The sequence below is a fragment of the Limosilactobacillus reuteri genome, from assembly GCF_034259105.1.
In the GTDB taxonomy this organism is placed as follows: domain Bacteria; phylum Bacillota; class Bacilli; order Lactobacillales; family Lactobacillaceae; genus Limosilactobacillus; species Limosilactobacillus reuteri_G.
This window is the reverse complement of record NZ_CP139478.1, coordinates 777,672-835,342: the sequence shown is the minus strand read 5'-3', so window position 1 is coordinate 835,342 and position 57,671 is coordinate 777,672. Positions and strand designations below refer to the sequence as shown.

Annotated in this window: 61 protein-coding genes and 1 tRNA gene (2 of these 62 cut by a window edge); 9 read left to right on the top strand and 53 right to left on the bottom strand. The window is 38.1% G+C overall.

Annotated features, from left to right (window positions below; genetic code table 11):
* The 12 genes from SH603_RS05035 to SH603_RS04980 all read right to left on the bottom strand — a co-directional run.
* Positions 1-230: the 5' portion of a PolC-type DNA polymerase III gene (locus SH603_RS05035; RefSeq protein WP_321534160.1), read on the bottom strand. The gene continues 4,102 nt to the left of window position 1, outside the view; 230 of the gene's 4,332 nt are visible here — the first part of the coding sequence; its start codon is at positions 228-230; the stop codon falls past the left edge of the window.
* 70 nt (positions 231-300) lie between these two features.
* Positions 301-2,040, bottom strand: a complete 1,740-nt coding sequence (locus SH603_RS05030) for a proline--tRNA ligase (protein ID WP_321534159.1) — start codon at positions 2,038-2,040, stop codon at positions 301-303.
* A gap of 28 nt (positions 2,041-2,068) precedes the next feature.
* Positions 2,069-3,343, bottom strand: a complete 1,275-nt coding sequence (rseP, locus tag SH603_RS05025) for an RIP metalloprotease RseP (RefSeq protein WP_321534158.1) — start codon at positions 3,341-3,343, stop codon at positions 2,069-2,071.
* A 22-nt stretch (positions 3,344-3,365) separates the two neighbouring features.
* Positions 3,366-4,151 (bottom strand): phosphatidate cytidylyltransferase, encoded by a 786-nt coding sequence (locus SH603_RS05020; protein WP_003665791.1) that lies wholly within the window; start codon positions 4,149-4,151, stop codon positions 3,366-3,368.
* 19 nt (positions 4,152-4,170) lie between these two features.
* Complete coding sequence (locus SH603_RS05015; protein ID WP_113897585.1) at positions 4,171-4,950, bottom strand: isoprenyl transferase; 780 nt, start codon at positions 4,948-4,950, stop codon at positions 4,171-4,173.
* A gap of 350 nt (positions 4,951-5,300) precedes the next feature.
* Entirely contained in the window at positions 5,301-5,864 is a 564-nt protein-coding gene (gene frr, locus SH603_RS05010; protein WP_035157866.1) for a ribosome recycling factor, read from the bottom strand.
* A gap of 4 nt (positions 5,865-5,868) precedes the next feature.
* Positions 5,869-6,591, bottom strand: coding sequence for a UMP kinase (gene pyrH, locus SH603_RS05005; protein ID WP_003666862.1), 723 nt, complete (start codon positions 6,589-6,591; stop codon positions 5,869-5,871).
* Positions 6,592-6,672: 81 nt separating this feature from the next.
* Positions 6,673-7,548: a translation elongation factor Ts gene (tsf, locus tag SH603_RS05000; protein ID WP_169472734.1), complete on the bottom strand. Its 876-nt coding sequence runs from the start codon at positions 7,546-7,548 to the stop codon at positions 6,673-6,675.
* Positions 7,549-7,645: 97 nt separating this feature from the next.
* Positions 7,646-8,434 (bottom strand): 30S ribosomal protein S2, encoded by a 789-nt coding sequence (gene rpsB / locus SH603_RS04995; RefSeq protein ID WP_003666860.1) that lies wholly within the window; start codon positions 8,432-8,434, stop codon positions 7,646-7,648.
* Between the two features lie 162 nt (positions 8,435-8,596).
* On the bottom strand, positions 8,597-9,589 hold the full coding sequence (locus SH603_RS04990) for a D-2-hydroxyacid dehydrogenase (protein WP_169472735.1): 993 nt from the start codon (positions 9,587-9,589) through the stop codon (positions 8,597-8,599).
* A gap of 1 nt (position 9,590) precedes the next feature.
* Positions 9,591-9,881: a GIY-YIG nuclease family protein gene (locus SH603_RS04985; RefSeq protein ID WP_169471060.1), complete on the bottom strand. Its 291-nt coding sequence runs from the start codon at positions 9,879-9,881 to the stop codon at positions 9,591-9,593.
* The gene (locus SH603_RS04980; protein ID WP_169471061.1) at positions 9,871-10,626 is read right to left on the bottom strand and encodes a tRNA1(Val) (adenine(37)-N6)-methyltransferase; all 756 of its coding nucleotides are present in this window, start codon (positions 10,624-10,626) and stop codon (positions 9,871-9,873) included. The genes SH603_RS04985 and SH603_RS04980 overlap by 11 nt, the downstream gene beginning before the upstream one ends.
* Before the next feature lie 94 nt (positions 10,627-10,720).
* On the opposite strand from SH603_RS04980, the gene SH603_RS04975 reads away from it, so the two are divergent.
* A complete protein-coding gene (locus SH603_RS04975) occupies positions 10,721-11,359 on the top strand; it encodes a lysophospholipid acyltransferase family protein (RefSeq protein WP_169472736.1) in 639 nt (212 codons plus the stop codon).
* A 43-nt stretch (positions 11,360-11,402) separates the two neighbouring features.
* On the opposite strand, the gene SH603_RS04970 is transcribed toward SH603_RS04975, so the two are convergent.
* Both SH603_RS04970 and SH603_RS04965 read right to left on the bottom strand, forming a co-directional pair.
* Entirely contained in the window at positions 11,403-11,630 is a 228-nt protein-coding gene (locus SH603_RS04970) for a YneF family protein (protein WP_003666855.1), read from the bottom strand.
* A gap of 73 nt (positions 11,631-11,703) precedes the next feature.
* Positions 11,704-11,955, bottom strand: coding sequence for a DUF896 domain-containing protein (locus SH603_RS04965; RefSeq protein WP_169472737.1), 252 nt, complete (start codon positions 11,953-11,955; stop codon positions 11,704-11,706).
* Positions 11,956-12,083: 128 nt separating this feature from the next.
* Here SH603_RS04965 and lexA point away from each other — a divergent pair, with 128 nt between their 5' ends.
* Positions 12,084-12,710: a transcriptional repressor LexA gene (gene lexA, locus SH603_RS04960; protein WP_003666853.1), complete on the top strand. Its 627-nt coding sequence runs from the start codon at positions 12,084-12,086 to the stop codon at positions 12,708-12,710.
* 41 nt (positions 12,711-12,751) lie between these two features.
* Here the strand turns inward: lexA and SH603_RS04955 are convergent, their stop codons facing one another.
* Together SH603_RS04955 and SH603_RS04950 are read right to left on the bottom strand one after the other, a co-directional pair.
* Positions 12,752-13,909, bottom strand: a complete 1,158-nt coding sequence (locus tag SH603_RS04955) for a hydroxymethylglutaryl-CoA synthase (RefSeq protein ID WP_321534157.1) — start codon at positions 13,907-13,909, stop codon at positions 12,752-12,754.
* Positions 13,910-13,934: 25 nt separating this feature from the next.
* Positions 13,935-14,603 (bottom strand): ribonuclease H family protein, encoded by a 669-nt coding sequence (locus SH603_RS04950; protein ID WP_169472740.1) that lies wholly within the window; start codon positions 14,601-14,603, stop codon positions 13,935-13,937.
* 152 nt (positions 14,604-14,755) lie between these two features.
* Here SH603_RS04950 and SH603_RS04945 point away from each other — a divergent pair.
* A tRNA-Ser gene (locus SH603_RS04945) sits at positions 14,756-14,843 on the top strand.
* A gap of 143 nt (positions 14,844-14,986) precedes the next feature.
* On the opposite strand, the gene SH603_RS04940 is transcribed toward SH603_RS04945, so the two are convergent.
* From SH603_RS04940 to uvrC, 10 genes are all read right to left on the bottom strand, one after another.
* Positions 14,987-15,898, bottom strand: a complete 912-nt coding sequence (locus tag SH603_RS04940) for an IS3 family transposase (RefSeq protein ID WP_169471270.1) — start codon at positions 15,896-15,898, stop codon at positions 14,987-14,989.
* Positions 15,835-16,548, bottom strand: a complete 714-nt coding sequence (locus SH603_RS04935) for a transposase (protein ID WP_321534156.1) — start codon at positions 16,546-16,548, stop codon at positions 15,835-15,837. The genes SH603_RS04940 and SH603_RS04935 overlap by 64 nt, the downstream gene beginning before the upstream one ends.
* Positions 16,549-16,646: 98 nt before the next feature.
* Positions 16,647-17,261, bottom strand: coding sequence for a DUF308 domain-containing protein (locus SH603_RS04930; RefSeq protein WP_065867619.1), 615 nt, complete (start codon positions 17,259-17,261; stop codon positions 16,647-16,649).
* A 110-nt stretch (positions 17,262-17,371) separates the two neighbouring features.
* On the bottom strand, positions 17,372-17,890 hold the full coding sequence (locus SH603_RS04925; RefSeq protein WP_321534155.1) for an adenine phosphoribosyltransferase: 519 nt from the start codon (positions 17,888-17,890) through the stop codon (positions 17,372-17,374).
* Positions 17,891-17,906: 16 nt separating this feature from the next.
* Positions 17,907-20,234 carry a single-stranded-DNA-specific exonuclease RecJ gene (recJ, locus tag SH603_RS04920; RefSeq protein WP_321534154.1) on the bottom strand — a complete coding sequence of 776 codons (2,328 nt, stop codon included), beginning with the start codon at positions 20,232-20,234 and terminating at the stop codon, positions 17,907-17,909.
* A 153-nt stretch (positions 20,235-20,387) separates the two neighbouring features.
* A complete protein-coding gene (locus tag SH603_RS04915; protein WP_013923736.1) occupies positions 20,388-21,518 on the bottom strand; it encodes an IS30 family transposase in 1,131 nt (376 codons plus the stop codon).
* Between the two features lie 147 nt (positions 21,519-21,665).
* Positions 21,666-22,499, bottom strand: a complete 834-nt coding sequence (locus SH603_RS04910; protein WP_169472466.1) for an SDR family NAD(P)-dependent oxidoreductase — start codon at positions 22,497-22,499, stop codon at positions 21,666-21,668.
* Positions 22,500-22,515: 16 nt separating this feature from the next.
* Positions 22,516-23,445, bottom strand: coding sequence for a ribonuclease Z (gene rnz, locus SH603_RS04905; RefSeq protein ID WP_003668232.1), 930 nt, complete (start codon positions 23,443-23,445; stop codon positions 22,516-22,518).
* Positions 23,446-23,477: 32 nt separating this feature from the next.
* Positions 23,478-24,794 carry a GTPase ObgE gene (gene obgE / locus SH603_RS04900; RefSeq protein WP_019254075.1) on the bottom strand — a complete coding sequence of 439 codons (1,317 nt, stop codon included), beginning with the start codon at positions 24,792-24,794 and terminating at the stop codon, positions 23,478-23,480.
* A gap of 64 nt (positions 24,795-24,858) precedes the next feature.
* A complete protein-coding gene (gene uvrC, locus SH603_RS04895; protein WP_003671189.1) occupies positions 24,859-26,670 on the bottom strand; it encodes an excinuclease ABC subunit UvrC in 1,812 nt (603 codons plus the stop codon).
* A gap of 142 nt (positions 26,671-26,812) precedes the next feature.
* Here uvrC and SH603_RS04890 point away from each other — a divergent pair, with 142 nt between their 5' ends.
* Entirely contained in the window at positions 26,813-26,950 is a 138-nt protein-coding gene (locus tag SH603_RS04890; RefSeq protein WP_003668237.1) for an SPJ_0845 family protein, read from the top strand.
* A 197-nt stretch (positions 26,951-27,147) separates the two neighbouring features.
* On the opposite strand, the gene SH603_RS04885 is transcribed toward SH603_RS04890, so the two are convergent.
* From SH603_RS04885 to rpsO, 8 genes are all read right to left on the bottom strand, one after another.
* Positions 27,148-27,447 carry a nucleoside triphosphate pyrophosphohydrolase family protein gene (locus SH603_RS04885; RefSeq protein WP_003674350.1) on the bottom strand — a complete coding sequence of 100 codons (300 nt, stop codon included), beginning with the start codon at positions 27,445-27,447 and terminating at the stop codon, positions 27,148-27,150.
* Position 27,448: 1 nt separating this feature from the next.
* Positions 27,449-28,039, bottom strand: coding sequence for a ribosome biogenesis GTP-binding protein YihA/YsxC (gene yihA, locus SH603_RS04880; protein WP_169471164.1), 591 nt, complete (start codon positions 28,037-28,039; stop codon positions 27,449-27,451).
* A gap of 17 nt (positions 28,040-28,056) precedes the next feature.
* Positions 28,057-29,307 carry an ATP-dependent Clp protease ATP-binding subunit ClpX gene (gene clpX, locus SH603_RS04875; protein ID WP_003671194.1) on the bottom strand — a complete coding sequence of 417 codons (1,251 nt, stop codon included), beginning with the start codon at positions 29,305-29,307 and terminating at the stop codon, positions 28,057-28,059.
* Between the two features lie 177 nt (positions 29,308-29,484).
* On the bottom strand, positions 29,485-30,795 hold the full coding sequence (tig, locus tag SH603_RS04870; RefSeq protein WP_169472468.1) for a trigger factor: 1,311 nt from the start codon (positions 30,793-30,795) through the stop codon (positions 29,485-29,487).
* Between the two features lie 194 nt (positions 30,796-30,989).
* The gene (tuf, locus tag SH603_RS04865; RefSeq protein ID WP_003666836.1) at positions 30,990-32,180 is read right to left on the bottom strand and encodes an elongation factor Tu; all 1,191 of its coding nucleotides are present in this window, start codon (positions 32,178-32,180) and stop codon (positions 30,990-30,992) included.
* Between the two features lie 178 nt (positions 32,181-32,358).
* Positions 32,359-33,264 (bottom strand): hypothetical protein, encoded by a 906-nt coding sequence (locus tag SH603_RS04860; RefSeq protein WP_169472469.1) that lies wholly within the window; start codon positions 33,262-33,264, stop codon positions 32,359-32,361.
* Positions 33,265-33,367: 103 nt separating this feature from the next.
* Entirely contained in the window at positions 33,368-35,161 is a 1,794-nt protein-coding gene (locus SH603_RS04855; protein WP_169472470.1) for a ribonuclease J, read from the bottom strand.
* A 180-nt stretch (positions 35,162-35,341) separates the two neighbouring features.
* Complete coding sequence (rpsO, locus tag SH603_RS04850) at positions 35,342-35,611, bottom strand: 30S ribosomal protein S15 (protein WP_003666833.1); 270 nt, start codon at positions 35,609-35,611, stop codon at positions 35,342-35,344.
* Between the two features lie 261 nt (positions 35,612-35,872).
* Between rpsO and rpsT the strand changes: the two genes are divergently transcribed.
* On the top strand, positions 35,873-36,127 hold the full coding sequence (gene rpsT, locus SH603_RS04845) for a 30S ribosomal protein S20 (protein ID WP_003666832.1): 255 nt from the start codon (positions 35,873-35,875) through the stop codon (positions 36,125-36,127).
* A 94-nt stretch (positions 36,128-36,221) separates the two neighbouring features.
* On the opposite strand, the gene holA is transcribed toward rpsT, so the two are convergent.
* Together holA and SH603_RS04835 are read right to left on the bottom strand one after the other, a co-directional pair.
* Positions 36,222-37,253, bottom strand: coding sequence for a DNA polymerase III subunit delta (holA, locus tag SH603_RS04840; RefSeq protein ID WP_169471373.1), 1,032 nt, complete (start codon positions 37,251-37,253; stop codon positions 36,222-36,224).
* Complete coding sequence (locus tag SH603_RS04835; protein ID WP_321534153.1) at positions 37,223-39,274, bottom strand: DNA internalization-related competence protein ComEC/Rec2; 2,052 nt, start codon at positions 39,272-39,274, stop codon at positions 37,223-37,225. Before SH603_RS04835 ends, holA begins: the two co-directional genes overlap by 31 nt.
* A gap of 130 nt (positions 39,275-39,404) precedes the next feature.
* Between SH603_RS04835 and SH603_RS04830 the strand changes: the two genes are divergently transcribed.
* Positions 39,405-40,535, top strand: coding sequence for an IS30 family transposase (locus SH603_RS04830; protein ID WP_013923736.1), 1,131 nt, complete (start codon positions 39,405-39,407; stop codon positions 40,533-40,535).
* Positions 40,536-40,792: 257 nt separating this feature from the next.
* On the opposite strand, the gene SH603_RS04825 is transcribed toward SH603_RS04830, so the two are convergent.
* The 14 genes from SH603_RS04825 to pdhA all read right to left on the bottom strand — a co-directional run bounded on the left by SH603_RS04825 (position 40,793) and on the right by pdhA (position 53,829).
* Positions 40,793-41,278: a ComE operon protein 2 gene (locus tag SH603_RS04825; protein ID WP_169472472.1), complete on the bottom strand. Its 486-nt coding sequence runs from the start codon at positions 41,276-41,278 to the stop codon at positions 40,793-40,795.
* A gap of 63 nt (positions 41,279-41,341) precedes the next feature.
* The gene (locus SH603_RS04820) at positions 41,342-41,974 is read right to left on the bottom strand and encodes a helix-hairpin-helix domain-containing protein (protein ID WP_169472473.1); all 633 of its coding nucleotides are present in this window, start codon (positions 41,972-41,974) and stop codon (positions 41,342-41,344) included.
* A gap of 93 nt (positions 41,975-42,067) precedes the next feature.
* Positions 42,068-43,120, bottom strand: coding sequence for a SepM family pheromone-processing serine protease (locus tag SH603_RS04815; protein ID WP_169471696.1), 1,053 nt, complete (start codon positions 43,118-43,120; stop codon positions 42,068-42,070).
* The gene (gene coaD / locus SH603_RS04810) at positions 43,104-43,625 is read right to left on the bottom strand and encodes a pantetheine-phosphate adenylyltransferase (RefSeq protein ID WP_113896568.1); all 522 of its coding nucleotides are present in this window, start codon (positions 43,623-43,625) and stop codon (positions 43,104-43,106) included. Before coaD ends, SH603_RS04815 begins: the two co-directional genes overlap by 17 nt.
* Positions 43,625-44,188, bottom strand: coding sequence for a 16S rRNA (guanine(966)-N(2))-methyltransferase RsmD (rsmD, locus tag SH603_RS04805; RefSeq protein ID WP_003668255.1), 564 nt, complete (start codon positions 44,186-44,188; stop codon positions 43,625-43,627). The genes coaD and rsmD overlap by 1 nt, the downstream gene beginning before the upstream one ends.
* Positions 44,185-44,469 (bottom strand): YlbG family protein, encoded by a 285-nt coding sequence (locus tag SH603_RS04800; protein ID WP_169471695.1) that lies wholly within the window; start codon positions 44,467-44,469, stop codon positions 44,185-44,187. The genes rsmD and SH603_RS04800 overlap by 4 nt, the downstream gene beginning before the upstream one ends.
* The gene (locus SH603_RS04795; RefSeq protein ID WP_169471694.1) at positions 44,462-45,685 is read right to left on the bottom strand and encodes an FtsW/RodA/SpoVE family cell cycle protein; all 1,224 of its coding nucleotides are present in this window, start codon (positions 45,683-45,685) and stop codon (positions 44,462-44,464) included. The genes SH603_RS04800 and SH603_RS04795 overlap by 8 nt, the downstream gene beginning before the upstream one ends.
* Before the next feature lie 93 nt (positions 45,686-45,778).
* Positions 45,779-47,623, bottom strand: coding sequence for a translational GTPase TypA (typA, locus tag SH603_RS04790; RefSeq protein ID WP_169472474.1), 1,845 nt, complete (start codon positions 47,621-47,623; stop codon positions 45,779-45,781).
* Positions 47,624-47,729: 106 nt separating this feature from the next.
* The gene (locus tag SH603_RS04785; RefSeq protein WP_169471693.1) at positions 47,730-48,503 is read right to left on the bottom strand and encodes an inositol monophosphatase family protein; all 774 of its coding nucleotides are present in this window, start codon (positions 48,501-48,503) and stop codon (positions 47,730-47,732) included.
* Complete coding sequence (locus SH603_RS04780) at positions 48,496-48,789, bottom strand: UPF0223 family protein (protein ID WP_003674372.1); 294 nt, start codon at positions 48,787-48,789, stop codon at positions 48,496-48,498. Before SH603_RS04780 ends, SH603_RS04785 begins: the two co-directional genes overlap by 8 nt.
* Before the next feature lie 156 nt (positions 48,790-48,945).
* Entirely contained in the window at positions 48,946-50,373 is a 1,428-nt protein-coding gene (lpdA, locus tag SH603_RS04775) for a dihydrolipoyl dehydrogenase (RefSeq protein WP_169471692.1), read from the bottom strand.
* Between the two features lie 3 nt (positions 50,374-50,376).
* Positions 50,377-51,711, bottom strand: coding sequence for a 2-oxo acid dehydrogenase subunit E2 (locus SH603_RS04770; RefSeq protein ID WP_169471691.1), 1,335 nt, complete (start codon positions 51,709-51,711; stop codon positions 50,377-50,379).
* A gap of 31 nt (positions 51,712-51,742) precedes the next feature.
* On the bottom strand, positions 51,743-52,720 hold the full coding sequence (locus tag SH603_RS04765) for an alpha-ketoacid dehydrogenase subunit beta (RefSeq protein WP_113896575.1): 978 nt from the start codon (positions 52,718-52,720) through the stop codon (positions 51,743-51,745).
* Positions 52,721-52,722: 2 nt separating this feature from the next.
* The gene (gene pdhA / locus SH603_RS04760) at positions 52,723-53,829 is read right to left on the bottom strand and encodes a pyruvate dehydrogenase (acetyl-transferring) E1 component subunit alpha (protein ID WP_019254060.1); all 1,107 of its coding nucleotides are present in this window, start codon (positions 53,827-53,829) and stop codon (positions 52,723-52,725) included.
* 256 nt (positions 53,830-54,085) lie between these two features.
* On the opposite strand from pdhA, the gene def reads away from it, so the two are divergent.
* A complete protein-coding gene (gene def / locus SH603_RS04755; protein ID WP_065532792.1) occupies positions 54,086-54,646 on the top strand; it encodes a peptide deformylase in 561 nt (186 codons plus the stop codon).
* A gap of 52 nt (positions 54,647-54,698) precedes the next feature.
* Here the strand turns inward: def and SH603_RS04750 are convergent, their stop codons facing one another.
* On the bottom strand, positions 54,699-55,175 hold the full coding sequence (locus tag SH603_RS04750) for a hypothetical protein (protein ID WP_113896576.1): 477 nt from the start codon (positions 55,173-55,175) through the stop codon (positions 54,699-54,701).
* A gap of 135 nt (positions 55,176-55,310) precedes the next feature.
* Between SH603_RS04750 and SH603_RS04745 the strand changes: the two genes are divergently transcribed.
* Together SH603_RS04745 and SH603_RS04740 are read left to right on the top strand one after the other, a co-directional pair.
* Positions 55,311-55,523, top strand: coding sequence for a DNA-directed RNA polymerase subunit epsilon (locus SH603_RS04745; RefSeq protein WP_003666803.1), 213 nt, complete (start codon positions 55,311-55,313; stop codon positions 55,521-55,523).
* 133 nt (positions 55,524-55,656) lie between these two features.
* Positions 55,657-56,604, top strand: a complete 948-nt coding sequence (locus SH603_RS04740) for a diacylglycerol/lipid kinase family protein (RefSeq protein WP_169472476.1) — start codon at positions 55,657-55,659, stop codon at positions 56,602-56,604.
* Positions 56,605-56,674: 70 nt separating this feature from the next.
* On the opposite strand, the gene SH603_RS04735 is transcribed toward SH603_RS04740, so the two are convergent.
* Both SH603_RS04735 and SH603_RS04730 read right to left on the bottom strand, forming a co-directional pair.
* Positions 56,675-56,878, bottom strand: coding sequence for a hypothetical protein (locus SH603_RS04735; protein ID WP_003668273.1), 204 nt, complete (start codon positions 56,876-56,878; stop codon positions 56,675-56,677).
* 152 nt (positions 56,879-57,030) lie between these two features.
* Positions 57,031-57,671, bottom strand: partial view of a C40 family peptidase gene (locus tag SH603_RS04730; RefSeq protein ID WP_321534152.1) — the end only. It continues 802 nt past the right edge of the window; 641 of the gene's 1,443 nt are visible here — the last part of the coding sequence; its start codon lies beyond the right edge, outside the window; the stop codon is at positions 57,031-57,033.

Sequence of the window (57,671 nt, the reverse complement as noted above, 5' to 3'; positions counted from 1 at the left end):
AAACTAACTTTAGCAATATCTTTGAACCCTATCTGTAAACTCTGGTTGAATTGCGTAAATAGGTCATACGGTAAAGCCTTATTAAAGATTAAGTGAAATTCCCATTGCCGAGACTTTTTATGAACAACAACTGATTGAACTGCGGCATTTCTGAATGCAGAATTGTCTTTTTCCGGAAAGTGAATTTGTTCTAATAGTTTTCCAAATAATTCTTGGCGACTTAATCCCACGTTCTAATCCTCCTACTTAAAAATGTGGTGCGAGTAACGTTACTTATCTTAACATCGCAGCCACATTAGTTTAAATTATTTGTTTTTTTTCTTCGTTCAATTGCTTTAGTAAAATTCCCACCGTATTTACTAGTTCTTCCTGTTTAACTTCAACAGTTTCACCAGTTTTACGGATCTTAATTTCAACAATACCATCTTGAGATTTCTTACCAACAGTAACCCGAATTGGAATACCAATCAAGTCTGAATCAGCAAATTTAACCCCTGCTCGTTCTTTCCGGTCATCTACTAATACCTCATAACCAGCTTCAGTTAATTGTTGATCGATCTTATCAGCCATTGCCATTTGATCTTCTTTCTTCGCATTAACCGGAATTACGTGAACATCAAATGGAGCAATACTATCAGGCCAGACAAGACCATTTTCATCAGCATTTTGTTCAGCAACGGCGGACAATAGACGGGTTACACCAATACCGTAGCTTCCCATGATTACGTCTGTCAACCGACCATTGCTATCAAGAACTTGGGCACCAAGTTTGCTTGAGTAATGAGTACCTAACTTAAAGATATGACCAATTTCAATTCCGGGAGTAAATTTAAGCGGTTGACCATCAGGAGCAATTTCTCCTTCTTTAACATTCCGGAAGTCACCAAACTGATCAACGCGGAAGTCGCGATCAATATTAGCATTAACATAGTGGTAATCATCTTCATTGGCACCACATGCCATATTAACTAAGACCTTAACATAATTATCAGCAAGAATTTTTACTTCTTCGCCTACTCCTACAGGTCCAAGTGATCCTGGATGAGCATTGAGGTACTTTTCGGCATCTTCTTCTGTAGCTAATTCTAGTTCTTCACAATCAAGAGCATTTGTTACCTTTGCTTCATTAACTTCATCGTCGCCACGCATTAATACTAAGACTGGTTGATATTCATCTTCACTCATTTTAGCAATGTAAAGCATCGATTTAATAACTTGATTAGGATCAAGATCTAAACTTTCTGCAGCTTCATCCACTGTATGAGCACCCGGAGTAGCCTTCTTCTCGATTGGTGCAGGAGCTGCTGTTTGTTGCACACCAGTAAATTTACTTTCAGCCTTCTCAATATTGGCAGCGTAATCTCCATCAGTATAAGCGATTATGTCTTCTCCTACTTCAGCAGGTGCAGAGAATTCTTGTGAGTTCTTACCACCCATAGTTCCCGAATCAGCGAGAATAATTTTATAGTTTAAGCCAATCCGATCAAAAATGTTCCGGTAAGCCTTTGCTTGATTATTGTAGGCTTCGTCTAATCCTTCTTGATCTGCTGAGAAAGAGTAACCGTCAAGCATTTCAAATTCTTTTCCACGTAGAATACCGTACCGAGGACGATCTTCATCACGAAACTTATCTTGTAATTGATAAACTACTAATGGAAGCTTCTTGTACGACTTAATACTATCACGCAATACTTCAGTAAAGGTTTCTTCATGAGTTGGGCCCAAAATAAAGTCACGGTCACGACGATCTTTAAGTTTGAAAAGATTATCACCATAGCTTTCGTAACGACCAGATTTCTTCCACAAATCAGCTGGAAGAAGTCCCGGCATAAGCATTTCAACCGCTCCGGCCTTATCCATTTCATCACGAATAATATTTTCTACTTTGCGAATAACCCGGTAAGCTAATGGCAAATATGACCATACCCCCGCAGATACTTGGTAAATGTATCCGGCACGAATCATCATCTTATGACTTAAGGCTTCCGCATCACTTGGGGCCTCTTTTTTTGTTGGAATTAATACCTTTGACTGTTTCATTAAAAAATATACTCCTTTGTTTTTTTAATTACCGAATAAAATATCTTTGAATATCGTTCCACGTTACTAGAACCATAAGTGTTAGTAAGATTAGGAAACCAATCATTGTGATAATTCCCTCAGCTTTTTCAGGAATTGGTCGTCGAATGATTGCTTCAACAACATTCAATAACAATTTCCCGCCATCCAATGCTGGAATTGGTAATAAGTTAACAATTCCTAAGTTGATTGATAAGAGGGCTAAGAAATTTAAAACTCCATTGATTCCCAATGAGGTGGCTTGTGATGTCCCAGCATAAATTGCCACCGGTCCACCAAGATCATTTAAGGTAAACCCATGAGTAACCATGTGGCCAAGAACACTAAAGATTAATGTTCCTGCTTGGATAAATTGTTGCCAACCAAACTTCAGACGCGCAGCTAAACTCTTTTCTTGCTTTTCAACAATTCCAATTTGGCCAACTTTTTGATGACCTCGCTCAACCGCTTTTGGTGTTAGCTTAGTATGATAAGTTTTATTACCACGCTCATACGTTACTGACACTGTCTTATTAGGCTTATTTGAAATATTAATTGAAAGGTCAGTCCAATTATTTATTTTTTGGTTGTTAACCTTAACAATCCGATCGTTTGCTTTTAAGCCCGCTTTGGCAGCTACGGAACCTGCATTCACTTGCCCTAACTGATTGCTATTAGTTGGTACGCCCGTTAAGGTGAAGCCAAGAATGATAAATACCACTAAGGACAAAATGAAATTATTCATCGGACCAGCAAAATTGGTCATCATCCGTGCAGGCAGGCTTGCTGAACAAAATTGCACATCACGTGGAGCAATCTGTACCTCGGTTCCGTCTCGCTCAATAATCATTGCATCATGGTCAACACTATATACCTTTAGCTGATCTTCGTCCCCATTGACATATCCTTTTATCCATAAGCCATCTTCTAAATCACAAGCAACTAGTTGAAGGGGAATCCCCTGAAATAAGGTTGTTTTATCACTAGCATTAATGCTAATAACTTTATCTTGATCATTTAGTTGAATTGTTAGAGGGGTACCTGGCTTTAACTCATCTTGGTCCTCATCATCAGCCCCAGCTAAACGAACATAACCACCGAGGGGCAAAATTCGAATAGTATAGGTAGTACCATTTTTTCGTCTCCACCAAATTTTTGGACCCATTCCTATTGAAAATTCACGAACCAGAATTCCTGCTCGTTTAGCAAAATAATAATGACCATATTCATGAACAAGGACAAGGATTCCAAAAACAATAATAAATGTAATAATTGTTATTATCAAAAAATCTCTTCCTTACGTTTGATTAAATGATCCCTAATAAATGAAGCATTGGCATAACAATTAGCATACTATCAAACCGATCTAAAATTCCACCATGGCCTGGAAGAATTTTTCCTGAATCCTTCACACCGTAGTAGCGTTTTAATGATGATTCGATTAAGTCGCCAAATTGACCGAAGATTGAAAGAATCAAAGTAACGAATATCATTGTTACCCAACCTGCGCCAACAGGGATAAAGTAGCAATAAATAGCCAAAATAATAACAGCAGCTAATGTACCACCAATTGAACCTTCCCAAGTTTTATTAGGACTAATTTTAGGAGCAAGTTTATTTTTACCGAGTTTTCGACCAATCAAATATGCTCCACTATCTGTAATCCAAACGATCAGCATTCCATATAATAGCGTTTGAAAATTGATTGCCCGGGCAGCAATAAAGTAGCGAAATCCCATTCCAATATAGAGCATTGCTAATGTTAAAACCCCAGCATCATCGAAAGTAAAGCGTTGTTTTCGAATAACCGTATGTAATAGAAGTAAAACAACTAAAATATAGAATCCGAACCATCGAGTTGCAACGCTGGGTAAGAAGTCAAGCCAGCTATCCGGCAATATTAATAAAGCAACCCCCAGATAACTGATCAAAGCTTCAAACGAAATTACAAACATTTTTTTCATTACCAATACTTCTGACATTGCAACCATTCCTAAGGCAACTGCTGCAATTGTTAATGGCCAATGACCATATATAATAAGCGGTATAAAGATTGCAAGTGCAATTACCGCGGTCGTTATTCGTGTTTTCAAAACAAAATCCCCTTATTATTTATTGATTTTTTAGCCCACCGAACCGCCGATGACGTCCTTGATAGGCAATTATTGCTGATCGCAATGAATCTTCATCAAAGTCTGGCCAATGTTCTGGAACAAACTCCAATTCACTATAAGCAATTTGCCACAGCATAAAGTTACTAATCCGCTCTTCGCCACTTGTCCTGATTAGCAGATCAGGGTCCGCAAATTGACCTAACTGTGCTGACATCAAGTACTTACCAAAGGAAGCTTCATCAACATCTGCAATTGCCAAGTTCCCATTTTGAACGTCTTCTGCAATCTTTTTAGCAGCTTGAGTGATCTCATCTCGACTCCCATAGTTCAAAGCAAAGTTGAGAATCATTCCTGTACAGTGGGCTGTATCAGCCATTGCATCTTTAACAGCTTTTTGCGTAGCTTCAGGTAGTTGCGTAATATCTCCCATCACTGTCACCTTAACATTATGTTTGACAAGATCTGGAACAAATGTTGAGAAGAAGCGGACAGGCAACTGCATTAAATAACTTACCTCTGAAGAAGGACGTTTCCAGTTTTCGGTTGAAAAAGCATATAATGATAAGACTTTTACCCCTAATTCACTGGCAGCAATTGTAATCTTTTTTACTGTTTGCATTCCTTGCTTATGACCAGCAACTCGTAGAAGGTGCCGTTTCTGCGCCCACCTGCCATTACCGTCCATAATAATTGCAATATGGTTAGGAATACGTTCCATATCAAGTTGCTGATTTATTTCATCATGTTTACTTTTGGAAAACACTAATTGTTCCTCCATTTTTATCATGTACTTAAGATTAATTACAGACATTTATTAAAAATTCACGTCTGCCAATTAATTATAGCTTTTATTATACCAGAGGCAAATTTCAATTTGTCAATCCACAGGAAATTGTTACATAGTTTTATCATAACAATTCAATGTTAGCCAAAATAAAAGAGAGCGAGACAGAAGGCACTCGTGACTTCGTTTTTCAACGCGAAGCTAGCCTCTGGGAGCCCCCGCAAGCAACAATAGGCCTTCAGCGTTCGACTTTGCCGGACGCTGAAGGCCATTGTTGTACTGCGCTGTTCGTATTTTATGGAAGTGACCTAACTTATGTCACAGCTCCTTTTTATTTCTGAAAACTAGCCTTCCATTAATTCCTTTTCTTTTGCATTTGCAATATCTTCAAGGTTCTTAATTCCAGCATCTGTTTCGTTTTGAACTTTCTTTTCAAGATCATGGAATTCATCATCATTAAAGTCGCCGTTCTTGTTACCCTTCTTTAAGTCATCCATCGCTTCACGACGAACGTTTCGAACTGCAACTTTTGCCTTTTCTAATTCAGCCTTAACGTCCTTTACCAATTCTTTCCGCCGATCTTCGGTTAATTGTGGGATGATTAAGCGAATTGAACTTCCATCGTTTTGAGGAGTTAATCCTAAGTTAGATGCATAGATTGCTTTTTCAATTTCTTCAAGCACGCTCTCATCATAAGGAGTAATTAATAATTGCCGTGCTTCTGGAATTGTGATTGACGCAACTTGATTTAATGGAGTTGGTGCTCCGTAGTACTCAACTTTAACAGAATTTAATAAACTTGCGTTGGCTTGACCCGCACGAATATCAGCAAGTGTTCGTTGAAGTGCATCACCTGATTTTGCCATTTTTTGTTTGGCATCATTTAAAATTTCTTTTCCTGTAGCCATATTCTCAGTCTCCTTCAATTGTTGTACCAACTTCTTGACCAGTTACTACTTTCATAATATTGCCTGATGTGTTCAAGTTGAAGACTACCAATGGGATATGATTGTCCATCGATAGTGAACTAGCAGTAGTATCCATTACATGTAAATTCTTTTCAATGATATCCATATGGGTTAAATGATCAAACTTAGTAGCATCCTTAACTTTATTTGGATCAGCTGAGTAAACACCGTCAACCCCATTTTTACCCATTAAAATGGCATCAGCGTTGATTTCTGCTGCCCGTAATGCGGCAGTAGTATCAGTTGAAAAGTAAGGACTTCCTGTTCCACCAGCAAAAATAACGATTCGATCTTTCTCTAAATGACGAATAGCTTTCCGCCGAATATATGGTTCAGCAATTTGGCGCATTTCAATTGAAGTTTGTACCCGTGTAGGAACACCAATTGATTCAAGCGCATCTTGAAGTGACAAGGCATTCATAATGGTTGCCAACATTCCAATGTAGTCAGCTTGCGCACGTTCCATCCCCAATTCAGCACCAGTAACACCACGCCACATGTTACCGCCACCAACAACAATAGCAATTTGAACGCCCAAATCATGAACTTCTTTTAATTCCTTAGCTACATCCTTTAAAACGGGAGGGTTAATCCCAAAACCCTTGTCACCAGCTAATGCTTCTCCACTGAGCTTTAAAATTACTCGCTTGTATTTAATATCTGCCATATGATATCCTCCTTGAATTGGTAAGTTAATTTTTAAAAAAGGACGCACTACATTGAGTACGTCCTCCTTTTGACCGAACGCTTAGTTCATTTGGTCCTTAACTTCTTGAGCAAAGTCATCTTGCTTTTTTTCGATTCCTTCACCGACTTCGTAACGAATGAAGGACTTCAACTTACCATTCTTGCTTGAAACGTATTGTTCAACAGTTTGGTCAGAATCCTTAACAAAGTCTTGATCTGCTAAACAAATTTGTGAAAGGAACTTGTTTAAACGACCTTCAACAATCTTGTCAACGATCTTTTCAGGCTTTCCTTCGTTTAAAGTTTCTTCCTTGAAGATAGCACGTTCATGGTCAAGACGTTCTTGAGAAACATCATCACGAGTCATGAATTCAGGATTGATAGCTGCAACGTGCATTGCAACGTCTTTAGCAGTGGCATCATCAGCACCTTCTAAGACAACTAATGCAGCAATTTGACCACCTTGGTGTAAGTATGCACCAAAGCTATCGCCGTCATCCTTTTCTACAACAGTAAACCGACGAAGGCTAACCTTTTCACCAGTCTTTTGTGTAGTACTGATAATATCATCATTCAATGTACCATTTTCAGTCTTGATTTCTAATGCTTCTTCAACATTAGCAGGCTTGTTTTCACTAATTAACTTAGTAACCTTCTTCAATAAGTCCTTAAATGGTTCACTAGCAGCAACGAAATCAGTTTCTGAATTCAATTCAACGATTGCAGCTGTATTATCATTAACAGCAATATCAGCTAATCCTTCAGCTGCAACACGGTCACTCTTCTTGGCTGCCTTAGCAATACCCTTTTCACGAAGGTAGTCCATTGCTTTATCCATGTCACCATCACTAGCAACTAATGCCTTCTTAGCATCCATGATACCGGCACCGGACTTTTTACGTAATTGCATAACTTGAGCAGCTTTAATTTCAGCCATGACGAAATCTCTCCTTTTATAATCTTTTTTGAAAAAAGGGCTGTTTAGTACTTAGGCCAGAATGGTCCGTACAAAACAGCCCAAGAATTTAATATTTTTAGTCTTCTTTACCTTCAACGCTGTTCTTCAAGTTCTTTAATGAATCTTCGCTAACAGTTTCGTTAGCAGCGTTATCATCAGCAGTTTCTTGTTGAGCATCGTCTTGACCTTGCTTACCTTCAACAAAAGCATCAGCCATCTTTGAAGTGATTAAGCGAACGGCACGGATAGCATCATCGTTTGATGGGATAACGTAATCAATGTCGTCTGGGTCAGTGTTAGTATCAACCATAGCTACGATTGGAATATGTAACTTTTGAGCTTCCTTAACAGCGATTTGTTCCTTGTGAGGATCAACAATGAACATAACATCTGGAATCCGTGGCATATCTTCAATACCACCAAGGAAACGTTCAAGCTTTTCACGTTGCTTAGTTAAGACAGCAACTTCCTTCTTAGGAAGAACATCAAATGTACCGTCTTCGCTCATCTTCTTAAGTTCCTTCAAACGAGCGATCCGTGATTGGATAGTCTTCCAGTTGGTCAAAGTACCACCTAACCAACGGTGGTTAACGTAGTATTGACCTGCACGAGTAGCTTCTTCTTCAATAGCATCTTGAGCTTGCTTCTTTGTACCAACAAATAAAGCAACACCATCGTTAGCAGCAACATCCTTCATGTAGTTGTAAGCAGTATCAATTAACTTAACAGTCTTTTGTAAGTCAATGATGTAAATACCGTTACGTTCAGTAAAGATGTATTCTTCCATCTTTGGGTTCCAACGACGAGTTTGGTGACCGAAGTGGACACCGGCTTCAAGCAATTGCTTCATAGATACAACAGACATAAATATACCTCCAAATTGTTTTTCCTCCCCAGTCTTCTTCTGGCAATGGGACTATTTAAGCACCCTCACCACCATCATTCTGGGTGTGAAATTGGCGTGTAACACCGAAATATAGTATACAAAAAACCTTGCAAACTGACAAGGTTTTTCACTTAACTTATTTTAAAATTTAACTAGTTTATCTGAGGTCCCAGTTTTAATCAAATCTAGATTGGCAGACAAACTCATCTTAACCATATTTTTGATTGCTTGATCAGTATAGAAAGCAATATGTGGCGTGATTAAAACATTTGGCCGATCAACTAAATCCTTAAATTCATCATAATCGACTTCTTGGAAATCAACTTGCTGGTTAAAAATCTTGGTTTCACCAGTCATTACGTCTAGAGCAGCTCCTCCGACTTTACCGCTATCCAATGCTTCAATCAATGCCTTTTCATCGACTAATGGTCCACGTGCAGTGTTAACCAGTAAGACCCCGTCCTGCATCATTGCAAATGTTTTTTCATTAAGCATTTTATCTGTTGCTGGAACATGAGGTAAATAAAGCGAAATAATTGTTGCCCGTTTATATAATTCATCAAGGCTAACGTATTCAACAATTCCTTCTAGTTCCTTATTTTGGTGACGGCTATATGCAATCACTTTTGCACCAAAACCAGCAAAGATTTTAGCTACTGTGGATCCAATGTTTCCTGTTCCAACTATCCCAACAACCTGCTTATTCATTTCCTTAGCAATATGCGGTGCCCTGTTATAATCTCCTTTCGCTAACTTCAAATAAAATTCTTTTGTTCGACGTAAAAGATTAAGTGCTTGAGTAACTGAAAATTCAGCAATCGCAGCTGGAGAATAAACCGGTACATTGGTAATTTGGAAACCAAGTTCTTGTACTAATTCATGGTTAAAATTATCAACCCCAACATTTCGCAATGACATCTTTGTAATACCATTAAGTGCTAATTGACGTAAAGCCTCATCCGAATAAGGCTTTTGCTGGAATACTACTACTCCATCGCTTCCTTTAGACAAGTTGACTGTGCTTTCATCTAAAAGTTTCGTCGTTGAGTCTACAGTTACTTCAGGATGTTCCTCTTGCCATTCCGTAATGTAAGGAACTTCATCCTGATAAACACCATACATATAAATCTTCATCTTAATTCCTCCGTAGTTTCAATAAATCGACACCATGGTCTAGTAAAAATTTTTCTTTTTGGCGGCGGGTTTGATGTTTAAAATAATATTCCGCACTCAGGGCATCATGCTTTGATTCAAATTCCTCTGAATAAATAAGCTTTAGCGGATGGCGCTTTTTCACACGAGTATATTTTGCCCCTTGATAAGTCTGATGAGTATGAAAGCGTCGTTTAACATTGTTGGTAAAGCCGCAATAAAGGCTATTATCCGCGCAATACAATACATAAATATAGTATTTCTCACTTGCCATATAATAACTCCTGAACCGCTGGAGTATACTCGTTATCTGCTCCATGAACAATCAATGGTGGTACTACTTTTACTCCTCCAGGCCGGCCATCCTTAATCACTTCAAGCAACAAAATATTCGCATCACGATCAGGTTTAGGATGAATAAATTGAATTCTTTTAGGTGCTAATCTATTTTTCTGACACACTTGTAAAATCTCACCTAAACGATCTGGACGATGCACAAGATACCCATGACCATTCATTTTTAATAAGCCACTCATTTTTTGAATAACCGTCACTAAATCGGTTGCTATTTCGTGACGAGCAATCGCTAAAGCTTTATTTGGATTCTTCTGGCTTTGGGCTGTAACTGGGAAATAAGGAGGATTACAAAGGACAATATCAATCGAATCCTTAGAAATATAATCATTAACGTTAGCAATATCATCATTAATGACGGTATACCGATCTTGTAAATCATTTAGCATAATTGTCCGTTCAGCCATATCCGCAATCTGTGGTTGTAATTCAACTTCAGTAAATGTTCCGCCAAGCTTATCGTGGAGAAAAATGCCGATTGCCCCATTTCCAGCACATAAATCAACAATTTTTAATTTCTGTCGATGATTGGGACGCACGAAATTTGCTAATAAGACAGCATCTAATGAAAAAGCAAAATAATGGGGATTTTGGATTATCCGTACATCCTGACTATATAGCTGATCAATTCTTTCATTCTTTTTTAGAATATTTCTGTTTTCCATTATGTCCTCCATTATTTTTGTACTTGCAAGATCCACTTTTTTTCGTCATACTGAGGAACGAAAACTTAATTTTGTTATAGATTGGAAGATTGACATGTTGTACACTTTCCTCGTTAAAATCGTTAATCCATTTTTAAATTTGATTAACGGACGACCTAAAATATACAATCGGGAAAACATCCCTGAAGGCAATTATATTATTATTGCACCTCATCGTACTTGGATGGATCCTGTCTTACTAGCACTTGCCGTATGGCCTAAAAAATTTAGCTTCATGGCTAAAAAAGAACTTTTTAAGAATCCAATTGCTAGCAAATTCTTAAAAGCACTAAATGCCTATCCAGTTGATCGGAAAAATCCAGGTCCGTCTGCTATTAAAAAGCCGGTTACAATTTTAAATAAGACTGACTTATCGACCATTATTTTCCCTACCGGATCACGCTACTCATCTAAATTAAAAGGCGGGGCCACCGTGATCGCTAAAATGGCAAATGTCCCCTTAGTTCCTGCTGTTTACCAGGGACCTCTAAAATTTGGCCAGCTATTTACTCGTAAGCCGCGCCAAATTGCATTTGGGAAGCCTATTTATATTGACCGAAAGCAACGGCTCACTCCCGAAGTACAGGCTGACTTAGAAAAACAAATGCAAGACGCCTTTGACCAATTAGATAGACAAATTGATCCCAATTATAGATATATTGTTCCTCCAAAGCCGAAGAATGACGAATTTTAATTTCCAATATAAAAGGATGTGATAATTATCACATCCTTTTATATTATTTACGATTCGACTTTTTAGCTTGTGCTTTCATCGCTTGCATCATTTGATGTAATTTACGACTTGATGGCTTTTGCCCCATTTGAAGCATCATCGTCCGCAGCATCTCTTCCGAAATCGGTGGATTATTGCGGAGGTAGTTTTCCATGTATTTACGTGCACCAAAGAAGCCGATAACCAAACCGACTAATAATGCAAGAATCATTAGCATGATCGTCATACCCAAAATTACTTCCTCCTTTGCTCGTTACTTATCCATCTTACACGAAAGAGCAATTTTTGAAAAGAGCAAATCGCTGTTAATCGTCACGAAGTCCTTTTTTACGTTGGATTTCACGAACCTTTTCAGGAGTAACTTCTTTCCCTTCTTTATCAAAGATCCGCATCATTTCAATATTACTACGCATTGATTCTCTAAAGTTCTTTAGGTACTCCTTACGTAAACGATCTCGTTCTTTTGTTTCTTCTTCAGTTAAGCCTTCTTCTTTATTCTTATGAGCAAGTTCATTAATTCGCTTCAATAAAGCATCTTGTTCTTTAGATTCAGCCATTATAATCATCTCCTTAGCAAAGTCGATTTTACTTATTTTATAAAATTAATGCAAATCACGAACGTACGTTTGAAATATGCATCTATCTATGATAAGCTTAACACAATTAATGATAATGAGGTGTCAATATGGCAAAGGTAGCAAAAAATAAACAAATGGCCGTCCTAAATTATATTCACAAACAAGTTGAAGATCATGGCTATCCGCCGACTGTTCGTGAAATTTGTAGTGCTGTTGGCCTGTCTTCAACTTCAACAGTCCACGGACACATCTCACGCTTAATCGAACAAGGATTCTTACAAAAAGACCCTTCTAAGCCTCGAGCACTTGAGATTACACCCAAGGGACTTGATATTTTAGGCGTTAAACCGATTCAAAAAGAAATTCCAATGCTTGGCGTTGTTACGGCTGGACAACCAATTTTAGCAGTCGAAAATGCTACTGAATTTTTCCCGATACCTCCTTCTATTCAAGATAATAATGATTTGTTTATGCTTACCATTCGTGGAACTAGTATGATTAAAGCAGGGATTTTTAATGGTGACCAAGTAATCGTGCGTAAACAATCCACTGCTAAAAATGGTGATATCGTTATTGCAATGAACGATGATAATGAAGCTACTTGTAAACGATTCTATAAAGAAAAAACACGTTTTCGTTTACAGCCAGAAAATGATACGATGGAGCCAATCTTCTTAGACAATGTTAAAATCCTTGGTAAAGTAGTGGGACTATTTCGTGATCATATTTTCTAAATAAAAAAGGAGTCCATGTGGAGGGCTCCTTTTTTATTAGGTTATTTAGCTTCATAAATCCGTTGATGATCCCTTTGTCCTTTAAGAACGAAAGGCAATGGATCATTAGTAACATCAAGCTTGATATCCCGATCACTCATTCCTAATTGACTACTAAATAGTTTTTCGTATTCTGCTACCGAAACCTGATGACGATGTTTTAGTTCTTCTTGAATGTTATTCATATAATGCTCGTAGCCATCTTCTAGGATTCCTGTGTAGAACTCTCCTTCTGCACCAGAACCATAGCTAAATAACCCAATTCGGCTTCCAGCTCTTAAGTCACTATTTTGTAACAATGACATTAATGATAAATATAGGGAGCCAGTGTAAAGGTTACCAACTTGACGCGAAAATAGTTGACTTGCGGTTAATTGTGTTCGTAATCGTTGAGCTACTTCGTCATTACGATCTTTGAGCAGCCCTTCTAATCCTTTCTTTCCCATTTTAGTAAACGGCATATGGAATGTAAGGGCAGCAAAATCTGCTAAATTTCGCCCAGTTAATTGCTGGTAACGGGTAAAAGTTTGAAGGAAGAATTCAATATAAACATTAGTAGAGTATTTTCCATCTACTAAAGCTTCTGTTGCATATAACGGCCGCCAAAAGTCCATTATATCCTTACTATAAGCAACAGTTGTATCTTCAAGGGTTAGGATGTGAGGGTTACGCGAAATCAACATTGCAACTGCTCCAGCTCCTTGAGTCACCTCTCCTGGAGTATTTAATCCATAACGAGCAATATCAGCAGCGATCACTAATACAGTTTCTTGGGGATTAAGCGCCACTACTCCCTTTGCAAATTGGATAGCAGCTGTTGCAGAATAACACGCCTCTTTCATTTCTACCGTTCGGGTAAAGTCGCTAAGCCCTAATAAGTGTTTAATGTAGATTGCACTTGCTTTTGAATTGTCAATCCCTGACTCAGTTGCCACAATTACTGTCGAAATATTTTTTTCTAATTCCGGAGTAAGCAATTTTTTCGCTGCCGTAGCTCCTAAAGTCACAATATCTTGCGTAGGTGGCACAACTGCCTGTAGATCCTGTCCAATTCCAATGGTAAATTTATTAGGATCTACGCCGCGTTCTTTTGCTAATTCAACAAGGTCTAAATAGTCATTTGTTGTTGCAAAAGCCATTTTGTCAATACCAATTCTCATTTCTTATCATCCTCTTGTCAAATAATTATAACTGATCCATCGTCTTATTTAGTAATTCATCGACCTTATTATTTCCAGCATTCGTTGCATGCCCCTTAGTCCAATCAAAATGTAAATTAGGGAACTGAGGTAAAAGGGTAACTATTTCTTCCCATAGCTCTTGATTTGCTACCGGCTTGCCACCAGCGGTTAACCATCCCCGCCGCTGCCAATTAGTTAACCAACCTTTCATAATTGGGTCCAGTACATAATGTGAATCCAAAATCGCTGTAATTGGTTGATCTTGGAGGCCAAGTTCTAATAGTTTAGTTAGTGCTTGGATTAAAGCTGTAATCTCCATTTTATTATTAGTAGCACCAAATTCGCCAGCAGTTCCTGTATAAGCTTGATCTTTAGTTTGAATAAAATAAGCCCAGGCCGCTTTATCATCTGCCTTAACATGCTGTCCCAATTTATTGCCATGATTACGGGAGCCTCCATCAGTATAAACAAGAATGTTATCAGAATAATCAACTGCTTTAGTCGATGGCACGATATTTCCCGTAGCCTGAAGCCACTCATTAGCACCTTTAAGCGTTAAAAAGCTTTTGAATTTAGCATTCGGATATCCATTAACTTCCTTCTGACATTCAGCCCAAGTTTTATATATTCCTGGATGACGACCTTTTTTGACTGCATAATATTTTTTTACCATAAAAATCCCCTAATTAAATTTCAAATTACATCATATATTAGAATATCATATCAGCAAGAAATCATTTCTGCAAAATTATTAAATAGCTATTTCCTTGATTGATATTCTCTTTACGCTTTACAATTTTTTTGTTACAATAGTAAAGTTGAAATGGAGACATACTCAAGTGGCTGAAGAGGACGGTTTCGAAAACCGTTAGGCGTGTAAAAGCGTGCAGGGGTTCAAATCCCCTTGTCTCCTTTATCTAAAGTTTTGCTGATATTCAATAGTTGTTAAAACGTTGATATATCAGCTTTTTTATTACACAAAAAAGGACACCTATTAAGTGCCCCAATCTGTGGCACTATGTCCCGTCAAGTATACAGATCAAATAGATAAAAATTTTAGGCAGCTTGATTGCGGAATTGTTCCGCGGTCAAGCCGTTTTTGCTTGTGTAAGCGCGTTTGGTATTAAAGTATTCAATGGCTCCTTTGACGAGCTGTTCTAGCTCTGCTAGCGTCTTAGGACGATTATGTTTGTTAATCCAGATTAGCTTGAAGTCATTCCACCAACGCTCTATGGGGGAGTTTTCCCAAGGATGACCGGGGTGTGACATACTATGAATACAATTTTTAGAGGCTAAGTAGTCGTTGAACATACTTGAGCAGTAAGCTGATCCGCGGTCAGTATGGATCATTGGTTGCGCATCAGGTTCAACCGTAAAAGCACGATTAAAGGTTTCAATTACTGCTGATGAAGTTTCTGTGTCTGAAATATTGTAGCTTAAAGCGTAACGACCATATAAATCTAAAATAACGTGTACTCGTACTTTATGAAGTGTGTGTTCGCCGTAGGCAACTTCCGTTGTGTCGGTAACCCACACTTCATTTTTAGTTTCACGGTCGAATTGTCCCTGCAATAAGTTGTCATTGATGTATTCTTCATGGCGTTGAATTCGATTGCGCTTCTTCTTCCTAATATTTGCTCTAATTCCATGCTTACGCATGCAATTAGTTATTCGTTTTAATCCAGCGGTAAAGCTTAAACGGTTTTCAAAGCTTAACTGTGTAGTCATCGCTAAATATCCCAGCGTCCAATTATGTTCTTCTTCTAACTCTACAATCGCTTCAAGTAACTCTGCTTGCTCATTATGATATCGACTTGGCTTTCGATTGAGCCATTTGTAATAACCATCTCGCGAAGAATCAGCTATTTTACACAACTGGCTAATTGACCATCCATTTTCTTGATTTAGTTCTTTGATGGCTTGGTACCGGAGTCCTTTTCCACCTCCCGATTGCGTATTTCTGTTAATTTTTTTGCGAACGCAATCTCCATCTCTTGCTTTTCTAGCTGAGCCCTTAATAAGTGATTTTCTGCCTTGAGTCGGTCAACTTCCGTCCACTTCTCTTCTGGCTTAGCTTTGCCTCGGCGATCACGAAGTGATTCTGGGTCATTACCGCTTTTGCGATACTTTTGATACCAGCCATAAACTTGTTGGTAACTAATATGGTACTTTTCAACTGCCCAATTGTAGTTCACATCATGCTTAATCAACTCTTCAATGATAGTAAGTCGTTCTTCAAAGTCAGTCTTTCGTCCACTCATTTTTGAATCTCGCTTTCTTGGCGTATAGGCCTTTAAGTTAGATTCATTATACCGGATAATCCATTGTTCTAGTTGCCTTTGAGATCGTAAACCGTGTTTTATCGCAAATAAATCTAATGCCTCATCTGTTTGTTGATATTGTTCAACCAATGAGTTTTTAAATTCTTTAGAGTAGCTTTGATTATGATGACTTGTTTGAAGTCCTAACATTCCCTGATACTTGTATAGAAGACTCCACCGCCTGATAGTTTTTTGGCTAATCTTGTACTTAGTTATTACCTTATGGATTCCATTTTGTAAAACTTCATTGAGGATTAAGAGTTTTTCCTCTGCTGAGTATTTAGATTTTCTTCCCATAGAAAAAGCCCTCCGAGTATAAGATGAATTTTCTATTTCATCTGTATACTCAGAGGGCATTATAGCCTGTTCTTGAACTAATCTTAGGTTATTTAGTTTTATTGATTAGCAATATCGTATGTAGTTTTGCCATCTTTGGCCGTATACAACGCCTTACTAGAATCACTTGGATTCATAATACTAATTGAATATCCTTCACCTAATGCTTTTTCTACTTGCCCTGAATTGCTTTTAATCGACTTAGTTAAGTTAGGCCAACCCATTTGTTCAGCCTGACTTGGATCTTGCGCTAAAGCTTTCAATGCTTCAACCGTATTATCATCAGTTGGCGTGATCTGGAATGTCTTACTATCTTCGTTATAGTCAACTGAACCTAATTTTGAATAACCCTTTTGCATTTGACGCAAAACAGCCATTGTCTTACTTTCTTGTTGCGCTTCATTTGCACTTGAATTGCCAATCGCTAATCCATTCGAAAATGATGAAAAACTACTGGACCGCGCCACTTGTGAAGATGAAGTACTTTGGCTTGAGCTAGCAGAATTATTATGATGAAAATAAGGTAAATTAATCACACCATAAACAATTGCGATAATACTCAATACGACAATGATTGTCCCGCTTTTCCATTCGCGATACTGTTGCCATGAATTAGCAAGATAAAAACCACCCAAAATTAAAAATAGGGCTCCCATTATTACTAAGAAAATCATAAATTAACTGGCTCCTTTTTATCAACGTAATGTTATTGTCCCGCATTCATTTTATATATACAACTATAATTTAAAAAGAAAAAAGGCTAGTATCCCCAGCCTCCTCCTAATTAAAATTCCATTAATGCCTTCATATCGTAATCTTTAAGCTTATCGCGACCATGAAGATCTTTTAATTCGATTAAGAATGCACAGCCAACAACAATACCACCCATTTGTTCAACCATATCGATTGTTGCAGAGATAGTTCCTCCTGTAGCTAAAAGATCATCCACAACAAGAACCCGTTGTCCCGGTTTAATTGCATCGGCTTCCATTTGCAAGGTAGCTGTTCCGTATTCTAAGTCATAAGATGCACTAATTGCTTTCCTTGGCAACTTACCCTTTTTACGTGCTGGAGCAAATCCAACACTCAGTTCACGAGCAATAGGACACCCAACAATAAAGCCTCGCGCTTCTGGTCCTACTACCATATCTACCTTTTTATCCTTAGCATAATCAACTAATTCGTCAGTAGCTTGCTTAAATGCAGCTCCATCAGCCATTAACGGTAAAATATCCCGAAAAATAACACCCTTTTCTGGATAATCAGGAACACTAGCTACGTATTTATAAAGGTCTAAAGCCATGAGATAAATAGTCTCCTTATTCTAAATTTAGATATTCCAATAGCCATTTAGCAACCGTTGCCGCATCATTAAAAAGCAACTGTTGTTCAACTTTATATTGTGCTAATTGTTTTTGATAACGTTTAGTTTGCGTTAAATCAGTCTTATTAGTTGGCTCATTAAACTTTAACACGTCATCTTTTATTGTAACAAATCCTACTTCAGAAAACACTTGAATCATTAGATTTAATCGATCCATATTAATCTTTAAATGATTGCTAACTGCTTTAGCTTGCATGGGCCATTTTAATTCTTTTTGCCTATAAATAAATCGATAAAGCTGTGCAAAATCATTCCGTGTTGGAAGCCCAGCTAAATAGGCACTTTTTCGCTGATACAATAATAAGCGAATAGTTGCTGGTTCTCCTTCATCCTCTGCAAAAATCCGTTTTAGCATTTCTTCACTAGATGGGCAGTCAACCAGCGTTACTTGTTGACCAGAAAAATCAGTCTTAATTGCTTCTTCGATCGATAAAGTATAGCCAGGAGCCACATGGGGAGCAATATTTTCTCGCAATCTTGGTTCTCTTACAATGTAATAATCTGAAGAACTAAAAAGCTGAGGAGTTAGTTTATTCGTTCGTTCATCAATAATTACCGTTCCATTAATTTGGAGATCTTCTAACATCAGTTGGACACTTTTTTTACCACGCCACTCATTAAGACTAACTTTAACGGCTAAATTAATTTGTCCGGTTGGCGCGGATAATAGTGTTGCCAAATTTCCTTGACCAAAAGCGACGACTGTTAGATTTTTTTTATCACTTACAATCGAAAATTTTAAATGCTGGTGTTCCTGTCCCATTGTTTTGACATCGACAACTTTAACGTTATTTAATTCAAAAACCGGTTCCATATTTCCTGGACCAAATGGAGCAACCTGTTGAATATCGTTATATAACTGTTGGGTAACATCAGCTGGTACAAGTTTCATTGCGATTGGAAGAGGTTGCTTTACCGTTGGATCAAATTTTTGTTTGACTGCTTCTTCTTCCAAGGCTATTTGCAGAGGTACAATATTTTTCTGATCAAAAGAAAGACCACAAGCAGCAGGGTGCCCACCAAATGTTGTAAATAGTTCACGATGAGCCTCCAAGGCATTGAACAAATTAAAACTGTCAACGCTTCTACCAGATCCTTTTATTAAGGTCGGATTATTTTGATCAGTTGATGCCACAATTGTTGGCTTTCCGGTCTCATTCATAATCCGACTGGCAACAATTCCTAATACACCTTGATGCCAACCTTTCCCAACAATTAATAAGGTCCTTTTCTGCTGGTTAGCTGAGCTATTAGCCTGTTTTTCTGCTTCTTTCATAATCTCAGCAACTAGGTTCTGACGTTCTTTATTAGCCTGATCTACCTCTTTAGCTAATTTTTGTGATTCATTCTCATCTAAACTCGTCAGCAGCTTAACTCCATCATTAGCATCAGCAATTCGGCCAAGCGCATTTAGCCGTGGTGCAATTCCAAATCCAATATCCTGATCAGTTAGATTGTTAGCTTTAATATCAGCTAATTTCATTAAAGCCGCTAATCCTGGACGCATCCCCTGTCGTAATTGCTGAATGCCATAGGAAATTAACGCATGATTTTCGTCCGTAACGTTTACTACATCAGCTATTTCACCAATTGCAACTAAGTCCAGTTCTTCAACAGGAAACTCACCAGTTAAAGCCCAAGCCACCTTAAATGCAACACCAACGCCTGACAAATCAGGAAAAGGATAATTACTACCAGGATAACGAGGGTGAACGATCGCAACCGCATTAGGCAAGTCAGCAGGCAACTCATGGTGGTCAGTAATTATAACATCTACTCCTGCTGCCATTACCTTATCGATAACATTTTTTCCGCTAACGCCATTATCCACCGTAATAAAAAGCTGGGTACCATTATCAACAAGACGTTGGTAAGCATCCACGTTAGGCCCATATCCATCTGTAAAACGATTTGGGACATAATAATTAACATTAGCACCGATAGATAATAGCGTTTCATACATTAAGGATGTGCTAGTAATTCCATCGGCATCATAATCACCATAAATAGTAATTTGTTCTTGCTTTTCAACTGCCTGCTTAATTCGCTCAACTGCTTTATCCATATCATGCAATAAGGTTGGATCATGGATCTCTTCCATCGATGGTTCAAAGAATTTTTTTGCTTGTTCGGTTGAATCGATTCCTTGCTGAGCTAATAAGGTTGCCAATATTCTAGAAATGCCTAACTCTTTTTCAAGATTATCAACAGTTAATGAGGAAGCATTATCGGCAAGTTCCCACTTAAATTTTGCATCAATCATTTAAAATTAACCACCATTTCAACGCCAAAATTAAACAAGAGGCTGGGATAAACTCAGTCTCTTTTATTTTGCTCCTTTCATTTTTTGAAAGAAACTGCTAAATTCTGCAATTTAACGAAAACCTAAATTTCAAGAATAAGTTAGCCACTGGACTCAAATAAATAATACTGACCAATTGATTATTGGTTGATGGAGCTGTGATATCTCTTGGTAGAAGGCCTTACGATAGATATCCATTGACGAATGTCCATTAAACATAGCTCGTGGATAGTGATTCATCCAATCATTAGTCGCTATGATCTGAGCACTACTATAGTTATTTATAGCTTCACCTTTGGTAATCTCCTTGCGGAGAAACCGGTTATTGATCTCATTGGATCCACGTTCCCAAGGGGAATACGGATCAGCATAGAAAACATGATCGTGAACTTGTGTTAACTCACTAAATTCTGAACCGTTGTCAGAGGTTATTGTCTTAAAGATGCGATAGTAAGCATCTGTGCCCATTTTCTGGCGTAAATTTATAAAGAACTGATTTACTGCATGCGCAGTTTTACCAGCAATTTTACTCGTGATATTAACTCGTGAAAGGCGATCAGTCATTACTAGTACAACACTGTCATTACCGTTTTTCTGTCCCTGAACTGTATCTAGTTCCCAATGGCCAATTTCGGACCGTTGGTCCGCAGTTTGAGGTCGTTGAGCAATATTAGGCCCTAAGCACCTTTTAGCTTGCGGATGAGTTCGATGATGCTTACGTTTAGGTTTTTCAAAGAGGTCTAAATTGGACGTACGAAGCACACCCTCATTAATCCATTGATATAAAGTTACAACCGACTTTGGGATCAGGGTGCCATCATTCATTAAATCTCGAGCCTTATAAATAACCGCTTGTGGGGAGTAATGGTGGTCGTCAAACTCACCAAGCATTAGCTGATCAGCTAATCGTAAAAATTGCTTTGAAGAATAATATAAGCGACGACGACCAGAATGGCGGTGATGTTCAAGATATGTGGCCTGACCAGCTTCATAACTATAGATGTAGTAAGAATATTCGTAAATCTTACCATTAGATTTTTGACGACGAAGTTGGCGGACCGTACCACGGTTGAGCTCGTTATTAATTGTTTGATGATTAACTCCTAATTGGCGACCAATTGCGCGATTGGAAAGTCCTTGCGACTTTAAAGTCGCAATCATCACACGTTCTTCTTTAGTAAGATGAGCATTCTTTTTATGAGTAGTCAATAAACTAGTAGACATGGTATCATTTAAGTGCGTCATTTGACGGACATCCTTTCATATAGGTTTGGTTCACTTAATATGATACCTGATGTCACGCCGAATGGCGTTTTTTATTTACCACCAACTGGGTGGCTAACTTCATTCTATAATCCACCAATTTAACGAAAATGAAAATAAGGGAGCATATTATAAGTTCTTCTTATCCTGTTGGAAATCAAAAAATTTCTTAATTGCCCAGTCACCTAAACCGGGAATAACTTGGTAAGCCCAGCCAAGATAAGCCACATATCCTGGAACATTAATTTCCCTTGTCTTATACCCAACATTATTCCAAATTCGTCGAGCTAAGTCTTCAGGAGAGATAAACATCCATTTTGGCAAATGTGCCCGATATGTATAATCATTATCCGCTTTATCAAAGAAAGGCGTATCAATTGGACCAGGATTAACTGTCAACACTTGGACACCATAATCAGCAACTTCCATTCGTAAAACGTTATCAAACTGGATTACCCCAGCCTTCATTGCTGAATATACAGTGCTATTTGGTGTAGGCAATTTACCAGCTAATGAACCCATATTAATAATGGCTCCATACCCTTGATCCATCATTTGTTTAGCCACACACCGACTAATATACATTAAAGCTAAGAGGTTTGTATGTACCATTTTTTCCATTGAGCTGTAAGATTCCTTAACTACGGGAATAAAGTCACCAAGCCCAGCAGAATTAATTAATACATCGATTCCTCCTACTTCATGTTGAACTTTCGAAAGCACATCATCAATCTGATCAGGGTCGGTGACATCCAATTGATAAGCAAATGCTGGCCGGCCAGATAAAATTAAACATTTCTTGGCTACTTCTTGCAACTTCTCAAGGTTACGAGAAACAACAACAACAATTGCACCACGACGAGCTGCCTCAAAAGCCAACTCTTTGCCGATTCCACTTGAACCACCAGTAATTAATACAACTTCATTTCGCAGAAAACGTAACGTCTTTACTCTTCTCAGCATTTTTTGCCATCTCTTTTCATTTTTTGAACGGAATATCAATCACATCAAAATCATTAACAACTCGAGTATCAGGAATAATATTACGAACTTGATATGCCAATTGATAGGCTGCTTTACCAGTGTATCGTGCTGAAATATGATTTAACAATAATTTTTTAACACCTGCTTTTTTTGCAATTTCAGCTGCTTGTTTGCTGGTTGAATGATAATAATTGTGTGCCATCTTCGTCTCATCTTTAGCAAAAGTACTTTCATGCACTAATACATCCGCATTTTGTGCTAACAAAATTGCATTCTTTGTTTGTCTAGTATCGCCTAAAATTGCAATAATGCGTCCAGGTTGAGGAGTGCCAATAAAGTCATGACCATCTAATACGCGACCATCAGGAAGAGTAACCGTTTTTCCAGCTTTTAGTTGGCCGTAAATTGGCCCAGATGGTACTTTTTGTTCTCGTAATTTCTCAACTTGTAATTCTCCTGGATGATCCGCTTCTTCAATCCGGTAGCCAAAACAAGCGATTTTATGATCTAACTTTCGTGCAATCACTCTAAAGCCATGATCATTAAATAGTTCCCCGTCATCTGTTATTTCAACAAAGTGCAAAGGATAACTGAGGCGTGACTCACTTACTTGCAAAGAAGTCTGAACATACCGCTTTATTCCTACTGGTCCATAGATCGTCAATGGTTCGGTTCCTCCTTGAAAAGAGCGAGAACTTAGTAACCCAGGTAAACCAAAGATATGATCACCATGCAAGTGAGTAATAAAGATTTTTTCTATCTTTCGTGGCCTAATTGTCGTATTGAGAATTTGATGTTGAGTAGCTTCTCCCACATCAAATAACCAAATTGCGTTTCGTTCTTCTAACAACCGCAATGCAACGCTTGCTACATTACGTTGCTTACTTGGGGAACCAGCGCCTGTTCCTAAAAATTCAAGTTGCATTTATATTTTTCCTACCTTTGCTACGTATAATTTTATTGAATAAATTCAAAAACAAATTTTTCAATTCTTACAAGATCGCCATCTTGTACACCTTTAGCTCTTAACGCATCATCAACTCCCATATGACGAAGTTGACGAGCAAAGCGTAATTGACTTTCTTCATGAGTTAAATCAGTCATCTTAAATAACCGAATAAGTTTTTCGCCGCCCAATACCCAGGTGCCGTCTTCATCCTTGGTAATGGTAAAGTCCGCTTCATCCTTCTTGTCAGGAGCAGCAGCACGATATTCAGCGACTAATTCTTTATCATGACTCTCACTATCAAATGCGGGCGTCTTATCTAAGAGATCAGCAGTTAATTGCATTAATTGTTGAACACCTTGATGAGTAACCGCTGAAATAGGGAAAATCTCTGGCTGTTTTTCTAAAGTTTTATCTGCTGCCAAATCAGCTTTAAAAGCAGCTAAGTTATCGGCAGAATTTGGCAAATCCATCTTTGTCGCAACTACAATTTGTGGTCGTTTTAATAATTCAGGATCGTAATTAGCAAGTTCCTTATTAATTTGCCGGTAACGTTCAATTGCTTGATGAGGATCTTCACTGCTCATATCAACTAGGTGAAGGAGAACGCGCGTACGTTCAATATGCCGTAAGAACTTCAATCCAAGGCCGACACCCTTCGATGCTCCTTCAATTAAACCAGGCATATCAGCCATTGCAAAATCACGGCCATCTGGTAGCATTACCATTCCGAGATTAGGAGTTAATGTCGTAAATTCATATGCAGCAATTTTAGGCTTAGCACCGGTTACTACTGATAATAAAGTTGACTTTCCAACAGAAGGGAACCCAATTAATCCAACGTCAGCAAGCATCTTTAATTCTAATTCTAAGTAATGGTCTTCTCCTGGTTCACCATTTTCAGCAATTTCAGGAGCAGGGTTTTTAGCACTAGCAAAGTGAATGTTGCCGCGACCACCACGGCCACCCTTGGCAACTACTAATTCTTGATCCTTTTCAACGAGATCACCAATAATCTCACCAGTATCAAGATCCCTAACAGTAGTACCTTGGGGAACAGCAATAATTGTATCTTCTGCACTTGGACCAGTCATCTGTTTACTCATCCCATTGCCACCGTTTTTAGCTTTAAAAATTCGGTGATAACGGAAATCCATTAATGTCCGTAATCCTTCATCAACTTTTAAAATGATACTGCCTCCACGGCCACCATCGCCACCAGCTGGGCCACCGTTAGGAACATATTTTTCACGACGAAATGCCACCATTCCATCGCCACCTTTACCTGCATGTACTTCAATTTTTATTTGATCAACAAACATATTCATAATGATTGTCTCCGTTCTTTAGTCTATTATTTAGTATATTTAAAATTTATAAGCCTGTCAAAATTCAATCATGACTACTACCCTTCGCCACCTCAGCATTTTTCTGCAATGAAACCTTAATTAACTGGGCGGTAGGTCGATTAATCCCCAGTGAATGGATTTCATCAACTGATGCTTGAGCAATCTTGGTAATTGAACCATATTTTTTAAGTAATTTCGTCCGAGTCCGCGGTCCCACTCCCTTAATTTCATCCAAACGCGAGCTTAACGAATGCTTGGTATGAACGCGCCGGTGGAAAGTAATTGCAAACCGGTGAACCTCATCTTGAATGCGTTGAACTAAGTAAAAGCCTTGGCTCCGTGGATTCAAATTAATATGGTGATCATCATCCCCGAACAATAAGTCAGCGGTTTGGTGTTTATCATTCTTTACCATCCCTACTACCGGAATATCGAGACCAAGTTCATTCTCTAAAACATCTTTAGCCGCATCCATCTGAATTTCGCCACCATCCATAAAAATCATATCCGGCATTGGCTTATTCTCTTTTAAGAGACGCGAATACCTCCGTCGAATAACTTCACGGGTACTGGCAGCTTCGTCAGCATGATTAATCACCGTTTTCAATTTATACTTCCGGTAAAAATTTTTAGCTGGTTCTCCATTAACAAATACAACCATTGCACTAACAGGATCAGCCCCCTGAATATGAGAATGATCAAACGCTTCAATCCGGTGACCTTCTGGAAGTCCAAGGGCATCCGTAATCTCTTTCATCGCACCGGTAGTCTTACTTTGGTCCATCTCAAGCAGTCGAAATTTTTCATCTAAAGACAACTGAGCATTTTCATGTGCCATTGCTAAGAGGTCCCGTTTTTCACCACGAACCGGTGTCCGAACTGGTACCCCTAATATTTCACTTATTTCTTTATTGGGAAGGCCCTTAGGAAGAAGAATTTCACGAGGCAAAATATTATTGCGACGATTATAAAACTGGAGAATAAAGCTAGTCATTTCTTCAACTGCCGTATCCACGATTGGAAATAGACGTTTTTCTCGTTTCATCAACCGCGCCTGCCGAATAAAGAAAATTTGAATAGAAAGCCACCCTTTATCCATATAGAAATTAAATAAATCACGAGGGGTTTTATCATTTGAAATAATCTTTTGTTTTTCAACTGTCACTTCAATATAGTGAAGCTGGTCTCGAATTTCAGCAGCTCGTTCAAACTCCATGTTTTCTGCTGCTAGTTGCATCTTTTTGGTTAACTGTCGCTTAACTGTCGCTGTATTTCCACTCAAAAATGACTTAATTTTTTTAATTTGCTCTTCATATTCGCTCTTAGGAACGTCTTTAAAACAAGCTCCTAAACATTGTCCCATATGGTAATACAAACACGGACGGCCTTGATACCCATTACATCGTCTTAATGGGTAAACCTTTTGAATAAAATGCATCGTCTCCTCCGCAGCATAGACATTTGGATAAGGGCCAAAATAATATCCACCATCTTTTTTTATTTTACTAACGATCTTAATTTGGGGATCCCGCTCATTTGTTATTTTTATGTAGGGATAACCAGTTCCCTTTTTTAATTTGATATTGAAATAAGGTTGATGTTTTTGAATCAGCGTTATTTCAAGTAAGAACGACTCCTTATTAGTCGAAGTTACAATGGTTTCAAAGTCCGCAACTTCTGAAACCATTTTAGCTACTTTACCGGTGTGGCTACTCTTAAAGTAAGACCGAACCCGATTTTTTAAATTTTTAGCTTTACCAACATAAATTATCTGATCATTAATGTTTTTCATCAGGTAGCAACCTGGCTTGTCAGGTAACAATGCTAGTTTATGTTCTAAATGTTCACTGGCCATCGCAAAATCCCTCCGAAAAATTATCTAACAATATATTATATCTGAAAAATCATCATTAAGGCAAAGAAAGTGTTTAGAAATAATTGTACATTTAGCAAAATTTATGCTAGCATTTTGTCAAATATAAAAAAAGGCTAAAAAAATGGGATTAGTTACTAGAAGAAGCGAACAGCTTGATAAATTATTTGATCAATTTGCGATTGATCCTAAAAAACCAAAAGCAACTAAAAAAAATGACGATAAAAAAGAAAAAGATAGCAAGGATAAAGAAAAGAAATAATGCAAAGGAGGCTGGGGGAAAACAAAAGTTTTCTCCCAGCCTCCACTACTTTTATGAACAATAGTAACGTGGAACTAACTTCGCGTCGCCACAAGGCTCGAGTCTAAGTACGAACGATAATCAGCCCGTGCCGTGCTAATCATCGCCCTAGCTTAGCCAACCGCCTTGTCGAGAAGGCTATTTTCCACTCTCTATTTTTAATCTTGCTTTTTAAAACCAGTCGGATAGCGCTGATTTAATTCCTCAATATTTGCTTTGGCAACCTCTTCAAATGGAATATCGGCCCATTCTGCAATTTGAGATAAATACCATAAGACATCACCCATTTCGTGGATTAGTTCCTTACGATCTAATTTTCGACTACGAAAAGTATAGTTTTTTACTAAATCAACGACTTGTCCTGACTCACCAGCTAATCCTAATGCACAATTTGTTAAAACTTGTTCATTCCCATATAAGGTTCGTTTTGCTGCATTTTGGTATTCATTAAAATCCAACTTAGTTCTTCCCCATTCGCTCTTCAATCCACTGCCAAACATCATCTTTACCCTTTTTCTCTGTAGCTGAAAATAGAATAATCGGTGTTGAACTCTCAACATCAAGGGTCTTTTTGATAAGGCTTAGTTGGCGATTCCATGTACTTCGTTTTACCTTATCAATCTTTGTCCCTACGATTAATGTTGGAATATTATAATATTGTAACCAATTATACATATTTACATCATCAGGGGTGGGTTCATGCCGTGCATCAACTAATTGAATAACTCCGCGTAATTGTTCACGTTGGGTTAAGTATTGTTCGATCATTTTTCCAAATCGTTCTCGCTCTTTTTTCGAGACTTTGGCATACCCATATCCTGGAACATCGACAAAATATACCTTATCCTCAACGTCATAGAAATTTAACGTCTGGGTTTTACCTGGCTGACTAGACGTATGAGCAAAATTGCGCCGGTTGATTAAGACATTTGTCAACGATGACTTCCCAACATTTGAACGACCAACTAAAGCAATTTCTGGAATATTTGTTTTAGGATATTGTTCATCACTTACGGCACTGATTGTTAAATCTACATTGTGAACTTCCATTTGCTTACCTCATTTCATTAAGAAGCTTTTTCATCCTTTAAAACGTAACGAGGTTCTGTATGTTGCGTTACACATCGTTTATCAATAATTACCTTTTCTACATCTTTACGACTTGGCAAGTCAAACATTACATCCCGCATTACATCTTCAATAATCGAACGGAGACCACGAGCACCTGTATTTCGCTTGATTGCTAGTTGTGCCATTGCTCGTAATGCACCATCAGTAAAGGTCAACTTACTTCCATCAAGGCGAATTAACTCTTGATATTGCTTAACTAATGCATTCTTTGGCTCAGTAAGGATTCGAACAAGGTCATCTTCATCAAGTTTTTCAAGAGCAGTCATCACAGGTAATCGTCCAATAAATTCTGGAATCAAGCCAAACTTAAGAAGGTCTTCTGGGATAACATGTTGCAAAATATTTTTATCCGTAACCTCTTCAGCTTCTCGTGAGTCTGTTCCAAATCCAATTGTCTTATCACCGAGTCGTTCCTTAACAATTGTTTCGATTCCATCAAAGGCTCCCCCAACAATAAAGAGGATATTCTTTGTATCAACTTGGATAAATTCTTGCTGTGGATGCTTACGTCCTCCCTGAGGTGGTACATTAGCAATTGTTCCTTCAAGAATCTTTAAAAGAGCTTGTTGAACCCCCTCTCCAGAAACATCACGCGTAATTGATACATTTTCACTCTTCTTTGCGATTTTATCAATTTCATCAATGTAAATGATTCCTTTTTCAGCACGTTCTACATCAAAGTCAGCAGCCTGAAGTAATTTAAGGATAATATTTTCAACGTCTTCACCAACGTATCCAGCTTCAGTTAAAGTTGTAGCATCTGCAATTGCAAACGGAACATTTAGAATTCGCGCAAGTGATTGGGCAAGATAGGTTTTCCCAGAACCAGTTGGACCAATTACGGCAATGTTGCTCTTTTGAAGTTCTGTATCATTATTATCGCCACTCATCATTGCATTAACCCGCTTATAGTGGTTATAAACAGCAACTGCTAATGTTTTTTTAGCATCACCTTGACCGATTACATAGTCATCCAGTTCGTTAACAATCTCTCCTGGAGTTGGCACACGGAAAGCTTTTTTAGCTTCATCTTCTGCTAGTTCCTGATCAATAATTTGTTTACAAAGGTCAACACATTCGTTACAAATATAGACGCCAGGACCAGCAACAATTTTTTTCACTTCATCTTGGGACTTTCCACAAAATGAACAGTGAACTGAATCCATACCAGTGGTATCTTCAAACATAAATGAACCTCCTCTAAGACTTATTAAAACATAATAACAAAATTACTGTTTAATTTCGACTAAATTACTCAGTAAATTATTTTCTACTTTATCTTACTAATATTTGATTAAAATAGCGAGGCTGGAAGAAAACTACTGTTTTCTTCCAGCCTCATTGATTAGTAATTATTTAACAAATTACTTGTCAGACTTTTCGTCATCCTTAACTTGCTTTGCTGAATCAGCAACTAAGTCAACAGCCTTACGGATCTTAATATCATGCATTAACATGTCTTTAGATAATGCCTTCTTAACAGCATCTTCTTCCATACCGTATTGCTTTGCAAGGTCAGAAATTTCTTTAGCAATTTCTTCATCAGTAGCATCTAAGTTAGCATCGTCAACAATTGCTTCTAAGACAAGGTTAGTCTTTACACGTTGAGCAGCATCATTAGCAAATTGCTTCTTCAAATCTTCTTCCTTTGTACCAGTAATTTGGAAGTACATTTGAGGACTGATACCTTGTTGTTGCATTCCTGCTAAGTATTGTTGCATTTGACGGTTAGTGTCATCATCCAACATTGCTTGTGGAATATCTTGGATTTCTGCATTAGCAACAGCCTTATTGATAGCAGCATCTTCAATAGCAGCCTTAGCTTGGTTATCCTTTTCTTCTTGAAGTTGCTTCTTAGTCTTTTCCTTTAATTCAGCTAAAGTATCAACATCTTCGTCAACATCCTTAGCGAAATCATCGTCAAGTTCTGGTAATTGCTTTTCCTTGATTTCGTGAATCTTAACCTTGAAAAGTGCATCCTTGCCAGCAAGATTCTTAGCGTGGTAATCTTCTGGGAAGGTAACATTTACATCAACATCTTCATCAGCGTTGTGACCGATTAATTGATCTTCAAAACCTGGAATAAATGAGCCTGAACCTAATTCTAGTGAGTAGTTTTCAGCTGAACCGCCATCAAATTCTTCACCGTCAACGCTACCCTTGTAATCAATAACGACAGTATCACCCTTTTCGGCTGGCTTATCTTCTTTTAATACAAGTTCAGCTTGTTGTTGACGCTTAGTTTCAAGTGCATCATCAACATCAGCATCAGTAACAGTGGTGTCTTGAGCAGAAACTTCCATACCCTTGTATTCACCTAATTTAACTTCTGGCATAACGTCAACTTCAGCAGTTAATACCCATGGTTGACCCTTTTCCATGCTCTTAATATCAATCTTAGGTTGATCTACAGGTTGAATGTTAGTTTCCTTTACTGCTTCGTTATATGCATCAGGTAATACCTTGTTTAAGGCATCTTGATACAATGATTCTTCACCGTACATTTGGTTAAAGATTTGACGAGGGACACGACCCTTCCGGAAGCCCGGAACAGTGATCTTTTTACGAGTCTCAACGAAAGCTTCGTCAATTCCCTTGTTAATAGTGTCGACATCAATTTCAAATGTCAATGTACCTTTGCTGGCATCGCTATCGCGTTCCCATTTTGCTGACATTTTATTTCCTCCAATAACAAATCAATTTGACTAATTAATATTTATAATTAGTCTTTACATACTATATTAGTTTACCGTAGGAGACCAGTAATTGCAACTTATTGACGGCTGATCCCCAAGTTATTTTCAAATATTTTTGTTAAAGAAAAAGACTTGGGTTTCCCCAAGCCTTTCAGCATATCTGTACTCAAAAATTAGTCTAAGATGTCGGATACAACACCGGCACCAACAGTGTGTCCACCTTCACGAATAGTGAACTTAAGACCCTTTTCAAGAGCAACTGGCTTTTGTAAGTTAACAGTGAATGTAACGTTATCACCAGGCATAACCATTTCTACACCATCTGGTAATTCGATAGTACCAGTAACATCAGTTGTGTGGAAGTAGAATTGTGGACGGTAGTTTGAGAAGAATGGAGTGTGACGTCCCCCTTCTTCCTTAGTCATAACGTAAACTTCACCCTTGAAGTTCTTGTGAGTTTGGATTGAACCTGGTTCAGCCAAAACTTGACCACGTTGGATTTGGTCGTGTGAAATACCACGAAGAAGTACACCAACGTTATCCCCAGCTTCACCAAGATCAAGAGTCTTGTGGAACATTTCCAAACCAGTAACAGTTGACTTAAGAACGTCTTCAGTTAAACCAACGATTTCAACTTCGTCACCGACCTTAACAGTACCACGGTCAATACGACCAGAAGCAACAGTACCACGACCAGTGATAGTAAATACGTCTTCGACAGGCATCATGAATGGCTTGTCAGTAGGACGCTTTGGAGTTGGAATGTAGTCATCAATAACATCCATTAAGTGAAGGATAACTTTTTCTTGTTCTGGGTCACCTTCAAGTGCCTTAAGAGCTGATCCACGAACAACTGGAACATCGTCACCAGGGAAATCGTATTCGCTAAGTAAGTCACGAACTTCCATTTCAACTAAGTCAACTAATTCATCATCGTCAACTAAGTCAGTCTTGTTCAAGAATACAACGATGTATTGAACACCAACCTGACGAGCAAGAAGAATGTGTTCACGAGTTTGTGGCATAGGACCATCAGTAGCAGCAACAACAAGGATAGCACCATCCATTTGTGCAGCACCAGTGATCATGTTCTTAACGTAGTCAGCGTGTCCAGGGGCATCGATGTGTGCGTAGTGACGCTTTTCAGTTTCGTATTCAACGTGGGCAGTGTTGATAGTGATACCACGTTCCTTTTCTTCTGGAGCAGCATCGATATCAGCGTAATCTTCTGCCTTTGCTAAACCTTTGGCTGCCAATACCTTTGTAATAGCAGCAGTTAAAGTAGTCTTCCCGTGGTCAACGTGGCCAATAGTACCAATGTTAACGTGGGGTTTTGTACGTTCATAATGTTCTTTTTCAGCCATTAATGAAAACCTCCTGATAATTTACAAGTATAATGCCAGATCATCTGATTCGGTGACTGACATACCCTTATACATATTGTACAACTTCTTTTCGCCAATTGAAAGCTTTAATCTTAGGCTCTGAAGAAGAATTCTTAAATATAATATCAACTATCTGTTCATTTGTAAATGTATTTGACTAATGTTTTTCTATTAATTCGTCAATCTGCTTACCTAGTCGTTCCTGCCAGGTACTAGAAACTGTATTTGTTGCGACTTTCTTTCCTTCTATTCTTGCGATTAAAACGTCTGTCCATTCATCAATGTCCTTAATAATTTGATTAATTCGCGGATACAAAAACATTACCTGTAATTGAAATTCTTGAATTGCCAGCTTTTCTGTCTGCGGGTTTTGATTTCCACACTTTTCCTTAATTAATCTCTTACCTTCACTAACGATTGGCAATAAATTTAAAGGCTGAATATCGGCTGGCACAATTGTATATTCTTTCTTATCTAGCCAATAAACAGTAACTGGATCTGCAACTTGTAACTTACTAAGCAGCTCAACCAAACTAGACTTTACCAGTGGATGAGTGTAGGGATCACGAAGCAGGAATTTAGCGCCTGTAATAAATTCATTTAAAGGAAGTTTAAAAGCCGCCTGCAGCCTACTTTGCTGCTCTTCAAGGGAGTAATCTCCTAAATGATAAAAGTCTCGCAAACGTGTTTGTAATGTCTCCTGGTACTCTTGACGAGATTTTTCCTCCCCCATTGTAACAATTGTCAGCAAATCTTCCTGCCATTGCGAAAGACTACTAATCACCTGTCTTGCTAAAACAAATAATTCATTTTGACACAAAATTTTAATGGCAATTTGAGCATCTGCCAAGCTATCAAACATTACTTCTAAATACTCAAACAAGTAAGTACAAGCCCTGGTATATTGTTGAGAATGATACAGAGCGATTATCGTCAATCGACCGATTTCTGAATCATCAACCTCGTTTATAAGATCTTCCAGAATATTACTAGCTTCTTGCCATTTTTCTTCAGCAATTAATTTTTGAGCCTGGAGATATTGATCTTGTTGGGTTTCTTTCATTTTTATCACCCTTTTTTATTTCATTACTTTATACAATTGTTCATAAAAGCAGTTGAGGCTGGGAGAAAAACGAAAGTTTTCTCCCAGCCTCCCTTCACATTACTTATATTAAACAGCTACTTCTTTTCTTTTGCCATTCGTTTTTACCACGACCACGATGATGTTCTTTCGTTGAACGTGACTTCGCAGATTTCTCTTCTTTCTTCTCAACATTGTTTTTAATCTTCTTTTGATGTTGATTAATCTCCATAATAACTGGCAAAATAACTGGATGCCGTTTAGTTTGATCAAACAAGAATCGGTTTAATTTATCGCGAACATCTTGTTTCAAGTGACTCCAATCAAATTCCTTTTGATCTAGATTTTCTTGAACAATCTTTTCAACTAAGTCAGCACTCTGTTGCATTAGTTGACGGTTAGTCTTTACAAACACGAATCCTCGTGATGTAATTTGTGGTCGAGCAACGATCTTTTTCTTTTTCCGATCAATAGTTGCCACCACAACAAAAATCCCATCCTCTGACAGGACGCGCCGATCTCGTAAAACAATATTACCGATATCACCGACACCTGTTCCGTCAATCATAGTATTACTTACATCAATATGTTCTCCAACATGGAATTTACCATTTTTGTAAGTCAGAACATCACCCTTATTAACGAGGAAGATATTTTCTTTTGGAACTCCTACTTCTTCTGCTAATTCCGCATGACGATCTAACAGACGGTATTCACCTTGAATTGGAATGAAGAACTTGGGTTTCATGAAGTTCAACATTAATTGTTCATCATTTTGGTTAGCATGTCCAGAAGGATTCAAATCATCAGAAATAAATTTAACCTCTGCTCCCGTACGATAAATCATATCTTTTGTCTTTTGTACCTCAGTCTCCTGCGCATAAGAAGGAGTAGTAGTAACAAAGACAAGATCGGTACTCGTTAATTGTAAATTAGGATTATCGCCGTTTGCAATTTGCTGTAATGACTTAATCGGTTCACCCATTTTACCAGTTTCTAAAATAACAACTTGGTTTGGTTCGAGTTTTTCTGCTTCCTTGCGACTAATAAATAAGTCATCTGGTAAGTGTAACTTTCCCAAAGACATTGCTGTATCAATAATTTGTTCAATGTCTTTTCCAGATAAAACAATCTTCCGGCCAACGGCTACAGCAGCATTGATAATCTGCTGTACACGCATAATATTTGAAGCTACACTAGCAACAATAATCCGACCGTTTTGATATTTAAAAGTTTCTTTAATATAGTCTCCAATATCTTGTTCACGAGCAGACGCACCCGTAATTCCGGCCCCAGCAGAATCACTTAAAAGTGCTAATACACCTTGTGATCCAATTTCCGCTAAACGAGCAAGGTCTGTTTGATAACCCTTTTTAGCTGTCTGATCGAATTTAAAATCACCAGTGTAAACAATATTTCCTGCTTTAGTTTCTAAAACAACCCCTAAAGTTTCAGGAATAGTATGGGTCGTCTGGAAGAATGAAACTGTAACATCATTAAAATCAATTGCTGTTGACGCATCAACAACATGAAAATCATTAAACTTCTTAACTTCCTTATGGTTTTTAACTGCCAGCTTTGCTAAGGCAATCGTCATCACGCTTCCAAATACCGGAACATTAAAGTCCATCAAGAAATACGGGAGTGCTCCAATTGAATCTGCATGTCCGTGTGTTAAGAATACCCCGACTATCTTGTCCTTATGTTCACGAAGATATTCCCAGTCAGGAATGACAACATCAATTCCCATTAATTCATTCTCAGGATATTTTAACCCCGTATCCAAAATGAAAATTTGGTCTTCAATCTCAACGGCGTACATATTTTTACCATTTTCGCGTACACCACCAAAAGGAATAATTTTAATATTATTATCCATTGATTTGGCTCCTTTAATATTTAGTTTTGAACCCCTTATCGATTACAATATGTAGCGATAAGAATTTTATATCGTTCATTATAGTTATAAATATCTTACCACAATCAGTGAAAATAATGGAGTAAAAACAAAAAACACATTGCCTCCAAGTAGAAGGCAAAGTGCTTTGATAATAAAATATTACCGACGTAAACCTAACTTTTGGATAAGTTCACGGTAAGCAGGTAAATCAGTCCGACGTAAGTAAGCTAATAAGTTACGACGGTGACCAATCTTCTTCATTAAACCACGTTGTGAATGGTAATCGTGCTTGTGTGTACGAAGGTGATCGTTCAATTCGTTGATGTCAGCAGTTAAAACAGCAACTTGAACTTGAGTAGAACCAGTATCTCCTTCGTGAGTTGCGAATTCCTTAATAATTTGATCTTTACGTTCTTTTGAAATAGCCATGCTATTTTCCCACCTTTCAATATTAATGCGCCTAAGATCTAAGTATAACGTCGGTGAGGATCGTTAAACTGAGAAGAGGCAATTAATTACTTGTTTGAAGTAACCTATATAAATATACATAAAATTTACTAATGTTGCAACTATTTCTATGAAATTTTGACTTGATCGTCGTTAGCTATTGCATTGCTCGCTAGTCTTTTGTATAATGACAAATGTTGAAAATTCTGGTCAACTGAAAATCGGGTAACGGAGGTGAAACTCATGCCAATTATCAAATCAGCAATTGAACGTGTTCGTACTAGTGAAAAAGCTGAAGCACGTAACGCTTCACAATTAAGCCAAATGCGGACTGCTATTAAGAAGTTCGATAAGGCAAAGCTTGCTGGCGCAGATAACCTTGACGACTTATACAAGGCTGCTATCTCAGCAATTGACCGTGCCCACTCTAAGGGCCTTATCAAGGCTAACAAGGCTGCACGTGACAAGTCACGTCTCTCAGCACGTTACGCTAAGTAATAAAAAAGCAACTATTAAGTTAGTTGCTTTTTTATTTTTAACTTTTCACAAAAAGAGGATAAGAAAGCAAATTTTCTTATCCTCTTTTTGTATCTCACGCCCCTTTGCTCTGCTGAGAATACTGTAACATAAATAACTGAAACAAAAGTGAAGGATCGCGTTGTGTCGTTTTTAACGATTGTTCAATACGAATTAATCCCAAATAGGCATTTTCTAACGCCTGCATTGAGAAATCACGCGCAGTCTTTAATCCCAATTTAATCCGATAAGGATGGACATTAAGCTGACTCGCTAGACTCCCTTGCGTAAGACCGCGTTTACTTAATACTTTTATTTGAATCAACAGCCGAAACTGCCCTACTAGCACTGCATTAATCCTTAACGGCGGTTGCTGACCTGCTAATAGCTGTTGATAGAGATCTAAGGCCCTTACTTGATTATGCTTAAGGACCGCAGTGACTAAATCAAAAACATTTTCATCTAATGATTGTGGAACTAAAGCAGCTACCGTGCTTTGATCAATCTTTTTCTCACGATAAGCTAAAATCTTTAATTTAGTTAAACTTGCATCCATCATCTCATAATCCGCATTAGTTCGTTGAACCAACTCATCCAAAGCGGCTTCTGATATTTCAAAGCCAGCAGTTGATAATTGAGTTCTCACTCTTTGACGAGCTGCTCGCTCATCAAGTGGACTAGCATCAACTAAAACCGCTGTCTTCTTTAATTGCTTTACAATCCCCTTTCGCCCATCAAGCTTTTCATAAGGGGCCGCAAAAACTAAAATTGTGGACGGTTCAGGGTGTTCAAGATAATTTTTTAAGCTGTCCAAATCATGTTCAACTTTTGAATGTCTTTTTTCACCAGTTAAGAAGAATGGTTTATTGATAATAACCAATCGCCGCTCACCAAAAAATGGAGTTGCCATCGCATCATCCAAAGCAACTGCCAAGGGCGTGGCTTCCATATCATATCGACCAACATTCATGACCTGTTCATTCTCTGGAATAAGGCTTGTAAAGGCATCAATTGCCTGCTGTTGAAGAACCTGTTGTTTTCCTAAAATCAAATATACCATTGCTGGGGTTTTAGTTTTTAATTGTGTAGATAATTGGGCAATGTCCAACTTGTCTCATCTCCCCTCAATGTTGTTTTTATTTTTCCATTTTGACCATGGTATACATATTGTATCATTCCAAATTGCTGCGTTGATAAGTAATTAATATTTAACTTTTGAAAATTTTTTATTGTTATTTCATCAGGATGATGATACCTATTAAATCGTCCAGCTGAAATTATCGCATACTTAGGAGCAACTGTCTGCAAAAATAAATAACTACTAGCAGTTTTACTGCCATGATGACCAGCTTTTAAGATATCTGACTTTAGTTGCGGATACTTTTGAATAACTTTTTCTTCATTTTCCTGATCCAAATCCCCCGTAAAAAGAAATCTTTTCCCGCCAAATGTCCCAGCTAGCACTAAAGAATCTTCATTTCTCCCTTCTCCGGGAACAAAAGGATGTAAAATTTGCAATGGAAATGATGGCAACTTAACATTATCAGTCACCGGAACTATCACTGGCGATGTCTTTGCAGCAGTCCTTACTTTATTAAGAAATGCTGGTTGTTTTTCCATCCCCGCTGGTACAATCAGCCTTTTCACTGCTATATTATCCAAAATCGTTGTTAGATAGCCGATATGATCTGCATCATGATGAGTTAAACAAATATTATCGATCTGCCTGATACCTTTACTTTTCAAATAATTAATAGTTATTCGTTGGGCATCATCTTGAGAATGCTTTGAAGCCGCCCAATTCGGCTTTTTAAAAGTTAATTTACCTCCTGTATCAATCATTGTTACCCGTCGGTTAAAAGGTTCTCTAATAATTATTGAGTCCCCCTGTCCAATATCAACAAAAGTAACCTCACCATTAAATGGAAAATGAATTATCCCCCCAGTAATTACATACAATAAGGCTAATATTTTCCATGATTTTAAAGATGTATCTTGAGAAATAACAAATAAAGATGCCGCAAATAATAGAAGGGCCAAAATTAACGGTGGTTTCCCAAAATGAATCATTCCTGGAAAATCAGATAACCAATTTAAAATATATTGAAAGCATTTTAAACCAGCATTAATTAGATACGTGAGTGGTTCAAAAAGCTTAAAACTAAGTGCCCCAACCAAGACCGCTGGAAAAACAATTGTAGAAAATAGCGGAATTATTAAATAACTAACCCCAAAGCTTAGAAGATGAACCTCATATACATAACTCAATAACGAAGGCAAACTAATTAAATTCAATAATAAAGACTGTTTAAAACCACGTACTGGTTCTGGAAGAACTTGAAGAATAAAAGAAAGTAAATAGCTTAATTGACCGCCTAATGTAAGCAATAGCAACGGATCAATAACCAATCCAATTAATAAGCTCAGCGCCCACCCATCAAGACGGTCCAAATTTAAATATCGATGAAGAAGGCCAAGTTCAGCCATAATGGTTGCTCTTATCAAGCTTGTTGCTCCACCACCAATGAGAAGATAAAACGGCAAAATAATAATTAAGAATAAATCAATCGATTCTTTACGCCACCATAAATGAACCAATAGTCGCCGTAATAAATCAGTGAAAAGCACGATATGCATTCCTGAAATGCAAAAAAGGTGAAGCAGGCCAAGCCTTTTGATACTTACCATTAATTCAGCCGAATCCTCATTACTACTACCAATTATTAATTGTTGGCAATACGCACTAAGAGGAGGCGGTAAAGTTTCAAAGTAGAGGCTGAGTCGTTTTCTTAATGTATGACACCAGCCAACTATCCCTCTTTTTTGCCTAACCATTTGCTCTACCCGGTTAATTTGAACTTGATTACAGATCCGGCGATGGTGGTTATAAGTTAAGTTATCAAATTGATTTTCATTTGTGCGGGGAATAATCGGTTTTAATTGCCCATTAATAAGCCATATCGAGGGTGTTGTAAGCTTATCAATATTTTTTAACATCTGGGGTGACTTAAACGACATCATTATTGCTTCACGTTGTCCAGTTTGAATGTCGATTGCAGTTCCTGTCATAAAATTTCCATTGAATTTTAATTCATCAGGGTAAACTAATATTCTTTGGGTAACTTCCATTTGCTTATCTGCCAGGTGGATTATAGAATGAAGTTAGCCACCCAGTTGGTGGTAAATAAAAAACGCCATTCGGCGTGACATCAGGTATCATATTAAGTGAACCAAACCTATATGAAAGGATGTCCGTCAAATGACGCACTTAAATGATACCATGTCTACTAGTTTATTGACTACTCATAAAAAGAATGCTCATCTTACTAAAGAAGAACGTGTGATGATTGCGACTTTAAAGTCGCAAGGACTTTCCAATCGCGCAATTGGTCGCCAATTAGGAGTTAATCATCAAACAATTAATAACGAGCTCAACCGTGGTACGGTCCGCCAACTTCGTCGTCAAAAATCTAATGGTAAGATTTACGAATATTCTTACTACATCTATAGTTATGAAGCTGGTCAGGCCACATATCTTGAACATCACCGCCATTCTGGTCGTCGTCGCTTATATTATTCTTCAAAGCAATTTTTACGATTAGCTGATCAGCTAATGCTTGGTGAGTTTGACGACCACCATTACTCCCCACAAGCGGTTATTTATAAGGCTCGAGATTTAATGAATGATGGCACCCTGATCCCAAAGTCGGTTGTAACTTTATATCAATGGATTAATGAGGGTGTGCTTCGTACGTCCAATTTAGACCTCTTTGAAAAACCTAAACGTAAGCATCATCGAACTCATCCGCAAGCTAAAAGGTGCTTAGGGCCTAATATTGCTCAACGACCTCAAACTGCGGACCAACGGTCCGAAATTGGCCATTGGGAACTAGATACAGTTCAGGGACAGAAAAACGGTAATGACAGTGTTGTACTAGTAATGACTGATCGCCTTTCACGAGTTAATATCACGAGTAAAATTGCTGGTAAAACTGCGCATGCAGTAAATCAGTTCTTTATAAATTTACGCCAGAAAATGGGCACAGATGCTTACTATCGCATCTTTAAGACAATAACCTCTGACAACGGTTCAGAATTTAGTGAGTTAACACAAGTTCACGATCATGTTTTCTATGCTGATCCGTATTCCCCTTGGGAACGTGGATCCAATGAGATCAATAACCGGTTTCTCCGCAAGGAGATTACCAAAGGTGAAGCTATAAATAACTATAGTAGTGCTCAGATCATAGCGACTAATGATTGGATGAATCACTATCCACGAGCTATGTTTAATGGACATTCGTCAATGGATATCTATCGTAAGGCCTTCTACCAAGAGATATCACAGCTCCATCAACCAATAATCAATTGGTCAGTATTATTTATTTGAGTCCAGTGGCTAACTTATTCTTGAAATTTAGGTTGCTTATCTGCCATAATAGTTGCCCAATTTTTTTGTAAACTGTAACACAAAATCGCCATTAATAAACATGTCAGCACTCCAATTCCAAGTACTATTGGCCTTTTTAATACGGCAATTCGATAAAATATAGCAATTAAAAGAAAAATTAACCAATATGAACTAAAGAAACTAACTGCTACTAAACTTGCAATTAGCGCAGAAAAAAACCAAAAGTGTTGGATAATCTATTTTTGATCTGGATTGATATACTGGTCCAGATCGACCTCTTCTAAAATATCACTATCTAATTTAATCTGATGAAGCGCAACGTTTTTGAGTTTAAGTAATTTCATTGCGTAATCATCATTGTGATAATTACGAATATAATTTATCTCCTTAATCCCAGTCTGCAATAAACTTTTGGTACATTGTAAGCAAGGGAAATCCGTTACATAAATGCTTGCCCCATCAGCAGAAATACCAAACTTAGCACACTGCAACAGAGCATTCATTTCTGCATGAATAGTTCGCACACAATGCCCATCACGTAAATAACAGCCTTCATCAATACAATGTGCATCGCCAGCGACTGAGCCATTGTACCCACCAGCAATTATCCGCTTATCACGAACTAAAACTGCACCTACTGAAAGGCGGTTGCAGGTACTTCGCGACGCCAATAAGGCTGCTTGAATCATAAAATACTGGTCCCAATCAATTCTCAGTTTCATATTACTTCACTCCTCTATATTTGAAATATAGTATAGCAAATATCTTCATCAAAAAAATAAAAACTAGATAGATAGATGGTCTTTTAGTTTAGCAACAGTTTTTTCGCCAAAGCCATTTATTTCTTTAAGTTCGTCAATACTCTTAAACTGACCGTGTTCTTGTCGGTATTGTAATATCAAGTCTGCTTTTTTATCGCCAATTCCCGTAATTTGACATAGTTGTTCTTTGGTCGCCGTATTTAGATTTATCTTTGCAGAATTATCGCTGCCATTTTCATTATTAGCTGCTGATGGTTCTGTACTGCTGGAAGCTACCGGCGTTTCGCCTTGAAGCGGAATATATATCATTTGCTGGTCTGTTAATTGTTTAGCAAGATTCACTTGGCGCAAGTCTGCATTGAGTAGTGGTCCACCTGCCGCTTTCAAGGCTTCGTTCACACGATCATCTGCTTTCAATTCATAAACTCCGGGCATTTTTACGGCACCCTTTATATCAATTGCAACGGTCCTTTTCATCGTAGTGGTAGAAGTTAAACTGCTTCCCGTTTCGCTACTTGTTAAAACAGCATTAGTATTTGAAATTAAAGCATCGTTATTGTTTTTATTAAGTATCCAATATCCCCCAACCACTGCAGCAATCACTATCATCAGCACTTGTACTCGATATTTTATCCATAATTCTGATAATTGCTGCATGTTTCTCACCTCCCTATAAATATAAATACGTAAAAAAATCAATTTTGCATTAAAAAAAGCAAGAGACCTTCATTTTGCCTCTTGCTTTTTAATTTACTTATGCGTTTGTAAATATTTCACCGCGTCATCAAAGGAAGTGACTGGGACAACCTTCATTCCCGGTGCATATTTTTTAGCTGCTTTTTTAGCCATTTGATAATTAGTCAGATGACCTTCTTCATACTTAAGAATCTCTTTCGTTGGTTTTATATAAGGAGCAAAGAAAATAGTGGCTCCTGCACGGTGCGCGGCGATTACTTTCTTGTCAATTCCACCAATTTCTCCAACGGTCCCGTCTGAATTTATCGTTCCAGTTCCGGCAATTTTACGTCCCCGTTGCAAATCTTTTCCACTAATTTGTTGATATATTTGTAAACTGAACATTAATCCACCGGATGGCCCACCGTATTGACCAGCATCAACCTTTACTGGGATCTTAGTCTTAACGTGCATATTGTTAGTAAGGATGATTCCAATTCCCGGCTTATTAGTATTAGCAATTTTAACAAGCGGATGAGTTACAGTTTTAGTTTTCCCATCTCGAGTATAAGTAACCGCTAACGGGGTGCCAACTTTTTTAGCACCAATATATTTTTGAAAGCCTTGAGCGGTATTAAAGTGATGACCATCTACTTTTGTAATTGTATCCCCAACATGAATATCATGTTTAAATTTAGAATTAGACTGAACTTGCAATACATAAATTCCTAGATAGCGTCGCGTCACTTTTTGGTGAGCAGCATTATAAGCAACTGCAATTGCCTCGTTAATTGAGCTATCCATATAAAATTTTTGGACACGGTCATAAGTCGCACTATTTTGACCACCAGTTACATCCTCTGCACTCTCGATTGACATATAGGGCATCATTTTGGCATATAAATATGTTGCAGGATGGGCGCGTTGAATCGCCACCGATGTCAACATAAAACTCCCCTTATATCGATCGGGGTGTCCCTTTATTTTAACAAAAGACTGTAAATCAGCTGCCGTTCCCGGACTTTCGATATAGGAATTTAGGGGCCAGAACAAAAAGCAGCCTAGTAAAAGGACAAGCCCTAAAATAATTCCTATTCGTCGTAATATTATATTATCTTGCTTTTTCATTGTCCTTCTTAACCCGTAACATTTCTCGTTCCATTAACCGCTTTTTTAGTGCTTCATTAATATTAGCAGGAAGATAAGCTGAGATATCTCCCCCAGCCGATGTTACTTCTTTCAGCAAACTACTAGATAAGTGCTGATATTCAGGCTTAGCAAGGAAAAAGACGGTCTCACACTGATCATCTAAAAAGTTATTCATCGCCGCAATATCACGTTCATATTGAAAATCAGTAGTATTACGCAAACCACGCATTAAGTAATCTGCCCCAATGCGGTTCATTAGATCAACAGTTAAGCCCTCTGTTGTAATAACCGAAACATTATCTAGTCCGCTAACTGCCTCTTTAATTTGTGCTACTCGTTCTTCGACAGTAAACAGCGGGCTTTTACTTTCATTAGTCATTACCGCTACTGCCAATTGATCAAATAATGCACTTCCTCGTTTAATTAAATCTAAATGTCCAAGTGTTAATGGGTCAAATGATCCAGGAAAAACTGCAACTTTCATTATTTTGATTCTCCTTCATATTGATAAATTGTTAAAACCGTAATTCCATATTCTTGACGGCGAATAAAGTTAAAATCAGCTAAATCTGTTGGCAATTTCGCATTCTGATCTGTTTCTGCCACAATTATTGCATCTTTAGCTAGTAAATTATTTTTAACCATCTGTTCAATATCATTAACAATTTGCTGTTTAGCATAGGGCGGATCTAAAAAGACCAAGTTAAATTTCATCTTGTCTTTTGCAAACAAATTTAATGCTTTATGAGCGTCCATTTTATAAACTTTAAATTGTTCAACATGTTTTGTAACGTCAATATTCTTCTTAATTGTTTTGATTGCTTGATATTGACGATCAACTAGGACTGCCTGACTTATTCCGCGTGATACAGCTTCAATACTTAATCCACCGCTTCCGGCAAACAAATCCAGACTGGTTCCGCCATTAAAGTAAGGACCGATTATATTAAATAACGCTTCTTTAACTTTATCAGTTGTTGGACGAGTTGCCATTCCCGGAACAGCACTTAGCTTTCGTCCCCCAAAGTCTCCTGCAACAATTCTCATTTTTTATCATCCTCATCATGTAATTGATAGACCCCCGTTAATTCAAGATCAGCTAACGTCGGGTCTAAATCTGGCCGAGCTGATAATTCAACCTTTTTTACTGCGCGTAATCGACTTATCTTCTCTTTTATTTTTCCGACATCATTTTGGTCTACATACATTACCACATAATGCATTCGTCGGGAAATATAATCAATCTGACCATAATGACGAAGAGCTCGAATCACACGATTATTGTTAATGTAAATTATTAGGGAACGCCGTGGAATTAATTTAAACATTCTTTACGCCTCCTGTTTCAGGAATAAATGGTTTTCCCATAACTAAGCGATCCCGATTTTGCTGCATACTAATATTCATTATAATGCCTACCGTTGCAGAAAGAATCAACATACTTGATCCCCCATAACTAATAAATGGGAAAGTAACCCCTGTAATCGGCAAGAGTCCTAGAACTCCACCAATATTAAAGAGTGTTTCAATCGTAAAGAATGTTGCTGAGCCATAACAGATGAGCGTTTGATACAAACTATCTGCCCGCACCCCAACTTGAATAATACGACAGATCAAAAAGAGTAACGTAACTAAAATTGCCGTTACCCCAACTAGACCCAATTCTTCACTAGTAATTGACATAATAAAGTCGGTATTGGGCTCTGGCAAATATCCCATTTTCTGGATACTGTTTCCAAGTCCTACCCCAAATACACCACCATTACTGATTGCGTAATAGGAGTTAACTAATTGACTTCCTGAACCACTAGCATTTCCAAAAGGATTTAGAAAGGCAACAAAACGCGCAACTTGGTATCCACCACCCTGAAGCAAGCCACTTTCAACTAGTCGTTCCAATCCAAGGTAGCCAAGCGCTGGTAAGACAAGAATTATCCCCAAACCAACGCCCCATTTATAATCCGCCGCTAAAAGCATGATTGCAATAATCGCCCCGTTAATCGCCATTCCTCCAATATCTGGTTGAATCATAATTAACCCGAGAAAAACTGCAATTATGAGCCAGGGACCTTTAGCATCAGTGGTAAAATGTTGTCCACGTTGCCTAATTTTAGCCATTCGATCAGCTAAATATAAGATAAAATATAGCTTACAGATTTCCACCGGTTGAATATTAAAGAAGCCCAAGGATATCCAACCTTTAGCTCCGTTAACAGCCCGGCTAAAAACCAAAACAATGACAAGTAAAGCACCAACTACCAATGTTGAATCTCGTAAAAATCTTGGCGTTCGATAATGCCGCAAAGGATAATTTGCCGTAAATGCCATTACTGCAACTCCCATTACAACATAGATTGTTTGTTTTACTAAATATCCTAATGGAGTTCCACCATTTTGCATTTCAATGGAAGCACTCGCTGAATAGACCATTACAATTCCTACTAAACATAAAGCAAGATAAGGAACTAAAATATAATAATCAAGGTAGCGGACGTTATTCCATACAGAACGAATCTTACGGAATCTTAATTTCTTTTTCTTCACAAAGTGCACCTACCTAAAAACAAAATACAATCATTATTATACAACAAAAAAAAGCTCGGAAAGCTAGTTAGCCTCCCAAGCTTTTTTAAATATTTACTTCCGTGAAGCAGCACGACGACGCTTAGCTTCCTTTTCACGGGCATTTGTGTTAAGGGTCTTCTTCCGTAAACGGATATTTTCTGGAGTTACTTCACAGTATTCATCTTCATTTAAGAATTCGAGTGATTCTTCAAGGGAGAAGTGAGTAGGGGTCTTAATGTGAGCCATTTCATCGGAACCAGCAGCACGAACGTTCGTTAAGTTCTTACCCTTGGTGATGTTAACAGTAATATCATTTTCACGACTGTTTTCACCAACGATCATACCTTCGTAAACTTCCGTACCTGGATCAATTAATAATTGACCACGACTTTCGATACCCATCATTGCGTAAGTAGTAGCCTTACCAGCATTCATGGACACAAGAGTACCCTTTTGACGACCAGGGTTCCAGTTCTTGATAACTGGTGCATATTTTTCAAAGGTATGGCTCATGATTCCGTAACCACGGGTCATAGTCATAAATTCAGTTGAGTATCCAATCAAACCACGTGATGGTGCTAAGAAGATAAGACGAGTTTGACCATTTTCGCCTGGTTCCATATTCTTCATTTCACCCTTACGTTTAGAAAGGCTATCAATAACTGAACCGGTGTATTCATCTGGAGTATCGATTTGAACTTCTTCAAATGGTTCACTCATTACTCCATCAATTTCACGGTAAATAACTTGTGGACGTGATACAGATAATTCATATCCTTCACGACGTAAAGTTTCGATCAAGATAGAAAGGTGTAATTCCCCACGACCTGAAACAGTCCATGCACCTGGGTCATCAGTATCTTCAACCCTTAATGACACATCAGTTTGCATTTCACGCTTCAAACGATCTTCAAGCTGACGGGCAGTAACAAATTTACCTTCACGACCAGCAAATGGAGAATCGTTGGTCCGGAAAGTCATTTGTAATGTAGGTGGATCAATCCGTAATGGAGTGATTGCTTCAGGGTGTTCTGCATCAGCTACAGTTTCACCAACGTTGATATCTTCCATCCCTGAAACCGCAATCAAATCACCGGCTTCAGCTTCATTAATTTCCAACCGCTTCAAACCGAAGAAACCAAAGAGCTTAGTAACCCGGAAATTCTTCTTTGAGCCATCAAGCTTCATTAAGGTAACATTATCGCCGACCTTAATCTTACCACGGAAGACACGACCGATACCGATTCGACCAACGAAGTCATTGTAATCTAAGATAGCAACTTGGAATTGAAGTGGTTCATCAGAATTGTCTACTGGAGCAGGAATTGTCTTGATAATAGTATCAAACAATGGCTTCATCGTGTGTTCTTGAGTAGAAACATCTGAATCATAACTTGAAGTACCGTTCATTGCTGAAGTGTAAACAACTGGGAAGTCAAGTTGATCTTCATCAGCACCTAATTCGATAAAGAGGTCAAGAACTTCATCCACAACTTCTTCAGGACGAGCACCTTTACGGTCAACCTTGTTAATCACAACAATTGGTGTTAAGTGTTGTTCAAGAGCCTTCTTAAGAACGAACCGTGTCTGAGGCATCGTCCCTTCGAAAGCATCCACAACAAGTAATACACCATCAACCATCTTCATAACACGTTCAACTTCACCACCGAAGTCCGCATGTCCTGGTGTATCCAAGATGTTAATTTGGTGATTGTCATATTTAACAGCAGTATTTTTCGAAAGAATAGTAATACCACGTTCACGCTCAATAGCGTTAGTATCCATCGCACGATCTTCAATTGAGAAGTGTTCTGGTAAAGTATCTGATTGCTTCAACATTTCGTTAACTAAGGTAGTCTTACCGTGGTCAACGTGGGCAATAATCGCAATGTTACGAATGTCGTCACGAGTTTTCAAAACTTGATTCTCCCTTTCGTCATATCATTTTTAAGTCGAACAGCAGCGGCCTATCAATCGCCAATTTCATAAAAAAACTGTGACATCGCGGTCACAGCCTCGACAACTAATTGATGATCTGTCGAATATCTCGACTAACCTGCCTCGTTGCTACTAATACAAGATTAGATGATAACACATTAATAGAACTACCGTCAATCGATTTCACAACTAAGCCTAATTCTTCTGCTAACATTCGCCCGGCAGCAAGGTCCCATGGCTTCAAATTCGAGATATATCCACCTAATTGACCAGTGATCACACCAATCATCTCAATGCCAGCACTTCCATACATCCGTAAGCCAATTGCGTCTTGAGCTATTTTCTTTAATGCTGAATCACCACTTAAAGTTAATGTCCGATTCATCGCTAATAAACTTTCACGTAAGCCTAAATCAGCTGGCTGGCTAATTTTTTGGTTGTTAGCATAAACACCAGCACCCTTGCGACCACGGTAAAGACGATTATTAATTACGTCTAAAATATAGCCAAGCGTTGGTTGACCATCAACATATAATGCCAACATAACAGCAAAATTATTATGCTGTTTAACAAAATTCATTGTTCCGTCAATTGGATCAACAATCCAAACATGTCCTTGCATATTGCTTATTTGCTGGTCGCCAAATCCTTCTTCACTTAAAATTTGACTATCAGGATCAATTTTTCGCAGTTGATCATTTATTAATTGTTCATTTTCTCGGTCAATTGTCGTTACAAGGTCCGTATAATTCGTCTTCGTATCAATCTGGTAATCATTTTCCATTTTCTGGTATGCATTTTGACCTGCTTGACGGATTATTTGTTGTGCTTTTTGATCTAACTCTTCAATACTAATCATTTTTTTGCCCAACCATCTTAATTCGCTTATCTGTTGACTCTTGTGCTGCTTTGACAACACGGTAGAGAACATAACCCGAATTCTTTTCAAATTCGCGACCCAATTGTTTCTCTTCAGCCTTTGAGGGAACGACTTGCTTAAAAGCACGATAACAATCTAAAATTTTATCTCTGTCAATCCCAACTTCATAAGCATCTTCAACCGCTCTAAACATGGCAATTACCGTTTCCATCTCTTTAGTTGTCCATGATGGATCAAGCGGATAACTATAGTTTTGTGAATTCATTTTTTGTCCCTCCATTCATTTCCTACTTGTATTATACAATCCAAACGGAAATTTAGGAATAAAAGGCCTAAAAGAATCCAAACAGAAAAAGTTCTTAGCGATCTCAAAATCGAGTCATCCATCCCTAAGAACTTTTCTAATTTAATTTATTAAAATTTAGATGTGTGTTGGGAAGCCAAGCGCGATGTCTGCAGCTTCTTGAACAGGTTCATTCAATGTTGGGTGTGGGTGAATTGTTAAAGCAACATCTTCAACATTCATACCACAGTTGACAATCAATGAAAGTTCACCAGCAAGGTCACTAACACCAGGACCGACACCTTGAGCACCAATAACATTCTTCTTATCTTTAGTATAGATTAAGCGAATAAATCCTTCGGCAGCATCAAGGGAAACGGCACGGGCATTACCGGCAAATGGGAACTGAGCAGTAGATACATCAATTCCTTTATCTTTAGCTTCTTCAACCGTCATACCAACTTGAGCTAATTCTGGATCAGCAAAACAAACCATTGGTACTCCAACCCAATCGTTAGCAGTATTCTTGCCAGCAATTGCACCAGCGGCAGTCTTAGCTTCAAAGAACGCCTTGTGAGCAAGTGCAGGACCAGGAACAATATCTCCAATAGCCCAAATACCAGGTACATTCGTCCGGCCTTGTTCATCAACAATTACTTGATGGCGGTCGTTTAACTTAACATTTGTCATATCAAGCCCAAAATCATCAGTATTTGGTTTACGACCAACAGATACCATGCAGTAGTCAGCTTTAATGCTCTTTTCACTACCATCAACTTCATAAGTGACAGTAACACTATTTTCATCTTGCTGAGAATCTTTAGCCATTGCCTTAGTTACAATGTCTACGCCCTTCTTTTCAAGATTCTTGACAACAATATCAACCATATCGTGGTCAAATCCACCAAGAATTGAATCAGTACCTTCAATAATCGTTACATGAGCACCAAGATCAGCATAGGCACCAGCTAATTCTGTACCAATGTAGCCACCACCAATTACAACTAATTCTTCTGGTACTTCCTTGAGGTTTAAGCCACCGGTTGAATCAATAACGCGGTCTTCAAACTTAAAATGAGGAATTTCTACTGGACGGCTTCCTGTTGCAAGAATCAAATTCTTCCATGTGATAGTCCGACCATTATCATTATCCATGAATTGCTTTGGACCAGGCTTAATTACACGAAGTTGGTGGTCATTATCAAGAATTGCCTCGCCATCAATGATTTCAACCTTATGCTTCTTCAAAAGCATCTTAACTCCACGAATCATACGGTCGACAACTTTATGGTCTTTCCATTCTTGAGTCTTAGTAAAGTCTAACTTTGCATCGGTCTTAGAAATACCATAAATAGATGAGTCTAAAGTTTCTTGGTAACGGTGGCCAGCAGCAATTAATGCTTTAGATGGTACACATCCAACGTTTAAACAAACACCACCTAAACCTGGTTCTCCTTTATCAATTAAGGTAACCTTTTGACCTAATTCTGAAGCTCGAATAGCGGCTACATAACCACCAGGACCTCCACCAACAATTACTGTATCCTTTTGTTCAACATCAGTCATTATCTAGCCCTCCATCATCAATAATTCTGGATCATGTAATAACTTGTTCATGTAGTTCAATGCATGTTGTGCAAGTCCACCATCAATTAAACGGTGATCGTAAGTCAATGATAACTTCATCATTCGACCAACAACAATTTCACCATCTTCGTTAACGTATGGTTCCTTGTCAATTCGACCAACACCAAGAATAGCAACATCTGGTTGGTTGATAACAGGGGTGAACCAGCCACCGCCAATTGAACCAATATTACTGATACTGATAGTCCGACCGGCCATTGATTCTGGACTTAGCTTGTTGTCAAAGGCTGCCTGAGTATTTTCAGTAATTTCTTTTGCAATCTCAAACATGCTCTTAGAATCTGCATTCTTAATATTTGGATTATAGAGACCGTGGTCAGTGTTTGTGAGGATCCCAACATTGTAGTAGTGCTTGTAAACAATTTCTTGAGTAGAATCATCAATTGAAGCATTTAGTTCTGGGAACTTCTTGCATGTGGCAACTAAGGCCTTAACAATATATGGCAAGAAAGTCAAGTGAATATCTTGTTCTGCAGCAACTGCCTTGTACTTCTTGCGACTAGCCATTAGAGCAGATACTTCAACTTCATCAAATGATGTAACATGTGGTGAGATATCCTTTGATTCACGAGTAGTCTTAGCGATAATCTTCCGCATATTAGACATTGGTTCACGTTCTTCAAGGTCGGCATTCCATGGCTTGATTGTATTACCAGCGGTCTTAGCTGCAACTGGAGCAGTCTTAGCTGACGTAGCCGTACTCTTATCTTCCTTAGCTGGAGCAGCTGCCCCATTAAAGTTGTCAATATCCTCTTTAAGAACTTGACCGTGGTTACCACTTGGTTGAACAAGTGAGATATCAACACCCTTATCACGGGCATATTGACGAACAGAAGGCATTGCCATTACAAGCTTATTTGGTTCTGCAAGTGAGGCTACTCCACCCTTTGAAGAATTATCTTCTGAAGGGGAATCTGCAGCTGGAGCCGTGGATTCTTCACTTTCGGTAGCTTCTTCACTGCCTGCATCAGTTTCATCATCATCGTCTTCACTTTCGACGTTTGTACTAATACCAGGCTTACCATCATCAATTTCAGCGAGCTTGTCGCCTTTTTCAACATGGTCGTCTTCTTTTACAAATAATTTTTTGACAGTTCCATCAACTGGAGATACCAATTGAGTAGTTGATTTATCAGTTTGAATTTCAATTAAAGGATCATCAGCTTTAATTGCTTCTCCTTCTTTAACGAGCCAAGAAGCAACATCACCTTCAGTTAATCCTTCTCCCATTTCTGGTAGTCTAAAAATGTATGCCATATCGTATTAACACCCTTTCTATTCCGTACTTTTAGTAATTAATTACTTCCCGTACGGCATCCTCAATATCACGCGCACCTGGAAGCCAAACATTTTCAGCTTGTGGGAATGGATATACTGAGTTAGGAGCAGCAACCCGAGTAACAGGAGCATCAAGGTACATAATTGCACCTTCTGAAATAGCTGATGCAACTTGGGCACCAACACCAGCCATCTTTTGTGCTTCTTGAACAATAACTACTCGGTGCGTCTTCTTAATTGATTCAAAGATCGTGTCAGTATCAAGTGGGTAAAGAGAACGCAAGTCGATAATCTCAGCAGAAATATTGTCCTTAGCTAATTTCTTAGCAGCTTTTTGTGCTTCTGATACTTCACCGCCATAAGCGATAATTGTAATATCAGTACCTTCTTGAACAACATTTGCTTTGTCCAACGGAACAGTATACTTGTCATCAGGAACTTCACCTTTGACTGAACGATAGAGACGAAGGTTTTCAAGGAAAAGAACTGGATCGTTATTTTCAATTGCAGAAATAATCAAGCCCTTAGCATCATAGGCAGAACTTGGTGCAACAACCCGTAATCCTGGAATACCAACGAAGAAGTTTTCAAGATCATCCCCGTGCAATTCAGCAGTATGAGTACCACCACCATAAGGAGTCCGAATAGTAATTGGTGCATGCTTAGTTCCATTGTATTGGAAACGAATCCGTGACATTTGAGCAGCGATAGAATCCATTGCTTCAAAAGTAAAGCCCATGAATTGAATTTCTGGTACTGGACGCCAGCCAGTTACTGCTAAACCAATTGACATTCCTAAAATACCTGATTCGGCAAGAGGGGTACTAAATACTCGATCAACACCGTATTTTTCTTGAAGACCATTAGTAGCACGGAAAACACCACCGTTTTTACCAACATCTTCACCGAATACTAAAGTCTTAGGATCTTCGGCTAAAGCGATGTCAATACCTTCAGTAATAGCTTTGATATAAGTCTTTTTAGCCATGATTACTTCGACTCCTTTTCTTCGTACTTCTTAATTTGTTCTTTAATGTCTGGAGTTGGTACTTCAAACGTCCGCTTCAACATATCGCTAACTTTTTCAGGTTCTACTGAGTCAGCTTCTTTCATCGCTTCTTTAAAGCTTTGTTTGCATTCATCAGCATATTTTTGTTCTTCTTCTTCAGACCAAAGTCCCTTTTTCGTTAGGTACTTGCGAAGACGAATCAATGGATCTTTATCAAACCATGGCTTTGTTTCATCCTCAGTCCGGTAACGAGTAGGATCATCACCTGCTGAACTGTGAGCACCGAACCGGTATGTTAATGTTTCGATTAGCACTGGTCCATTACCGGCAGCAGCAAATTCACGAGCTTCTTTTGCAACTTCATAACATGCAAGGACATCCATTCCATCAACTTGAACACCTGGAATTCCAGCAGCAACAGCCTTTTGGGCAATTGTTTGTGCTTCAGTTTGGAGCTTTCGTGGGAACGAAATAGCCCATCCATTATTTTGAATAATAAATACACCAGGTACTTGGAATGCACCAGCAAAGTTCATTCCTTCATAAGTATCACCTTGTGAACTTCCACCTTCACCAGTGTAAGCATAGGCAACAGTGTCTTTCTCACCATTCTTCTTAATTCCAAGAGCACCACCAGCCATTTCGACCATCTGTGCTCCGATAATGATTTGTGGCCGGAGAGCACGTGCATCAAAAAGGTTACCTTTGATGTGTCCCTTTGACCATAAGTACATTTGAGCAACAGTTGCTCCATGTTGAATTAATTGTGGCAAATCACGATAAGCAGGGAAAAGGAAGTCTTGCTTCTTAAATGCAGCAGCTGTTCCCATTTCAGAAGCTTCTTCACCCCAAGTTGGAGCATAGAAGCCTAATCGACCTTGCTTTGAGAAACTCATTGTTTGTTCATGCAAGGCACGTTCCCAAACCATTTTTTTCATTAAGTCAACTAATAATTCATCACTGAAATTAGCCATTAATTCTTCGTTAACAACATTTCCGTCGTTATCAAGAATTTGTACGGGTTTTGCATAAGGTACCCCTTCATTGGCTTTAATCTCAGCAAAATTGACAGCTTTGGTATTGGCCATATTCAACATTCCTTTCCAAATCCAATTAACATCATGTAAGCGATTGCTTACCTACATTTATAGTATAACCGATCGTCCAAATAATACAAGCGCTTTCATAAGCTTAATGGACAGAATTGTTAAAATGGTCCAAATGAACTATACATTTTTTCAAAATTCATAGTTAACTATTGTTACCCTCATATTCATTAGCAATTTTAAATAGTTATGATAGACTATAATATGACTGAATTTTTATATGGAGGCATAGTGAGTAATGTATTTAATGAAAGATATTACCCGTGACGGCAATCCCGTTTTACGTAAACGAGCTGCTAAGGTCTCATTTCCCCTATCTGATGAAGACCAAAAATTAGCAAAGGATATGATGAAATACTTAGAAGTAAGTCAAGATCCTGAATTATGTGAAAAATACAAGTTACGAGCTGGAGTTGGCCTTGCTGCTCCTCAAGTTGGTGTTTCAAAGCAAATGGCTGCTGTCCTTGTTCCTGCACCTGATGAAGATGAAAAGCCCTTATTTAAGGACGTTATTATTAATCCAGTAATCGTCAGTGAATCGGTTCAATATGGTGCTCTTACTGAAGGTGAAGGTTGTCTTTCAGTTGACAAAGATGTACCTGGCTACGTACCACGACATGACCGCATCACATTACGTTATCAAGACGTTAATGGTGAAACGCATAAGGTACGATTAAAGCATTACCCAGCAATTGTTTGTCAGCATGAAATTGACCATTTGCATGGGGTGCTATTTTACGATCATATTAATAAAGATCAACCATTTGAGGCGCCTGCAGATACAGTGATGATTAGTTAATTTTTATAAAAAATGGTCGAGAGAAAACCACACTTTCTCCCGGCCATTTTAACTAATTGCTATTTTGATTTAATTTTTCTAAATCTTCAATGTACTCAACAGTTGCTTCATTTATCAAATAGGCAATATCGATATGCAAAATCCCCTCATATTTCCACCAATCGGTTATAATAAACGGTTGAGCGGCATTGGGAGCCATCTTTAAATGATGTTGTTTTGCATATTCATCAAGTTTCGCTGCTAGTTTTTGACGTGTGAAATCATCAAGATTAATATTTTCTTTTTTATAATCAAAATGGTATTCAAAAGCAAGCACACCTTTTCCCCAAACATCGGCAACAATTTGAGAATTCAGATTTTTATTCCAATGTAACATTTCTTTCAAACTAGTATTTAACGCTGCATCAGTAACGTCTTGAGCATTTTTCTGTACCATCATCGTTGCTCGCTTAAGAAATACGCGATGGATCGTTAAATAAAGAGCAATAACAATTATTGCTGCTAAAATACAGATTAAGAATATAACCATGACTATCACCTCGTTGGCCTTTACCTTTATTTAATAATACCATGTTAGGAAAATTTAAGACACTTTTGGTCATCTGTGATAGAATAATAAAGTAAATTACTGCATAATATCTTTAATTAAGGAGTTTTTAACAGTATGACTTTTAAAGTATACTACCAAGCTGATAAGACAAAACGCCCAGTTCGTGAAAATACTCAATCATTGTATATTGAAGCTGATTCAGAAGCTGAAGCACTTTTAATGGTTGAACACAACACTGACTACAATATTGAATTTGTAGAACAACTTGATGAAAAGGCCCTTGCTTACGAAAAGCAAAACCCTAATTTTAAGTTGACGACGTTCTAAGCTTTTAATCATTAACAGAGGCTGAGAAAAACGCTTGTTTTTCTCAGCCTCCAACTTTCTTATGAACATTAGAAAAATACTGAATTAATTATATTATTTTTGCTTTTTGGCACCATTCAAAGGAGGAATATTGATGAATTATTCAATCATCCTCAACCGTCATGCTGGTAATGGCAATGCAGAAAAGGCATGGTCGTCAATCAAACCGGTCTTAGATCAACAACAAATTGATTATCACATGGAAACAACTAAGTATCCTAATCATGGAGAATACCTTGCCAGCCAAATCGCCCAATCCCATAATGCGAGATCAACAATTGTCATTGCGATTGGTGGTGATGGTACGCTACATCAAGTTGTTAATGGACTTATGAAGACGGCCAAGCGATTGAATAAAGAACCACTTGCGGTTGGATATATTCCTGCTGGGACAGGAAATGATTTTGCCCGCGGTTACGGGATTTCTATGCATCCACAAAGGGCACTAGATCAAATTTTAACTGCAGACGCACCACAAAAAATTAACATTGGTCATTATCATGAGGCGATTCGGGGTGAAGAAGGCTATTTTCTTAATAATTTAGGAATTGGTTTTGACGCGGCAATTGTTAGTCGTGCTAATACATTCAAGGCTCATCACAAGAAAAATCATATCGGGCGTTTCACCTACCTCCAAAAGGCAATTGGAGTAATCTATGATCAAGAGCCCTTTACCTTGATGATTCAATCTGGGCGTGAACGCTTTATTTTTCCTAAAGCTTATATCGCAATTACCAGCAATCATCCATTTATCGGTGGCGGATTTAAGGTCGCACCAAATGCTTCATTAAAGAAACCATCCTTGGAATTAGTCATTGCTGAACGAAAAGGTTGGCCTATGACAATTTGGCAATTGCTGCAGTTAGCCCGGGGTAAGTTAGACCAATCAAAATTTGTCCACCACTTCCAAAGCGATAATCTCCACATCACAACTACTTCACTAGAATTTAGTCAAACTGATGGAGAAGAGATTGGTAATCGTTTTATCGACCTCACCTTAGACATTAGTCAATATCCAATTTGGCAAACAATAGAAAAATAAGTTAAAAGCAGTAAGCACAGGAGAGATTTCTTCTAGCGCTTACTGCTTTTTTGTTAATCTTTTTATTTTATTAATCTTCAGAAGCTTCCATGGCTTCTAAAATAATCCGTAACTGGCTGCATTCTTCTCGTAAAGATTGCATCTCTTCACCGTACTTTGGTTGAATAGTAACAGTCTGAGTACCCGTATTTTCCTGTCCTTCTTGTTTACATAAATCATCCAAACGGGACTGTGCACGGTATAAATCTTCTTCAATTTCATGTTTGTTACTCATATTTAACACTCCCCAATAAATGTGAAATATTTTTAGAGCAATACTGGAATTGCAATATAAGTAAGATAACACGAACTTAGAAGAATGTTAACCCTTTTTTAGGTTACATCTTTGTTACTATCTAATGAAAAAGCTCTAATAATCTATCAGAACTATTTAACTGTTCCGGCAAAACTCGGATTAAAGTATGGACTAATCGTGTAAGTCGATACATTAGTTCCAGGGTGAGCAGCTGCTACATATTGATTATTTCCTGTATAAATAGCTGTATGGTAAGTTGAACCATGGTTACCCCAGAACAAAAGATCACCTGGCTTAGCTTCACTAACTGGATGTTGGTCCACACAGTTTTCAAGGGCTGCCGTATAGTGTGGTAATTGCTTACCTTCCGCATTAGCATAAACATACTTAACTAATCCAGAACAATCCATTCCACTAAGACTTTCACCACCCCATACGTATGGAACACTATTAGAATTAGCAATCTTAGTGGCAAGGCTAACTACAGAACCATGTTGTAAATCTTGATTAGTAGTTGCTGCTTGCTGTGCAGGTTGACTAGCAGCCGCTTGTGATTGTTGCGGTTGAGTTTGTGATGTTACAGCAGTTGTTTGTTGTGAAGCAGCAGCATTACTGTTCTGAACGTTAACCGTTGCTTGTGATGCTGGGGCAGTCTGTGATTGTGGTGCTTGACTTGCTACTGGTGCTGCTTGAACAAATGATTGTCCATATAAAGCAGTCGTATTTACAGCTGTTGAAGCAGCCTGACTAACAGCAACGTTTTGCGTTTGTG

What these genes read in the sequence shown, in the direction of transcription:
- SH603_RS05030 (WP_321534159.1), bottom strand. Translation starts at nt 2,040, where the DNA reads ATGAAACAGTCAAAGGTATTAATTCCAACAAAAAAAGAGGCCCCAAGT.
- SH603_RS05015 (WP_113897585.1), bottom strand. Translation starts at nt 4,950, where the DNA reads ATGGAGGAACAATTAGTGTTTTCCAAAAGTAAACATGATGAAATAAAT.
- frr (WP_035157866.1), bottom strand. Translation starts at nt 5,864, where the DNA reads ATGGCTACAGGAAAAGAAATTTTAAATGATGCCAAACAAAAAATGGCA.
- pyrH (WP_003666862.1), bottom strand. Translation starts at nt 6,591, where the DNA reads ATGGCAGATATTAAATACAAGCGAGTAATTTTAAAGCTCAGTGGAGAA.
- tsf (WP_169472734.1), bottom strand. Translation starts at nt 7,548, where the DNA reads ATGGCTGAAATTAAAGCTGCTCAAGTTATGCAATTACGTAAAAAGTCC.
- rpsB (WP_003666860.1), bottom strand. Translation starts at nt 8,434, where the DNA reads ATGTCTGTTGTATCTATGAAGCAATTGCTTGAAGCCGGTGTCCACTTC.
- SH603_RS04990 (WP_169472735.1), bottom strand. Translation starts at nt 9,589, where the DNA reads ATGAAGATTTATATGTATGGTGTTTATCAGGATGAAGTTCCTTACATT.
- SH603_RS04985 (WP_169471060.1), bottom strand. Translation starts at nt 9,881, where the DNA reads ATGGCAAGTGAGAAATACTATATTTATGTATTGTATTGCGCGGATAAT.
- SH603_RS04980 (WP_169471061.1), bottom strand. Translation starts at nt 10,626, where the DNA reads ATGGAAAACAGAAATATTCTAAAAAAGAATGAAAGAATTGATCAGCTA.
- SH603_RS04975 (WP_169472736.1), top strand. Translation starts at nt 10,721, where the DNA reads ATGTTGTACACTTTCCTCGTTAAAATCGTTAATCCATTTTTAAATTTG.
- SH603_RS04965 (WP_169472737.1), bottom strand. Translation starts at nt 11,955, where the DNA reads ATGGCTGAATCTAAAGAACAAGATGCTTTATTGAAGCGAATTAATGAA.
- lexA (WP_003666853.1), top strand. Translation starts at nt 12,084, where the DNA reads ATGGCAAAGGTAGCAAAAAATAAACAAATGGCCGTCCTAAATTATATT.
- SH603_RS04955 (WP_321534157.1), bottom strand. Translation starts at nt 13,909, where the DNA reads ATGAGAATTGGTATTGACAAAATGGCTTTTGCAACAACAAATGACTAT.
- SH603_RS04950 (WP_169472740.1), bottom strand. Translation starts at nt 14,603, where the DNA reads ATGGTAAAAAAATATTATGCAGTCAAAAAAGGTCGTCATCCAGGAATA.
- SH603_RS04935 (WP_321534156.1), bottom strand. Translation starts at nt 16,548, where the DNA reads ATGGGAAGAAAATCTAAATACTCAGCAGAGGAAAAACTCTTAATCCTC.
- SH603_RS04930 (WP_065867619.1), bottom strand. Translation starts at nt 17,261, where the DNA reads ATGATTTTCTTAGTAATAATGGGAGCCCTATTTTTAATTTTGGGTGGT.
- SH603_RS04925 (WP_321534155.1), bottom strand. Translation starts at nt 17,890, where the DNA reads ATGGCTTTAGACCTTTATAAATACGTAGCTAGTGTTCCTGATTATCCA.
- recJ (WP_321534154.1), bottom strand. Translation starts at nt 20,234, where the DNA reads ATGATTGATGCAAAATTTAAGTGGGAACTTGCCGATAATGCTTCCTCA.
- SH603_RS04915 (WP_013923736.1), bottom strand. Translation starts at nt 21,518, where the DNA reads ATGACGCACTTAAATGATACCATGTCTACTAGTTTATTGACTACTCAT.
- SH603_RS04910 (WP_169472466.1), bottom strand. Translation starts at nt 22,499, where the DNA reads ATGCTGAGAAGAGTAAAGACGTTACGTTTTCTGCGAAATGAAGTTGTA.
- rnz (WP_003668232.1), bottom strand. Translation starts at nt 23,445, where the DNA reads ATGCAACTTGAATTTTTAGGAACAGGCGCTGGTTCCCCAAGTAAGCAA.
- obgE (WP_019254075.1), bottom strand. Translation starts at nt 24,794, where the DNA reads ATGAATATGTTTGTTGATCAAATAAAAATTGAAGTACATGCAGGTAAA.
- uvrC (WP_003671189.1), bottom strand. Translation starts at nt 26,670, where the DNA reads ATGGCCAGTGAACATTTAGAACATAAACTAGCATTGTTACCTGACAAG.
- SH603_RS04890 (WP_003668237.1), top strand. Translation starts at nt 26,813, where the DNA reads ATGGGATTAGTTACTAGAAGAAGCGAACAGCTTGATAAATTATTTGAT.
- yihA (WP_169471164.1), bottom strand. Translation starts at nt 28,039, where the DNA reads ATGGAAGTTCACAATGTAGATTTAACAATCAGTGCCGTAAGTGATGAA.
- clpX (WP_003671194.1), bottom strand. Translation starts at nt 29,307, where the DNA reads ATGTTTGAAGATACCACTGGTATGGATTCAGTTCACTGTTCATTTTGT.
- tig (WP_169472468.1), bottom strand. Translation starts at nt 30,795, where the DNA reads ATGTCAGCAAAATGGGAACGCGATAGCGATGCCAGCAAAGGTACATTG.
- tuf (WP_003666836.1), bottom strand. Translation starts at nt 32,180, where the DNA reads ATGGCTGAAAAAGAACATTATGAACGTACAAAACCCCACGTTAACATT.
- SH603_RS04860 (WP_169472469.1), bottom strand. Translation starts at nt 33,264, where the DNA reads ATGAAAGAAACCCAACAAGATCAATATCTCCAGGCTCAAAAATTAATT.
- SH603_RS04855 (WP_169472470.1), bottom strand. Translation starts at nt 35,161, where the DNA reads ATGGATAATAATATTAAAATTATTCCTTTTGGTGGTGTACGCGAAAAT.
- rpsO (WP_003666833.1), bottom strand. Translation starts at nt 35,611, where the DNA reads ATGGCTATTTCAAAAGAACGTAAAGATCAAATTATTAAGGAATTCGCA.
- rpsT (WP_003666832.1), top strand. Translation starts at nt 35,873, where the DNA reads ATGCCAATTATCAAATCAGCAATTGAACGTGTTCGTACTAGTGAAAAA.
- SH603_RS04835 (WP_321534153.1), bottom strand. Translation starts at nt 39,274, where the DNA reads ATGGAAGTTACCCAAAGAATATTAGTTTACCCTGATGAATTAAAATTC.
- SH603_RS04830 (WP_013923736.1), top strand. Translation starts at nt 39,405, where the DNA reads ATGACGCACTTAAATGATACCATGTCTACTAGTTTATTGACTACTCAT.
- SH603_RS04825 (WP_169472472.1), bottom strand. Translation starts at nt 41,278, where the DNA reads ATGAAACTGAGAATTGATTGGGACCAGTATTTTATGATTCAAGCAGCC.
- SH603_RS04820 (WP_169472473.1), bottom strand. Translation starts at nt 41,974, where the DNA reads ATGCAGCAATTATCAGAATTATGGATAAAATATCGAGTACAAGTGCTG.
- SH603_RS04815 (WP_169471696.1), bottom strand. Translation starts at nt 43,120, where the DNA reads ATGAAAAAGCAAGATAATATAATATTACGACGAATAGGAATTATTTTA.
- coaD (WP_113896568.1), bottom strand. Translation starts at nt 43,625, where the DNA reads ATGAAAGTTGCAGTTTTTCCTGGATCATTTGACCCATTAACACTTGGA.
- rsmD (WP_003668255.1), bottom strand. Translation starts at nt 44,188, where the DNA reads ATGAGAATTGTTGCAGGAGACTTTGGGGGACGAAAGCTAAGTGCTGTT.
- SH603_RS04800 (WP_169471695.1), bottom strand. Translation starts at nt 44,469, where the DNA reads ATGTTTAAATTAATTCCACGGCGTTCCCTAATAATTTACATTAACAAT.
- SH603_RS04785 (WP_169471693.1), bottom strand. Translation starts at nt 48,503, where the DNA reads ATGATTAGTATTGAAGAGTTAGATCAAAAAGCACAACAAATAATCCGT.
- SH603_RS04780 (WP_003674372.1), bottom strand. Translation starts at nt 48,789, where the DNA reads ATGAATTCACAAAACTATAGTTATCCGCTTGATCCATCATGGACAACT.
- lpdA (WP_169471692.1), bottom strand. Translation starts at nt 50,373, where the DNA reads ATGACTGATGTTGAACAAAAGGATACAGTAATTGTTGGTGGAGGTCCT.
- SH603_RS04770 (WP_169471691.1), bottom strand. Translation starts at nt 51,711, where the DNA reads ATGGCATACATTTTTAGACTACCAGAAATGGGAGAAGGATTAACTGAA.
- SH603_RS04765 (WP_113896575.1), bottom strand. Translation starts at nt 52,720, where the DNA reads ATGGCTAAAAAGACTTATATCAAAGCTATTACTGAAGGTATTGACATC.
- pdhA (WP_019254060.1), bottom strand. Translation starts at nt 53,829, where the DNA reads ATGGCCAATACCAAAGCTGTCAATTTTGCTGAGATTAAAGCCAATGAA.
- def (WP_065532792.1), top strand. Translation starts at nt 54,086, where the DNA reads ATGTATTTAATGAAAGATATTACCCGTGACGGCAATCCCGTTTTACGT.
- SH603_RS04750 (WP_113896576.1), bottom strand. Translation starts at nt 55,175, where the DNA reads ATGGTTATATTCTTAATCTGTATTTTAGCAGCAATAATTGTTATTGCT.
- SH603_RS04745 (WP_003666803.1), top strand. Translation starts at nt 55,311, where the DNA reads ATGACTTTTAAAGTATACTACCAAGCTGATAAGACAAAACGCCCAGTT.
- SH603_RS04740 (WP_169472476.1), top strand. Translation starts at nt 55,657, where the DNA reads ATGAATTATTCAATCATCCTCAACCGTCATGCTGGTAATGGCAATGCA.
- SH603_RS04735 (WP_003668273.1), bottom strand. Translation starts at nt 56,878, where the DNA reads ATGAGTAACAAACATGAAATTGAAGAAGATTTATACCGTGCACAGTCC.